The organism is Pseudomonas sp. 2995-3, assembly GCF_002742565.1.
GTDB lineage: Bacteria > Pseudomonadota > Gammaproteobacteria > Pseudomonadales > Pseudomonadaceae > Aquipseudomonas > Aquipseudomonas edaphica.
The window spans coordinates 115,344-173,014 of the sequence record NZ_LJSB01000224.1 but is presented as its reverse complement, the minus strand read 5'-3'; the positions used below and the strand labels follow the sequence as shown (position 1 = coordinate 173,014).

At 62.1% G+C, this 57,671-nt stretch carries 47 protein-coding genes (1 of these 47 only partly in view); 27 read left to right on the top strand and 20 right to left on the bottom strand.

Annotated elements, in window-relative coordinates:
* The first annotated feature begins 132 nt into the window (after nt 1–132).
* Genes AOA62_RS24060 through AOA62_RS24045 form a run of 4 tightly spaced genes read left to right on the top strand, consistent with a single transcriptional unit; the run spans nt 133 to nt 2,880 of the window.
* Entirely contained in the window at nt 133–834 is a 702-nt protein-coding gene (locus AOA62_RS24060; protein WP_017136263.1) for an ABC transporter permease, read from the top strand.
* Nucleotides 831–1,544 (top strand): ABC transporter permease, encoded by a 714-nt coding sequence (locus AOA62_RS24055; protein WP_056861353.1) that lies wholly within the window; start codon nt 831–833, stop codon nt 1,542–1,544. The genes AOA62_RS24060 and AOA62_RS24055 overlap by 4 nt, the downstream gene beginning before the upstream one ends.
* A gap of 3 nt (nt 1,545–1,547) precedes the next feature.
* Nucleotides 1,548–2,378, top strand: a complete 831-nt coding sequence (locus AOA62_RS24050) for an ABC transporter ATP-binding protein (RefSeq protein WP_178111031.1) — start codon at nt 1,548–1,550, stop codon at nt 2,376–2,378.
* Nucleotides 2,379–2,382: 4 nt separating this feature from the next.
* Nucleotides 2,383–2,880: an Lrp/AsnC family transcriptional regulator gene (locus tag AOA62_RS24045; RefSeq protein WP_003192319.1), complete on the top strand. Its 498-nt coding sequence runs from the start codon at nt 2,383–2,385 to the stop codon at nt 2,878–2,880.
* Between the two features lie 144 nt (nt 2,881–3,024).
* Here AOA62_RS24045 and AOA62_RS24040 read toward each other — a convergent pair whose 3' ends face one another.
* The 4 genes from AOA62_RS24040 to AOA62_RS24025 form a co-directional block, all read right to left on the bottom strand.
* Nucleotides 3,025–3,858 carry a TIGR03915 family putative DNA repair protein gene (locus AOA62_RS24040; protein ID WP_017136265.1) on the bottom strand — a complete coding sequence of 278 codons (834 nt, stop codon included), beginning with the start codon at nt 3,856–3,858 and terminating at the stop codon, nt 3,025–3,027.
* Complete coding sequence (locus tag AOA62_RS24035) at nt 3,855–5,075, bottom strand: putative DNA modification/repair radical SAM protein (protein ID WP_017136266.1); 1,221 nt, start codon at nt 5,073–5,075, stop codon at nt 3,855–3,857. Before AOA62_RS24035 ends, AOA62_RS24040 begins: the two co-directional genes overlap by 4 nt.
* Before the next feature lie 179 nt (nt 5,076–5,254).
* A complete protein-coding gene (locus AOA62_RS24030; RefSeq protein WP_017136267.1) occupies nt 5,255–6,592 on the bottom strand; it encodes a lysine N(6)-hydroxylase/L-ornithine N(5)-oxygenase family protein in 1,338 nt (445 codons plus the stop codon).
* A gap of 119 nt (nt 6,593–6,711) precedes the next feature.
* Complete coding sequence (locus AOA62_RS24025) at nt 6,712–7,194, bottom strand: sigma-70 family RNA polymerase sigma factor (RefSeq protein WP_017136268.1); 483 nt, start codon at nt 7,192–7,194, stop codon at nt 6,712–6,714.
* 257 nt (nt 7,195–7,451) lie between these two features.
* Between AOA62_RS24025 and AOA62_RS24020 the strand changes: the two genes are divergently transcribed.
* The 15 genes from AOA62_RS24020 (at nt 7,452) to AOA62_RS23945 (ending at nt 24,330) form a co-directional block, all read left to right on the top strand.
* Nucleotides 7,452–8,624, top strand: coding sequence for an efflux RND transporter periplasmic adaptor subunit (locus tag AOA62_RS24020; protein ID WP_017136269.1), 1,173 nt, complete (start codon nt 7,452–7,454; stop codon nt 8,622–8,624).
* On the top strand, nt 8,614–10,599 hold the full coding sequence (locus AOA62_RS24015; protein WP_143521907.1) for a MacB family efflux pump subunit: 1,986 nt from the start codon (nt 8,614–8,616) through the stop codon (nt 10,597–10,599). The genes AOA62_RS24020 and AOA62_RS24015 overlap by 11 nt, the downstream gene beginning before the upstream one ends.
* Nucleotides 10,592–11,995, top strand: coding sequence for an efflux transporter outer membrane subunit (locus AOA62_RS24010; RefSeq protein ID WP_017136271.1), 1,404 nt, complete (start codon nt 10,592–10,594; stop codon nt 11,993–11,995). Before AOA62_RS24015 ends, AOA62_RS24010 begins: the two co-directional genes overlap by 8 nt.
* A 100-nt stretch (nt 11,996–12,095) precedes the next feature.
* Entirely contained in the window at nt 12,096–12,854 is a 759-nt protein-coding gene (locus AOA62_RS24005; RefSeq protein WP_099549985.1) for an alpha/beta fold hydrolase, read from the top strand.
* A 109-nt stretch (nt 12,855–12,963) separates the two neighbouring features.
* Entirely contained in the window at nt 12,964–13,731 is a 768-nt protein-coding gene (locus AOA62_RS24000; RefSeq protein ID WP_017136273.1) for a FadR/GntR family transcriptional regulator, read from the top strand.
* Between the two features lie 243 nt (nt 13,732–13,974).
* Nucleotides 13,975–15,177, top strand: a complete 1,203-nt coding sequence (locus AOA62_RS23995) for an ABC transporter substrate-binding protein (RefSeq protein ID WP_099549984.1) — start codon at nt 13,975–13,977, stop codon at nt 15,175–15,177.
* A 57-nt stretch (nt 15,178–15,234) separates the two neighbouring features.
* Nucleotides 15,235–16,095, top strand: coding sequence for a branched-chain amino acid ABC transporter permease (locus AOA62_RS23990; RefSeq protein WP_017136275.1), 861 nt, complete (start codon nt 15,235–15,237; stop codon nt 16,093–16,095).
* A gap of 1 nt (nt 16,096) precedes the next feature.
* The gene (locus AOA62_RS23985) at nt 16,097–17,107 is read left to right on the top strand and encodes a branched-chain amino acid ABC transporter permease (RefSeq protein ID WP_099549983.1); all 1,011 of its coding nucleotides are present in this window, start codon (nt 16,097–16,099) and stop codon (nt 17,105–17,107) included.
* On the top strand, nt 17,104–17,853 hold the full coding sequence (locus AOA62_RS23980; protein ID WP_017136277.1) for an ABC transporter ATP-binding protein: 750 nt from the start codon (nt 17,104–17,106) through the stop codon (nt 17,851–17,853). Before AOA62_RS23985 ends, AOA62_RS23980 begins: the two co-directional genes overlap by 4 nt.
* Nucleotides 17,853–18,548: an ABC transporter ATP-binding protein gene (locus AOA62_RS23975; protein WP_065931154.1), complete on the top strand. Its 696-nt coding sequence runs from the start codon at nt 17,853–17,855 to the stop codon at nt 18,546–18,548. The genes AOA62_RS23980 and AOA62_RS23975 overlap by 1 nt, the downstream gene beginning before the upstream one ends.
* A gap of 14 nt (nt 18,549–18,562) precedes the next feature.
* Nucleotides 18,563–19,831, top strand: coding sequence for a Zn-dependent hydrolase (locus tag AOA62_RS23970; RefSeq protein WP_099549982.1), 1,269 nt, complete (start codon nt 18,563–18,565; stop codon nt 19,829–19,831).
* The gene (locus AOA62_RS23965) at nt 19,828–21,228 is read left to right on the top strand and encodes an amidase (RefSeq protein WP_099549981.1); all 1,401 of its coding nucleotides are present in this window, start codon (nt 19,828–19,830) and stop codon (nt 21,226–21,228) included. Before AOA62_RS23970 ends, AOA62_RS23965 begins: the two co-directional genes overlap by 4 nt.
* A gap of 89 nt (nt 21,229–21,317) precedes the next feature.
* Complete coding sequence (locus AOA62_RS23960) at nt 21,318–21,572, top strand: hypothetical protein (RefSeq protein ID WP_017136281.1); 255 nt, start codon at nt 21,318–21,320, stop codon at nt 21,570–21,572.
* 831 nt (nt 21,573–22,403) lie between these two features.
* Nucleotides 22,404–23,267, top strand: a complete 864-nt coding sequence (locus AOA62_RS23950) for a LysR family transcriptional regulator (protein WP_099549979.1) — start codon at nt 22,404–22,406, stop codon at nt 23,265–23,267.
* 58 nt (nt 23,268–23,325) lie between these two features.
* On the top strand, nt 23,326–24,330 hold the full coding sequence (locus AOA62_RS23945; protein ID WP_099549998.1) for a LacI family DNA-binding transcriptional regulator: 1,005 nt from the start codon (nt 23,326–23,328) through the stop codon (nt 24,328–24,330).
* Here the strand turns inward: AOA62_RS23945 and AOA62_RS23940 are convergent.
* From AOA62_RS23940 to AOA62_RS23915, 6 genes are all read right to left on the bottom strand, one after another.
* Complete coding sequence (locus AOA62_RS23940) at nt 24,327–25,052, bottom strand: SDR family oxidoreductase (RefSeq protein WP_099549978.1); 726 nt, start codon at nt 25,050–25,052, stop codon at nt 24,327–24,329. The genes AOA62_RS23945 and AOA62_RS23940 overlap by 4 nt on opposite strands.
* A gap of 137 nt (nt 25,053–25,189) precedes the next feature.
* Entirely contained in the window at nt 25,190–26,722 is a 1,533-nt protein-coding gene (locus tag AOA62_RS23935) for an FGGY-family carbohydrate kinase (protein WP_017139551.1), read from the bottom strand.
* Nucleotides 26,723–26,725: 3 nt separating this feature from the next.
* A complete protein-coding gene (locus AOA62_RS23930; RefSeq protein WP_099549977.1) occupies nt 26,726–27,805 on the bottom strand; it encodes an alcohol dehydrogenase catalytic domain-containing protein in 1,080 nt (359 codons plus the stop codon).
* Nucleotides 27,806–27,831: 26 nt separating this feature from the next.
* Nucleotides 27,832–28,824 (bottom strand): ABC transporter permease, encoded by a 993-nt coding sequence (locus AOA62_RS23925; protein WP_099549997.1) that lies wholly within the window; start codon nt 28,822–28,824, stop codon nt 27,832–27,834.
* Entirely contained in the window at nt 28,790–30,298 is a 1,509-nt protein-coding gene (locus AOA62_RS23920; RefSeq protein ID WP_099549976.1) for a sugar ABC transporter ATP-binding protein, read from the bottom strand. The genes AOA62_RS23925 and AOA62_RS23920 overlap by 35 nt, the downstream gene beginning before the upstream one ends.
* Nucleotides 30,299–30,361: 63 nt before the next feature.
* Complete coding sequence (locus AOA62_RS23915; protein WP_099549975.1) at nt 30,362–31,285, bottom strand: substrate-binding domain-containing protein; 924 nt, start codon at nt 31,283–31,285, stop codon at nt 30,362–30,364.
* Nucleotides 31,286–31,607: 322 nt separating this feature from the next.
* Here AOA62_RS23915 and AOA62_RS23910 point away from each other — a divergent pair, with 322 nt between their 5' ends.
* Together AOA62_RS23910 and AOA62_RS23905 are read left to right on the top strand one after the other, a co-directional pair.
* Nucleotides 31,608–32,279 carry a sterol desaturase family protein gene (locus AOA62_RS23910; protein ID WP_017139555.1) on the top strand — a complete coding sequence of 224 codons (672 nt, stop codon included), beginning with the start codon at nt 31,608–31,610 and terminating at the stop codon, nt 32,277–32,279.
* Nucleotides 32,280–32,281: 2 nt separating this feature from the next.
* Complete coding sequence (locus AOA62_RS23905) at nt 32,282–33,382, top strand: SMP-30/gluconolactonase/LRE family protein (RefSeq protein WP_099549974.1); 1,101 nt, start codon at nt 32,282–32,284, stop codon at nt 33,380–33,382.
* 50 nt (nt 33,383–33,432) lie between these two features.
* Here AOA62_RS23905 and AOA62_RS23900 read toward each other — a convergent pair whose 3' ends face one another.
* The 6 genes from AOA62_RS23900 to AOA62_RS23875 all read right to left on the bottom strand — a co-directional run bounded on the left by AOA62_RS23900 (nt 33,433) and on the right by AOA62_RS23875 (nt 40,682).
* On the bottom strand, nt 33,433–34,875 hold the full coding sequence (locus AOA62_RS23900) for a hypothetical protein (RefSeq protein ID WP_099549973.1): 1,443 nt from the start codon (nt 34,873–34,875) through the stop codon (nt 33,433–33,435).
* A 123-nt stretch (nt 34,876–34,998) separates the two neighbouring features.
* Nucleotides 34,999–35,376 (bottom strand): hypothetical protein, encoded by a 378-nt coding sequence (locus AOA62_RS23895; RefSeq protein ID WP_017139558.1) that lies wholly within the window; start codon nt 35,374–35,376, stop codon nt 34,999–35,001.
* A 2-nt stretch (nt 35,377–35,378) separates the two neighbouring features.
* The gene (locus tag AOA62_RS23890) at nt 35,379–36,368 is read right to left on the bottom strand and encodes a hypothetical protein (protein WP_099549996.1); all 990 of its coding nucleotides are present in this window, start codon (nt 36,366–36,368) and stop codon (nt 35,379–35,381) included.
* 139 nt (nt 36,369–36,507) lie between these two features.
* Nucleotides 36,508–37,572, bottom strand: coding sequence for a lipocalin-like domain-containing protein (locus tag AOA62_RS23885; protein WP_099549972.1), 1,065 nt, complete (start codon nt 37,570–37,572; stop codon nt 36,508–36,510).
* Nucleotides 37,562–40,024 (bottom strand): FtsX-like permease family protein, encoded by a 2,463-nt coding sequence (locus AOA62_RS23880; protein ID WP_099549971.1) that lies wholly within the window; start codon nt 40,022–40,024, stop codon nt 37,562–37,564. Before AOA62_RS23880 ends, AOA62_RS23885 begins: the two co-directional genes overlap by 11 nt.
* Before the next feature lies 1 nt (nt 40,025).
* Nucleotides 40,026–40,682, bottom strand: a complete 657-nt coding sequence (locus tag AOA62_RS23875) for an ABC transporter ATP-binding protein (RefSeq protein WP_017139562.1) — start codon at nt 40,680–40,682, stop codon at nt 40,026–40,028.
* Nucleotides 40,683–40,957: 275 nt separating this feature from the next.
* Between AOA62_RS23875 and AOA62_RS23870 the strand changes: the two genes are divergently transcribed.
* The 3 genes from AOA62_RS23870 (at nt 40,958) to AOA62_RS23860 (ending at nt 45,022) form a co-directional block, all read left to right on the top strand.
* Entirely contained in the window at nt 40,958–41,632 is a 675-nt protein-coding gene (locus AOA62_RS23870) for a histidine phosphatase family protein (RefSeq protein ID WP_178075654.1), read from the top strand.
* 187 nt (nt 41,633–41,819) lie between these two features.
* Nucleotides 41,820–43,478 carry a lipid IV(A) 4-amino-4-deoxy-L-arabinosyltransferase gene (arnT, locus tag AOA62_RS23865; protein ID WP_099549970.1) on the top strand — a complete coding sequence of 553 codons (1,659 nt, stop codon included), beginning with the start codon at nt 41,820–41,822 and terminating at the stop codon, nt 43,476–43,478.
* Nucleotides 43,479–43,504: 26 nt separating this feature from the next.
* Nucleotides 43,505–45,022 (top strand): glycosyltransferase family 39 protein, encoded by a 1,518-nt coding sequence (locus AOA62_RS23860; protein ID WP_099549969.1) that lies wholly within the window; start codon nt 43,505–43,507, stop codon nt 45,020–45,022.
* A gap of 34 nt (nt 45,023–45,056) precedes the next feature.
* On the opposite strand, the gene AOA62_RS23855 is transcribed toward AOA62_RS23860, so the two are convergent.
* Nucleotides 45,057–45,902 (bottom strand): hypothetical protein, encoded by an 846-nt coding sequence (locus AOA62_RS23855; RefSeq protein ID WP_143521906.1) that lies wholly within the window; start codon nt 45,900–45,902, stop codon nt 45,057–45,059.
* Nucleotides 45,903–46,535: 633 nt separating this feature from the next.
* Between AOA62_RS23855 and AOA62_RS23845 the strand changes: the two genes are divergently transcribed.
* Nucleotides 46,536–46,841 carry a hypothetical protein gene (locus AOA62_RS23845; RefSeq protein ID WP_099549967.1) on the top strand — a complete coding sequence of 102 codons (306 nt, stop codon included), beginning with the start codon at nt 46,536–46,538 and terminating at the stop codon, nt 46,839–46,841.
* 149 nt (nt 46,842–46,990) lie between these two features.
* Here AOA62_RS23845 and AOA62_RS23840 read toward each other — a convergent pair whose 3' ends face one another.
* The gene (locus AOA62_RS23840) at nt 46,991–53,248 is read right to left on the bottom strand and encodes a non-ribosomal peptide synthetase (protein WP_099549966.1); all 6,258 of its coding nucleotides are present in this window, start codon (nt 53,246–53,248) and stop codon (nt 46,991–46,993) included.
* 504 nt (nt 53,249–53,752) lie between these two features.
* Here AOA62_RS23840 and AOA62_RS23835 point away from each other — a divergent pair.
* Together AOA62_RS23835 and adeC are read left to right on the top strand one after the other, a co-directional pair.
* Nucleotides 53,753–54,547 (top strand): helix-turn-helix transcriptional regulator, encoded by a 795-nt coding sequence (locus AOA62_RS23835; protein ID WP_026013880.1) that lies wholly within the window; start codon nt 53,753–53,755, stop codon nt 54,545–54,547.
* Entirely contained in the window at nt 54,547–56,043 is a 1,497-nt protein-coding gene (gene adeC / locus AOA62_RS23830; RefSeq protein ID WP_256592471.1) for an AdeC/AdeK/OprM family multidrug efflux complex outer membrane factor, read from the top strand. Before AOA62_RS23835 ends, adeC begins: the two co-directional genes overlap by 1 nt.
* Nucleotides 56,044–56,096: 53 nt before the next feature.
* On the opposite strand, the gene AOA62_RS23825 is transcribed toward adeC, so the two are convergent.
* Entirely contained in the window at nt 56,097–56,990 is an 894-nt protein-coding gene (locus AOA62_RS23825) for a pyridoxamine 5'-phosphate oxidase family protein (protein ID WP_099549993.1), read from the bottom strand.
* Between the two features lie 76 nt (nt 56,991–57,066).
* Nucleotides 57,067–57,671, bottom strand: partial view of a LysR family transcriptional regulator gene (locus AOA62_RS23820; RefSeq protein ID WP_099549964.1) — the 3' portion only. 283 nt of this gene lie beyond the right edge of the window; 605 of the gene's 888 nt are visible here — the last part of the coding sequence; its start codon lies beyond the right edge, outside the window — the gene reads right to left on this strand; the stop codon is at nt 57,067–57,069.

Here is a 57,671-nt window from a genome sequence, read left to right as displayed (position 1 = left end):
GCTGGCTTGCCTGCGATAGCGGTGGGTCAGCCACTGTAGATGTTGGAGGCGGCGACCGCCATCGCAGGCAAGCCAGCTCCCACACAAGCCAGCTCCCACCGTTAATCTCTGTGCTTGATCGAGATCTCCTCAATGAACGAACTCCTCAACCTGCAAGGCTACGGCCCGATGCTGGCCCAGGGTGCCTGGATGACGCTCAAGCTGGCGTTGCTGGCGCTGACCCTGAGCCTCGCCCTGGGCCTGATCGCCGCCGGCGCCAAGCTTTCGAGCGCCAAATGGCTGCGCGTGCCCGCCACCCTGTACACCACGCTGATCCGCAGCGTGCCGGACCTGGTGCTGATCCTGCTGATTTTCTACAGCCTGCAACTGTGGCTCAACGACCTGAGCGAAGTGTTCGGCTGGGATTACTTTGAAATCGATCCGTTTACCGCCGGGGTGATCACCCTGGGGTTTATCTACGGCGCGTATTTCACCGAAAACTTTCGCGGCGCCATTCTCAGTGTGCCGGCCGGGCAACTGGAAGCCGCCACCGCCTACGGCCTGAGCCGCTGGCAGCGTTTTCACCTGGTGCTGTTCCCGCAACTGATGCGCTTTGCCCTGCCGGGCCTGGGCAACAACTGGCTGGTGCTGCTCAAGTCCACGGCGCTGGTGTCGATCATCGGCCTGTCGGACCTGGTCAAGGCTGCGCAAAACGCGGGCAAGACCACCAATGAGCCACTGTACTTCCTGATCCTCGCGGGCCTGGTGTACCTGGTGATCACCACCCTCTCCAACCGCATCTTCAAGCGCCTCGAACGGCGCTACAACCTCGGCATCAAGGGGATGGCGCGATGATCGAACTGTTCCAGCAATACGGCCTGGCCTACCTGTTCAGCGATGGCACAGGGTTGTCCGGAGTCGCCATGACCTTGTGGCTGTTTATCATCTCGGTGGTCGCAGGTTTTGTGCTGTCGATCCCGCTGGCGCTGGCGCGCGTCTCGCAGCACGTCTGGCTGCGCTGGCCGGTGGAGGTCTACACCTATCTGTTTCGTGGCACGCCGCTGTATATCCAATTGCTGATTTGCTACACCGGGCTTTACAGCCTGGAAGTGGTGCAGGACAACGCGCTGCTTAATCAGTTTTTCCGTAATGCGCTCAACTGCACGTTGCTGGCGTTTGTGCTCAACACCTGCGCCTACACCGTGGAAATCTTCGCCGGGGCGATCCGCAACATTCCCCACGGCGAAATCGAAGCCGCGCGTGCCTATGGCCTGCACGGCTGGCGCCTCAACCTGTTTGTGGTGGTGCCCGCCGCGCTGCGCCGTGCGCTGCCGGCCTACAGCAATGAAATGATCCTGATGTTGCACGCTACCTCGCTGGCCTTTACCGCCACCGTCGCCGATATCCTCAAGGTCGCCCGCGACGCCAACGCCGAGACGTTCCTGACGTTCCAGGCTTTCGGCATCGCCGCCCTGCTCTACATGCTGCTGTCCTTTGCACTGGTGGGCCTGTTCCGACTGGCCGAACGTCGCTGGATGCGTTTTCTTGTTCCTACCCGAGGCTAACCCATGAATCAGTCCGCGCAGGCCCTGGCCGCTTACCCTGTTGACGCCCCCGTTGCCAAACCGGCAACCGCTGCGATCAAGCTTCAAGTCGAAGGCATCCACAAACGTTACGGCGACCACGAAGTGCTCAAGGGCGTGTCCCTCAATGCACGCAACGGCGATGTCATCAGCCTGATCGGCGCCAGCGGTTCGGGCAAAAGCACGATGCTGCGCTGCATCAACTTTCTCGAACAGCCGGACGCCGGGGTCATCACCCTCGATGGCATCAGCATCGAAATGCGCCAGGGCCGTGCCGGCACCCGCGCGCCGCACCAGGAACAACTGCAAAACCTGCGCACACGCCTGGCCATGGTGTTCCAGCACTTCAACCTGTGGAGCCACATGACCGTGCTGGAAAACATCACCATGGCCCCGCGCCGGGTGTTGGACGTGAGCGCGGCAGAGGCGGAAAAACGCGCACGCCTGTACCTGGACAAGGTCGGCCTGCCCGGCCGCGTGGCCGATCAATACCCGGCGTTTCTGTCCGGCGGCCAGCAACAACGCGTGGCCATCGCAAGGGCATTGGCGATGGAGCCGGAAATTATTCTGTTCGATGAACCGACCTCAGCGCTGGACCCGGAACTTGTAGGAGAAGTCCTCAAAGTCATACAGACGTTGGCCGAGGAAGGTCGTACCATGCTGATGGTCACCCACGAAATGGGCTTTGCCCGCCAGGTGTCCAGCCAAGTGCTGTTTTTGCACCAGGGCCGAGTCGAGGAACAAGGCGGCGCCGAGATCCTCGACCATCCCAACAGCGAACGCTTGCAGCAATTTCTTTCCAACCGTTTGAAGTGAACTCATGGATACCAAGGCCAACGGACCCCACTCTTCGCCCACGCTGGACCGCATCGATGAGGCGATCATCGACGTGTTGCGCCACCAGGGGCGTATCACCTACGAAAAGCTTTCCTCGCTTGTACACCTGACACCCAGGCCGTGCCTGGAACGGGTGCGCAAGCTGGAGCGACGCGGGGTGATCCGTGGTTATGGGGCGATCATCGATGTGCAGATGGTCTCGCCAGGGCTGTCGCTGCTGGTGCTGGTGGCCTTGTCCAATCAGAGCGGGCGCTCGGCGCAGAAGGCCTTTGAGGCCTGCGTCAAAGCCTGCCCGCAGGTGTTCGAGTGCCAACTGATCAGCGGGCCGTTCGACTACAGCTTGCGCATGCGCTGCCGGGATATGGAGCATTACCGGGTGCTGACGGAGACCTGGTTGAACAACGATGAGCTGCACATCGATAAGTTAGTGGCGCACCCGGAGTTGGCGGTGGTCAAAAACACCGCGACCGAACTGGCCTGAAACCCACGCTAGATCGTTCCCACGCTCCGCGTGGGAATGCATCCAGTGACGCTCCGCGTCACGACCTCAAAGCAGACGCGGAGCGTCCAGGGCGGCACTCCCACGCAGAGCGTGGGAACGATCATCGAGCCAGCTCCCACATTTTTAACTGTGCCCGCTTGAGATTTTCTTGCCCGGCCTGGCCCCGATCAGCTTCGCCTGCCCATCCTTCTGCTTGCCCGTGCGCGCCTCGCTGATCAACCCCGGTATCAGCTTGCCCTCCGGCAGATTCTTCCAGAACCGGCTGGGCAAATGCCCTTCCATCACTTTGGGGTTTAACCGCGCCGGGTTGAAGATATGGCTGTAATAGGTCAGCCACATCGCACTGTGTGGGTCTTCGACATTTTGCGCCAACTGTTGCCATGCCTCAGGGCACTGGCGTTGATGAATCAACTGCTCACCGTCGTAATACACACCGTCCAAAGGCGTTGCGATCATCCAGCGATGGCGGCCCATGCGCCCGACAAAATGCTGGCTGGCGGACTTCAAGATGTCATGGGCCGGCTCATGCCACGCCACATACTCCGGCAACTGCGGGCCGGCCTGCGCAGGCAAGGCAATAAACCGCACAAACGCATGCAGGTGATGGGCCTCGCGGCTGACCTGTTTGATGCGCCGCTGTAACTCACTGCCCAACTTGTCCCCGGCCAGCATCGCGGTGCGGTCGCCATGGCTGACACGCCACAACACCTCATACAACAGGCTCCAACGCTGATCACCGTGGTAACACGCGGCCGATTCCAACAACTCCAGCAACGCCTTGGGGATTCGTGCCTGAAACGGCCCGAGCTGCTCAGGCACAGGCTCGTCCGTGGCAAACAGGTCCGCCACTTCGGCCTCGCCCCAGCTCACCTGGCTGGGGTCGACCTGATGGCTGAGCAGCCAGCGCGCCTGCTCGCGCCAGGTGCTGAAGAGGTTGTCGCATTCCAGGCTGATCATCCCCACAGCCCCATCTGTTGTGGCTGCGGGCGGTCACGCAGTTGCTCGCGCAGCAGCACGCTGGTGCTGTCCGCCTGTTGCGGGTGGTAGTCGCTGGTGATGAAAAACGGCTTGGCCTTGGCCAGCACGCAACGCATGCGCGCCAGGTCTTCAAAGCGAATTTTGCGTTCGCGGCGCAGGTCGACCAGGCGCTGGGTGGTACGCAGACCAATGCCGGGAATGCGCGCGATCAGCGTGGGTTCGGCGCGGTTCAGGTCCAGCGGGAACACCTCGCGGTGCTCCAGCGCCCAAGCCAGCTTGGGATCGATATCCAGCGCCAGATGGCCTGGGCCTTCGAACAGCTCATTGGCGCTGAAACCGTAACTGCGCAGCAGAAAGTCGGCCTGGTACAGGCGGTGTTCACGCATCAGCGGCGGCGCGGCCAGCGGCACACTTTTGGGGCTGTTGGGGATGGGGCTGAACGCCGAGTAATACACGCGCCGCAGCTTGTAGTTGCCATACAGCGCCTCCGCACCGTGCAGGATGGTGCTGTCGTCGGTGTCATCGGCGCCGACGATCATCTGCGTGCTCTGCCCCGCTGGCGCAAAACGCGGTGCGCGCGGCTCGTTGAACACCGTCTGCTCGCCGGTGTAGATGGTCTGCATGGCTTGCTTGATCGAGCCGATCTGCTTCTCCGGCGCCAGGGTTTGCAGGCTGGCGTCGGTGGGCAACTCGATGTTCACGCTGAGGCGATCGGCATAACGCCCGGCTTCGACGATCAGCGCAGGGTCGGCTTCGGGAATGGTCTTGAGGTGGATGTAACCGCGAAAGTCATGCTCTTCGCGCAACAGTTTGGCGACTCGAACCAGTTGCTCCATGGTGTAGTCGGCCGAGCGGATGATGCCGGAGCTGAGAAACAGCCCGCTGACGCAATTGCGTTTGTAGAAGTCCAGGGTCAGGGTAACCACCTCCTCCGGGCTGAAACGCGCACGGGGCACGTCGCTGGAGCGGCGGTTGACGCAGTATTGGCAGTCGTACAGGCAGAAGTTGGTGAGCAACACCTTGAGCAACGACACACAACGCCCGTCCGGCGTGTAGCTGTGGCAGATGCCCATGCCATCGGTAGAACCCAGCCCGGCCTTGCCCTCGGAGCTGCGCTTGGGCGCGCCACTGCTGGCGCAGGAAGCGTCGTACTTGGCGGCGTCGGCGAGGATGCTGAGTTTTTCGATCAACTGCATGAAGGGCTACCGATACTGGTTTTTTGTACAGTATCAATAGCCCGACGTTGTCACAAGTGCCGTCTGTAGGAGCGCGCCTTTTGTGGCGAGGGAGCTTGCTCCCGCTGGGCTGCGAAGCGGCCCCAAAAACGTGCGGGCGCTACGCACCCGAGCGGGAGCAAGCTCCCTCGCCACAGTAATCAGCTGGCAGTGGCCAGCAGCAAATCCTGCACCGAGCGTGCCTTGCCACGATGGCGATCGTTTTCATACAACGAGGCGGCAATCTCATCGGCCCGAATCGGCAGTACCGACAGCAAAGTGTCGCTCAACCCATGGCTGGCCTGGCTGAAGCCCTGGATATAGATACCGGCCTTGCAGCGCTCGTCGGTGACGATCCGATAGTCGCGGGCCACTTCGAAGTCGCCCATATAGGCTTGCAGGGGCGCCAGCAGTTCGCGGTGCATCTGGCGCTCATAGCCGGTGGCCAGGATCACCGCGTCGTAATGGCTCACGCTGGTGTCGCCGTTGGCGTTGTTGCGCAGCACCAGTTCGATGCCCAGCGGCCCGGCCGTGGCTTGCTCGACCACGGTCATGGTGCGGAAGGCCTGGCGGTTGATACCGGAGACTTTCTGGCGGTAAAAAATCCCGTAGATGCGCTCGATCAGGTCCAGGTCGACCACCGAATAGTTGGTGTTCTGGTACTCGGCCACCAGGCGCTCACGCTCGGCGCCGACTTGCTGGAACACCAGGTCGGTAAAGGCCGGCGAGAACACTTCGTTGACGAATGGGCTGTCGTCCGCCGGTTTGAGCGCCGAACCGCGCAGGATCATGTCCACCTGCACCGACGGGAAGCTGTCGTTGAGGTCGATAAAGGCTTCGGCCGCGCTCTGCCCGCCGCCGATGATGGCAATGCGCATAGGCTTGCCGTCCACGCACGGCTGCTGGGCCATGCGCTCGAGGTATTGGGAATGGTGAAACACCCGGCCGTCGTCCTTGAGCGCCTTGAACGCCTCCGGCACACGTGGCGTGCCGCCGGCGCTGACCACCACCGAACGGGTGGTGCGCACATGCTGTTCGCCCTGGGCATCACGGGAAATTACGCGCAACGCTTCAACCTGCTGCTGGTGCAGGATCGGCTCGATGGCCAGCACTTCCTCGCCATACCGCGCCTGGGCCTGGAACTGCCCGGCGACCCAGCGCAGGTAGTCGTTGTACTCCATGCGGCACGGATAGAAAGTGCCCAGGTTGATGAAGTCCACCAAACGGTCGTGGGCCTTCAGGTAGTTGACGAACGAGTACGGGCTGGTGGGGTTGCGCAGCGTCACCAGATCCTTGAGGAACGAAATCTGCAGTTCGCTCTGGGTGACCAGGGTATTGCCGTGCCAGCGGTAGTCGGCCTGCTTGTCGAGAAACACCACGTCCAGTTTGCCCTGGGCTTTTTCACGCTCCTGCAGGGCGATGGCCAGCGCCAGGTTCGAAGGGCCGAAACCGATCCCGATCAGATCGTGAACCGCGGGCGAAGCAATTGCCTGTGTCATTCCAGTGTCCTCTGGATAAGCCCCTTGGCGGTGGGGCGGGAATACCTGCAAAGCCTGAACAACAGGCCATGTGTTGATAGGAAACGAGGACAATGAAATAAAATTTAACTGATCTGTGATCAGTGCGCGTCCCACTCACGCATGCGCACCCGGCAATGCTTCATGGCGTTGACGATATGTTTTTCCACCAGGCTGCGGGAAATGCTCAGGCGCTCGGCGATCTGCGGGTGAGAAAGGCCGTCGAGCTTGCGCAGCAGGAAGCTGTCGCGGCAGGCGCTGGGCAGCTCGGCCAGGGCACGTTCGAGCAGGGCCAGGCGCTGGGCCTGATCGTGGCTGGCGTGGGGCGAACTGGTGGCGAAGCGTTCTTCGCTGTCCAGCACCTCCAGCGGCTCGGACTGGCGCAAGGCATTGCGCCGATGGCCGTCGATCACCAGGTTCAGCGCAGTACGGTACAAAAACGCGCGCGGCTGTTCGATCGGCGTGTCGCTGGCGCGCTCCAGTACTCGCACGTAGGCGTCATGCACCACATCTTCGGCCACCTGACGGTTGCCCAGCTTGGCGTTGAGGAAACACACCAGCTCGCGATAGTAGTTTTCCAACATGACTCCCGACCGTCTGGGGGGACGGCATCAGTTCCTTGAGTGCTTACGAAGACAGGCCATGGATGATGGCAGTTTGAGTGCGTGCAATTTATAGTAATTCTCATCTACTTTTAAAGAAGTCTTGCATCAACCGTCGATTTTTTTATTCGACAGAGCTGTTACTACCTATGTAAGCGCCTAAATCGTCGGGCAATTTTCTCGTATAACTGTCAGCCCTCCGCTAACTGCGGTCCACACTTCCCGGCTGGAACCAACGCATGAAACGCCCTCGCCCCGCCCGACGCGCCCTGCTGGTTGTCGCGTGCCTGATTCCCATCGTTGCCCTGGCGGCCTGGCAGATACTGCCGCCGGGCCGCGACAGCCTCGCCACTGTCACCGTCACTCGCGGCAATATCGAAAACAGCGTCACGGCGCTGGGCACCCTGCAACCACGCCGGTATGTCGATGTGGGCGCACAGGCATCCGGGCAGATCCGCAAGATCCATGTCGAGGCCGGTGACCAGGTCAAAGAAGGCCAGTTGCTGGTCGAAATCGACCCGGCCACGCAGCAGGCCAAGCTCGATGCCAGCCGCTATGCCATCGACAACCTCAAGGCCCAGTTGCAGGAGCAGAAAGCCCAGCACCAACTGGCGCGCCAGAAATACCAGCGCCAGCAACGCCTGGTGGCCGGCAACGCCACCCGCGAAGAAGACGTGCAAACCGCCAAGGCCGAGCTGAGTGCCACCCAGGCACGGGTCGACATGTTTCAGGCGCAGATCCGCCAGGCCCAGGCCAGCTTGCGCAGCGACGAGGCCGAATTGGGCTATACACGCATCTTCGCGCCGATGAGCGGCACGGTGGTGGCGGTGGATGCGCGGGTCGGCCAGACCCTCAACGCCCAGCAGCAGACCCCGTTGATCCTGCGTATCGCCAAGTTGTCGCCGATGACCGTATGGGCCGAGGTCTCCGAAGCCGACATCGGCCACGTCAAACCCGGCATGACCGCCTATTTCACCACGCTCAGCGGCGGCGGCCGGCGCTGGACCAGTACCGTGCGCCAGATCCTGCCGATCCCGCCCAAGCCCCTGAATGAAACCAGCCAGGGCAACGGCAGCCCCAGCAGCACCAGCAAAAGCGGGAGCGGCCGCGTGGTGCTCTACACCGTGCTGCTGGATGTGGACAACGCCGACAATGCCCTGATGGCCGAAATGACCACCCAAGTTTTTTTCGTCGCCAGCCAGGTCAAGGATGTGCTCACCGTGCCGGTTGCGGCCTTGCTCGGCAGCCACGGCAGCGATAAACAGACCGCCCACGTCGTGGCCAAAAACGGCTCAATCGAAGAACGCGACGTGCGCCTGGGCATCAGTGACCGTTTGCGCGTCGAAGTGTTGGACGGCCTCAGCGAGGGCGACCACGTGTTGATCGGCCCAGCCGACGGCAATGGGGGTTGAGTTGACCACGCCGCTGATCGAACTCAAAAACATCCGCAAATCCTACGGCGGCGGTGACAGCCCGCAGGTCGACGTGTTGCGCGGCATCGACCTGTCGATCCACGCCGGGGAGTTCGTCGCCATTGTCGGCGCCTCCGGCTCCGGCAAGTCCACGCTGATGAATATCCTCGGCTGCCTCGACCGCCCTTCCGAGGGCGACTACCTGTTCGCCGGCGAAAACGTCGCGCACCTGGGCAGCGACGAACTGGCCTGGCTGCGCCGCGAGGCCTTTGGGTTTGTGTTCCAGGGCTACCACCTGATTCCGTCCGGTTCGGCCCAGGAAAACGTCGAGATGCCGGCGATCTATGCCGGCATCAGCGCCACCGAGCGGCATGCCCGCGCCAAGGCCCTGCTCACGCGCCTGGGCCTGGCCGACCGCACCGCCAACCGCCCGCACCAACTCTCCGGCGGCCAGCAGCAACGGGTGTCGATCGCCCGCGCACTGATGAACGGCGGGCATATCATCCTCGCCGACGAACCCACCGGCGCCCTCGACAGCCACAGCGGCGCCGAGGTGATGACGCTACTGGACGAACTGGCGAGCCAGGGCCATGTGGTGATCCTGATTACCCACGACCGCGAAGTCGCGGCGCGGGCCAACCGCATCATCGAGATTCGTGACGGCCAGATCATCAGCGACTCGGCGCACAGTGACACCCATGTACCGGTCACGGCCAACAGCGACGCGCTGCAAGCCGTCGACCTGCGCCAGCGCCTGGCCGACGGTGCCGAGCACAACGGTGCCTGGAAAGCCGAACTGCTCGATGCGGTCCGCGCGGCCTGGCGAGTGATGTGGATCAATCGTTTTCGCACCGCGCTGACGCTGCTGGGGATCGTGATTGGCGTGGCGTCCGTGGTGGTGATGCTGGCCGTCGGCGAAGGCAGCAAGCGCCAGGTGATGGCGCAGATGGGCGCGTTCGGCTCCAATATCATTTACCTCAGCGGCTCCTCGCCCAACCCGCGCACGCCGCCGGGTATCGTGACCCTCAACGATGTCGCGGCACTGGCGATGTTGCCCCAGGTCAAGCGCATCATGCCGGTCAACGGCAACGACGCGGGGGTTCGCTTTGGCAACCTGGATTACCTGGCCTATGTGGGTGGCAACGACGTCAACTTCCCCGAAATTTTCAACTGGCCGGTGGTCGAGGGCAGCTATTTCACCCAGGAAGACGAGCGCGCCGGCGCCACCGTCGCGGTCATCGGCCACCGTATCCGCGAAAAGCTGTTCAAAAACGTCGCCAGCCCGATCGGCCAATACATCCTGATCGAAAACGTGCCTTTCCAGGTCATCGGCGTCCTCGCCGAAAAAGGCTCCGCCTCCGGCAATAAAGACAGCGATGACCGGGTCGCCATCCCGTATACCGCCGCCAGCGTGCGCCTGTTCGGCACTTATAACCCCGAATACGTGGCGATTGCCGCCGCCGATGCGCGCAAGGTCCATGAGGCTGAAATGGCCATTGATCAACTGATGCTCAAGCTGCACAACGGTAAACGTGACTACCAGTTGACCAACAACGCCGCGATGATCCAGGCCGAAGCCCGCACGGCCAACACGCTGTCGCTGATGCTCGGTTCGATTGCGGCGATTTCCCTGCTGGTGGGCGGGATCGGTGTAATGAACATCATGCTGATGACCGTGCGTGAACGCACCCGCGAAATCGGCATTCGCATGGCCACCGGCGCGCGCCAGCGCGACATCCTGCGCCAGTTCCTAACCGAGGCGGTGATGCTCTCGGTGGTCGGCGGCCTGTTCGGCATCGCCCTCGCGCTGCTGGTGGGCGGCGTGCTGGTACTGGCCGAGGTGGCGGTGCAATTTTCCCTGGTGGCGGTGTTTGGCGCGTTTGGCTGTGCGCTGGTCACCGGTGTCGTATTCGGCTTTATGCCGGCCCGTAAAGCTGCCCGGCTCGATCCGGTTAAGGCGTTGACCAGTGAATAAACGATCTTCCCTGCTGGGCGTGTGCCTGTTGCTCAACGCCTGTACCGGCAACCCGCCGAGCGTCGACAGCGGCCTCGCGCCGCCGCCCGCCTGGCAGTACGCCGAACGCGATGCCACGCAGGCGACCAACCAACGCTGGTGGACACACTTCGGCAGCCCGCCGCTCAACCGCCTGATCGACCAGGCGCGACGCGACAGTTATGACGTGGCCGCCGCCATGGCACGCGTGCGCCAGGCCCAGGCGAGTGCGGTAATTGCCGGGGCGCCGTTGTTACCTGAGGTCAAGTTCAACCTCACCGCCAGCCGTGAAAAACTGCTGCGCGGCAGCGGCAATGCCTCCTTGGACGCCACCGACAGCAACAAGACCGTCGACAGTTTCGGTGCCAACCTCTCAGCCAGCTATGAACTGGACTTCTGGGGCGGCCGCGTTGCCGCCCGCGACAGCGCCCTGCAAAGCCTGCGCGCCAGTGAGTTCGACCAGGCCACCGTGGAGCTGACCCTGCTCAGCAACGTCGCCGACCGCTACGCGCAAACCCTCGCCGCGCAGCAACGCCAGCAGATCGCCGAGCTGAACCTGGCCAATGCGCGCAACGTGCTGGACCTGGTGCAAACCCGCTACAGCGCAGGCTCCGCCACCGCCCTGGAGCTGGCCCAACAGAAAAGCCTGGTGGCCGGCCAACAACGGCAATTGCCGCTGATTGCGCAAGTGGCCGAAGAATCGCGGATCACCCTCGCCGCCCTGCTCGGTCAACCCGTACAAGCCCTGGACCTGGGCACCGAGCCGTTCCAGGCGCTGACCTGGCCAAGCATTGGCCCCGGCGTGCCGAGCCAATTGCTCAGTCGTCGCCCCGACCTGGCCCGCGCCGAGGCGCAACTGGCGGCGGCCAGTGCCGACGTCACGGTGGCACGCGCAGCGATGCTGCCCAGCGTAACCTTGGGCGCGACAGTTGGCTCCGGTGCCTATAAGGCCGAAGACATCCTGCGCAGCCCGTTCTACAACCTGACCTCGGGGCTGGTCGCGCCGATCTTCAACAATGGCCGATTAAGCGCCGAGCGCGACAAGGCTCGCGCCCGCCAGGATGAACTGCTGCAAACCTATCGCGGTGCGATCATCAACGGCTTTGCCGATGTGGAGAAAGCCCTCAGCAGCATCACGCGCCTGGACCAGCAACGCCAATGGCAGGCCGAGGAGCTGCAACAGGCCCAGGCCGCCTTCCAGATCTCCGAGAGCCGCTATCAGGCAGGCGCCGAGGACTTGCTGACGGTGCTGGAAACCCAACGCACCTTGTATGCGGCCCAAGACTCGAACGTGCAACTGCGGCTGTCGCGTCTGCAAGCCAGCATTGCCTTGTACAAAGCGCTGGGCGGCGGCTGGGATACGCAGATCCGACAATAAAACTGTAAACTCCTACACAAAGCGTTTATTCGCCCTACATTCTTCGACCCTGGGTCCTTGGTAAAAAAGCCGTCCTCATACGGCAGCCCGGACCCTCCTGATGAAACCCAGCGTTCTGGTAAAAAACCTGGCGTGTATCGGCCTCTGGCTGATCGCCGGCCAGGCGTTGCCCGAGCCGCTGATCGCGCCGACCGCGATTGACTGGCTGCTGGATTGCCCCTTCCCCGCCCAGGAGCGGCCGGACCCCGAAGTGCTGGAACGCACCCAATGCGCCAGTGTGAATGTGCCCCGCGACTATGCCGCGCCCAAACGCGGCAGTGTGCGCCTGACCCTGACCCGCGTGGGCGCCCGCCAGCCGCTCAGCCGTGAAGGTGTGGTGTTTATCCAGGGTGGCGAGCCGCCAAAGGGCCAAGGCGCAACCTTCGCCCTGCACCTGACCAGCCGTTGGGAGTCCTATGCTACCCAGGCCTATCGCACCTTGACCAACCGCTATGACGTGATCGAACTGAGCCCCCGTGACCTGAGCCAGCCCAGCGGCGTAGAGCAAGCGGCGCGTGATATGGAGTATGTGCGCGCCCAACTCGGCGAGGCCCAGCTCAATTACCTCGGCAACGCGCAGGCCACCCGCCTCGGCAGCCGCTATGCCGCGCTGTTTCCCGAGCGCGTCGCACGCATGGTGCTGGTCAATGCCGAGCAGGCCGAGCCGGTCGCTGCCGGCATCGAGCAATTGCTGCTCAAAGAGCCAGCCCGGCCTGGCACCGCCGCCGGGTGCATTAACCGCTGGGTCGGCGATTTTCTCGTATTCGGCAAACAGCCGCCCGCGTCCACACGCTGCCTCGACCTCGGCAGCTGGGAATAACCCGCGCATTTGCGACCACTTCAGGCCGAAAACGACACCTTGCGTTGACGCTCCGGCTCAATCGTTATTAAGTGCTATTAATCCGCATTAATAGGATCAATAGAACAGCATGCTCAGCCGCCCGCTACGACGCAAACGCCAGAAGCTTTCCGATGTGATTGTCGAGTCGGTCAAACGCTCGATCGTCACCGACGCGCTCAAGCCCGGCGACCGCCTGCCTACCGAGCGCGAGCTGATGGAAAGCTTCCAGTGCTCCAAAGGCTCGGCCCGTGAAGCACTCAAGGCCCTGGAAGTGGAAGGTCTAGTGAGTACACGCACCGGCCCCAGTGGTGGCGCCTACCTGAACCAGGCCGGCACTGAACCGGCCAGCCGCGCGTTGCGTAACTACCTGCACTTCCAGCACCTGGATGGCGAGCAGGTGTACCAACTGCGCAAGGTCATCGAGGTAGAACTGGCAGTATCGGTGCTGGGTCGCTTGAGCGAAGACGACTATCAAGCCCTGCAAGACAACGTGGATTTTTGCAGCGCCCCCGAAGACAGCGAAGCCGGCCAACGCGAACAGCGCCTGGCGGAACTGGAATTCCATAACCTTTTGGCCAAGGCCTGCCCCAACCCGCTGCTGAGCTTTATGGCGCAGTTTCTCAACGACTTGTTGCGCGACCTGGTGGTGCTGAAAAAAGCCTACAAGCCCAAGCGCAAACAGTTTGACGCGGCCAACCTGGACTATCACAAGCAGTTGCTGCTGGCCTTTCGCGCCGGTGATGAAACGGCCGTGCGCAACCTGATGCATGAACATATGTGCGACGCCGAACACCACATGACGGCGCTGGAAGGCGAGGTCAGCCCGCACTTTTTGCTGGAGTTTGATCATAGCTGAGGCGCACCCCATCCCAATATGAAAACCCAATCAATGTGGGAGCTGGCTTGCCTGCGATGCGGGCGCCTCGGTGTATCAGTTGAACCTGACTGATGCCATCGCAGGCAAGCCAGCTCCCACACTTGAGCCGTTTCCAACCGTTACACCGTTTCACCCAATTTAATAACAGGCCTGCCCACAGGCCCTTGCTCCACCGTATCGCCCTTGCCGCTCCTGCCAATAACTAAACCAGGGAGTCACCCCATGCAGCGTCGTACGTTGTTGAAAGCCAGTCTTACCGCCGCAGCCGCGCTCAGCCTTCCGCTGAGTGTGCGCTCTGCATTCGCCGCCGAGCCTTTTACCTTTTACGGCCTCAAGTCCATGTCCGGCGCGTTTGCCAGCTATGGCAAGTTTGCCGACATGGGTTCGCGCCTGGCGGTGGAACAGCACCCCGAGTTGCTCGGCCGCCCGCTCAACTACAAGGTCATCGACACCGAAGGCAATGCCGGCAAAGCCGTGCGCAAGGTCCAGGAAGCGATCCAGCAGGACGGCGCGCGGTTCTTCCAGGGCTGCACGTTGTCGTCCTCCGCGCTGGCGGTGGCCAAGGAAGTCGACAAGGTCGGCGGCGTGTTCATGACCCCGGTGGGCGCCGATGAAGTCACCGGCAAAGACTGCAACAAGGCGACCTTCCGCTGGTCGGTGCCCACCTACGGCGCGATCCGCGAAACCATGCTGCCGCTGATCAAGCTGCTGCCCAACGCCAAGCGCTGGTACACCATCACCCCGCAGTACGTGTTTGGCGAAGCCTTGCTCGAAGGCGCGAAAACCGTGCTCAAAGACAACGGGCTGGAACACGTCGGCAACAGCTACCACTCATTGCAGGAACAGGAATTCTCCGGCTACCTGACCAACGCCATCGCCGCCAAACCCGATGTGCTGGTACTGCTCAACTTCGGCAGCCAGTCGTCCAACACCCTGCGCCAGGCGGTGAACTTCGGGATCAAGGAGCGCATGAAAGTGCTGCTGGTATGGTCCGCCGGGCTCGACCAGTTCCAGGAACTGGGCAGCGACGTGCTCGAAGGCGTGTACCTCGGCGCCCAGTATTGGCACCAGGTCGACACCCCGCTCAACCGTGAACTGGTCAAGCTCACTCAAGCCAAATACGGCATCAACCCCACCTACCCGCTGGCGGCTGATTACATCAGCACCAAAGTCATGCTGGAAACCATCATCAGCACCGGCAGCTTCGACGGCCCGACCGTGGCCAAAGCCCTGCAAGGCTTGAGCTACGAAGGCCCGACCGGCAAGGAGTCAATCCGCGCCGGCGACCATCAGGTGATCAAGGATTACTACCTGCTGATCGGCAAAGCCGCCGGCGACATGGCCGACAAGGACGACCTGGCCAAGGTGCTCAGCGCCGGGCAATCGTTCCCGCCGGTCGAGGCGACGGGCTGCACGCTCGCCTGATCCCCTGAATTGCTTAGCGCAGGGCCGCGCGAGCGGCTGCCTGCCGAGGGTTTCTGCATGCTTAATCTTTACCTGTTCCAGATCCTCAACGGCCTTGGGCTGGGGATGATCTACTTCCTGATCGCGGTCGGGCTGACGATCATTTTCGGCCTGCTCAACTTCGTCAACTTCGCCCACGGGGCGTTCTTTCTGCTGGGTGCGTACATCTGCTACACCGCCGTAAGCCTCACCGGCAACTTCTGGCTGGCGCTGCTGATCGCGCCGCTGGTGGTGGCCGCGCTGGCGTGGGTGATCGAGCGATTGTTGATCCAGCGGATTTACCACTTGCCACACATGTTCCAGATTCTGGTGACCCTGGGGATCGCGCTGATCATCCAGGAAGCCAGCGTGATGATCTGGGGCCCGGTGGGCAAAAGCGTCGCCGTGCCGGAACTGCTGCGCGGCGTGCTGGTGGTGGGCGATTTCGTCTACCCCTACTACCGCCTGTTTCTCATCGTGTTTTCCGCGCTGATCGGCCTGGCCTTGTGGCTGCTGCTGGAGCGCACGCGCTTCGGCGCCCTGGTACGCGCCGGCAGTGAAAGCACCGAAACCGTGTCGCTGCTGGGCACCAATATCTTCCGTCTGTTTTCCATGACCTTTGCCCTTGGCGTGGCCCTGGCCGGTGTCGCGGGTGTGCTGTTTGCACCGTTGCGCGGCGCGCAACCCTTTGTCGGCCCGGAGATCCTCGGCGTGGCCTTCGTGGTGGTGGTGATCGGCGGCATGGGTTCGTTCAGCGGCGCGCTGGTCGGCGGTTTACTGGTGGGCGTGGTGCAAAGCCTGATGACCACATTCTGGCCCCAAGGTGCGAGCCTGATGATCTACGGCGCGATGGCCGTGGTGATTCTGGTGCGCCCTTACGGCCTGTTCGGGAGAGCCTGACATGAGCGAGAAAAACCCCCTGCCGTTTGCCAAAACCCAATCCAAAGCCATGTTGCTGTGGGTGCTGGCGGTGCTGATCGGCTTGCCGTTGATTCTGCCCTCGGCCACCCTGGCCACCGAGATCCTGATCTTTGCCCTGGCCGCGCTGGCCTGCAACCTGTTGCTGGGCTACACCGGGCTGTTGTCGTTTGGCCAAGGCATCTTCTTTGGTGCCGGTGCGTATTGCGCGGCGCTGCTGATGATCCACCTGCAACTGGGCTTGTTCACGGCATTACTCGGCGCCGCCTTTGCCGGAGGGTTCCTGGCCTTGCTGGTCGGCGCGCTGGCAATCCGGCGCACCGGCATTTACTTCGTGATGCTCACATTGGCGTTCAGCCAGATGGCCTACTTCGTCGCCTACACCTTGAGCGACTGGACCGGCGGCGACAACGGCCTGCTCAGCGTGCCGCGCCCGGAGATCCGTCTCGGTGACACCGTGCTGCTGTCGCTGGCCGATGCCCGGGTGTTCTATGGCTTTGTCGCGGTGCTGTTCCTGCTGATCTTTATCGGCGCGCGCCGAGTGATCGCCTCGCCATTCGGCAGCACCTTGATGGCGATCCGCGAAAACGAAACCCGCGCCTCGGCCATCGGCTATGACACGCGCCACTTCAAGATCCTGGTGTTCGTGCTGTCCGGCGCGGTCACCGGCATCGCCGGGGCGCTGTACGCGATGCTGCTGCACTTTGTGCCGCTGTCGAACATCGACCTGGCGATGTCCGAGAACATCCTGATCATGACCATCGTCGGCGGCACCGGCTCGCTGTTCGGCTCATTGCTGGGCGCAGGCTCCATCGTGCTGTTGGGGGACTTCCTCTCCGACCTGTGGCCACGCTGGCTGATGCTGCTGGGTGTGATCCTGATCTTTGTGGTGATCTTCATGCGCGGCGGCTTGTGGGGCGGCCTCGCATCGTTGTTCGAACGGGTACGCGGCAGTCGCAAGACCGCCATCGTCGCCAAGGAGGAAGGGCTATGAGCATCCTGCTGGAAACCAAAGACCTGGAACTGGCCTATGGCGCGTTCCATGCGGTCAACGGCGTCAACCTCAAGGTCGAAGCCGGCACCATTCACACCATCATCGGCCCTAACGGCGCGGGTAAGACCAGCCTGTTTCACTGCCTCACAGGCGAGCGCCAGGCCACCGCCGGGGCGATTCATTTTGACGGCAAGAACCTGATACGCAAACCGGCCCACGGCCGTGTGGGCCTGGGCATGGCGCGCTCGTTCCAGCTCACCAGCCTGTTCCAGAACCTCAGCGTGCGCGAGAACCTGCGCCTGGCCGCCCAAGGCCGCGACGGCGCACGTGCGCTGAACTTCTGGCGCCGCGTCGACAGCAAGCGCGAGCACCTGGAGATGGCCGATCAAGTGTTGGAGCGTCTGCAACTCACCCGTCGCGCCGACACCCTGGCGGGCGAGTTGTCCCACGGCCAGCAACGGGTGCTGGAAGTCGGCATGTCGATTTGCTCCAAACCCAAACTGCTGATGCTCGACGAACCGACGTCGGGCATGGGCATCGATGACATTCCGATCATGACCCAGCTGATCAGCGACCTCGGCCGCGACCACACGGTGCTGTTGATCGAACACAACATGAGCATTGTCATGTCCATCAGCCAACGCATCACCGTGATGAGTCACGGGCAGATTCTGGTGGAAGGCACGCCGGAATTCGTGCGTGCCGATGAGCGTGTGCGTACGGCTTATCTTGGGGAGGCTGCCTGATGCTGATTGTCGAGAATATCCATTCCTACTATGACAAGAGCCATGTGTTGGAAGGCGTGTCGCTGACCGTCAACCCCGGTGAACTGGTGACGCTGCTGGGCCGAAATGGCGCGGGCAAGACCACCACGCTGCGCAGCATCCTCGGGATTATTTGCCCGCGCCAGGGCCAGATTCACTTCAACGGCCAGGCGTTGGTGGGCCAGAAGATCTTTGAAATCGCCCGTCAGGGCTTGGCGCTGGTGCCGGAGAACCGCGGGATTTTCCGCCTGCTGACGGTCGAGGAAAACCTGCGTATCGCCGTGCGCAAGACCAGCCGCTGGCAACTCGAAGACGTGTACGGCATGTTTCCGCGCCTCAAGGAACGGCGTAAAAACGCCGGCCACGCACTGTCCGGCGGCGAGCAACAGATGCTCGCCATCGCCCGCGCGCTGCTCAACGACCCCAAGCTGCTGATCCTCGACGAACCCACCGAAGGCCTGGCGCCGGTGATCGTTGACGAGCTGGTGAAAATCCTGCGCAAGGTCAAGGACGACGGCCTGCCGGTGTTGCTGGTGGAACAGAACCTGATGGTCTGCGACAAGCTCGCCGACCGCCATTACGTGCTCGAACAGGGCCGCGTCGTATACGAGGGCAGCGCCGCTGACTTCCGCGCCGACCCGAGCATCAAGAACCGCTACCTGGCCCTGAGTGCCTGACCGGAGATTTGCACATGAATAGTTTTGCGCAACCGCTCAAGAGCAATGCCCCGCTGATCAACCGCGACCGCTTGTGGCAATCGTTGATGGACCTGGCCCAGCTTGGCGCCACGGTCAAAGGCGGCGTGTGCCGCCTGGCGCTCACCGACCTCGACCGCCAGGCCCGCGACCTGTTTGTGCAATGGTGCGAGGCCGCCGGGTGCAGTGTCAGTGTCGATGCCATTGGCAATATCTTTGCGCGGCGTGCCGGACGCAATCCCGCCCTGCCCCCGGTGATGACCGGCAGCCATATCGACACCCAGCCCACCGGCGGCAAGTTCGACGGCTGCTACGGCGTGATGGCCGGGCTGGAAGTGATCCGCACCTTGAATGACCTGAATATTCAGACCCAGGCCCCCATCGAGGTGGTGGTGTGGACCAACGAAGAAGGCTCGCGCTTTCCGCCGTGCATGATGGGTTCCGGGGTGTTTGCCGGCAAGTTCGACTTGCAGGACACCCTCGACAAACTCGATGACCAAGGCCTGTCCGTGGGCGCCGAATTGCAGCGCATCGGCTACGCCGGCTCCCGCGCGGTGCTTGGCCACCCGGTCGGCGCATATTTCGAGGCGCATATCGAGCAAGGCCCGGTGCTGGAAGACCGCGCCACCACCATCGGCGTGGTCATGGGCTGCCTCGGCCAGAAGTGGTTCGACCTGACCCTTACCGGCGTCGAAGCCCACGCCGGCCCAACGCCCATGCACTTGCGCAAGGACGCCCTGGTGGGCGCCGCCGAAGTGGTCAGCGCGGTCAACCGCATCGCCCATCAACAGCAACCGCACGCCTGCGGCACGGTCGGTTGCCTGAACCTGCACCCCGGCTCGCGCAATGTGATTCCAGGCCAGGTGCACATGACCATCGACCTGCGCCACCTGCATGCCGACAAACTGCAAGCCATGGTCGATGAAGTGCGCGGCGTGATCGAAGCCACCTGCGCCCGGCATGGCCTGACCTTTGAACTGACGCCCACCGCCGACTTCCCGCCGCTGGACTTCAACCCAGCCTGCGTCAACGCCGTGCGTGACGGTGCGCAGGCATTGGGCTTGAGCCACATGGACATCGTCAGTGGCGCCGGGCATGACGCGATTTTCGTCGCCGAACTCGGCCCGGCCGGGATGATCTTTGTGCCGTGCGAAGGCGGCATCAGCCATAACGAAATCGAAAACGCCGCGCCGGATGACCTGGCAGCGGGCTGCGCGGTGCTGCTGCGCGCCATGGTCAACGCGGCGCAGGGAGAGGTGGCATGAGTGAGATTGGCCAACTGACGGCGGTGCAACTGCTGCAGCATTTTCGCGACAAGACCCTGTCACCGGTAGACGTCACTGAAGACGCTTTGCTGCGGATCGAGCGCTATAACCCGGTGGTGAACGCCTATTGTCACGTAGACCCTGAAGGCGCATTGAACGCTGCGCGGGCCTCGGAACAACGCTGGTTGAAAGGTGAACCCTGCGGCGCACTGGACGGCGTGCCTGCCTCGATCAAAGACCTGACGCTGACCATTGGCATGCCCACCCGCAAGGGGTCGCGCACCTCCTCTGCCGACGGGCCGTGGGATGTGGATGCGCCCTTCTCGGCTTTTATGCGCAAAGCCGGCGCGGTGCTGCTAGGTAAAACCACCACGCCGGAATTCGGTTGGAAAGGCGTCACCGACAACCCGCTGTACGGCATCACGTGCAACCCGTGGGACACGCGCACCACAGCGGGCGGTTCGTCGGGTGGCGCCGGTGCGGCGGCGGCGCTGAACCTGGGCGTGCTGCACCAGGGCAGCGATGCCGGTGGCTCGATCCGCATTCCCTGTGCGTTCACCGGTACGTTCGGCATCAAGCCAACTTTCGGGTATGTGCCGCAGTGGCCGGCCAGTTCCATGACGATTTTGTCGCACCTGGGGCCGATGACCCGCACGGTGGAAGACACGGTACTGATGCTGCAAACCGTGGCCCAACCGGATGCGCGTGATGGCCTGATCGGGGCGCCGCGCCATACGCCGTGGTTGTCGGGCGCTACGGATTTGAAGGGTTTACGCGTGGCCTATAGCCCTACGTTCGGGTATGTGGACGTGGACCCGCAGGTGGCCAAAGTGGTTGCCCAGGCGGTTGAGGGACTTGTGCAACTGGGGGCGCATGTCGAGCAGATCGACCCAGGTTTCAGCGACCCGCTGGAGGTATTCAGCACCTTGTGGGCAGCCGGTGCGGCTCGCCTCACGGGTTCCATGAGTGATGCGCAAAAACAATTGCTGGACCCTGGTTTGCTGCGTATTGCCGAACACGGCCAGCAGTTGAGCCTCGGCGATTTTAACGACGCCCTTGAAGCCCGTGCGGCGTTGGTGGCGAGGATGGCGGCGTTTCATGAGCATTACGATGTGCTGGTCTCTCCGATGATGCCGATTACAGCGTTTGCAGCTGGGCATAATGTGCCGCCGGGTTCGTCGATGAAAGCGTGGATGGAGTGGACGCCGTTTACTTATCCCTTCAATTTGACGCAGCAACCGGCAGCTTCGGTGCCCTGCGGGTTGGCAGCGAATGGTTTGCCGGTGGGCTTGCATGTGGTGGCTGCGCGGTTTGCGGATGAGCAGGTGTTGAGGGTGTGTCAGGCCTATGCCAAAGCCTTCCCTACTGAACACCTTGAAGCACCGCGGGTGCTCTGAACCCTGCATGTGCGGTCGCATCCGGCTTATAATCCGCGCTTCATTTTTTGTTGAGCGGGTTGTTTTAGATGCTATTTACAAGGACTTTTATGGCGAGTGCAGTGCTCGCCGTCCTGCCGGTTATGGTCCATGCCACAGCGTTGGACTTGAGCTACGAAGCGCCTGTGCTTGAGGCGGTGCCACACGATGCACCGGCGACGGCGAAATCGTTGTTCCCGGTTCAGACCCAGGCGCCGGTGACGTTTGAGTACAAGTGCAAGGGGCCGCGTTGTCAGTATGAGGATGACCTGGAGCAGCGGCACGAAGACCAGACCACGCAGAGTTGGTCCATCGGTATTCACTAGGGTTCGGCCTGCCTTGAGCTGAAATGCAATCATCAACTGTGGGAGCTGGCTTGCCTGCGGTAGCGGTTTGGCGGGGGGGGTTGGTCGGGGTACATATCCATTGCTGCGGTAACGGCGGCCTATGGTTTCGCTCTTACAGCGACTCACTTTTCGAAGGACCGAAAAGTAAGCAAAAGGTCCTCGCCCCAACACTCGGTGCCTCGCTGTGGCTCGGCATGCCCGCAATCCGACAGTGATTTGGGGGGCCGCCGCGATGGGCCATCCTTGGCCCAGCGCGGCTAAACCGGCATCCCTGCCGGTTTACCCCCCAAATCCCTGTCGAATTCCGGCCATCGTGTTTGACGGGGCGATTTCAGATCAAGATCAAAAGCGCAGATCAAAAGACCGCTGACTTCGTCATCGAAAAGGATGTAAGGGCCAGAGCAACAGCAACAGCAACAGCAACAGCAACAGCAACAGCAACAGCAACAGCAACAGCAGAGCCATACTCGGTCAAAGGTGGGAGCTGGCTTGCCTGCGATGGCATCAACTCGGTGTGCCTGATGTACCGAGGTGTCTGCATCGCAGGCAAGCCAGCTCCCACAGAAAAGCAGATCCCAGGTGTATGCAAATCCGCTTTTCGCTTTTGATCTGAGGCGCCCCATCAACCACAATGGTCGAACGCAGGCTTGAATCCGTGGGTAACCCGGCAGGACGCCGGGTTAGCCGCTGTAAGAGCGGAACCATAAGCCGCCGTTACCTAAATAACGGATATACACCCAACAACCCCACACACACGCCAGCTTCGAGCACATTCCATTACACTGTCCCCCATTCATCCCCGGGGGCTTCATGGACATCGAACTGGCACGCACCTTCCTCGAAATCACCCGCTGCGGCAGCCTGGCCGCGGCCGCCGAGAAACTGCACGTCACCCAGACCGCCATCACCGCACGGGTCAAAAGCCTGGAAAGCCAGTTGGGCAGCACACTGTTTGTGCGTAACCGCGCAGGCGCCAGGCTCACCGCCGATGGCGAAGCGTTTGTGGTCTACGCCAACCAATTGCTGCAAACCTGGGAAGCCGCCAAGCGCGACCTCCCGCTGCCCGATGGCTACCGCAATGTGCTGCATATCGGCGGCGAAGTCAGCCTGTGCAACCCGTTGATGCTGGGCTGGGCCAAGGCCTTGCGCGAACAGATCCCCGGCCACGCGCTGCGCACCGAAGTGCGTGAAGGTGAATACCTCTTGCGCCAACTGGAACTGGGCGTGCTCGATGCCGCGCTGGTATTCCAGCCGCAATACTGGCCTGGCCTGCAGGTCGAGCAAGTACTGGAAGAAAAACTGATCCTGGTGCAGTTAACAAGCAAACCCGCCCCTTACGTGTATATCGACTGGGGCCCAGGCTTTCGCCAGCAACACGACGCCGCGCTGCCCGACAAAGCCCGCGCCGCGTTGAGTTTCAACCTCGGGCCGCTGGCCCTGCAGTACATCCTGGAGAACGGTGGCGCCGGGTACTTCCGCACGCGGGTGGTGCAAAGCTACCTGGACAGCGGCGTCATGCAACGCGTCCCGAAAGCGCCGGAATTCAGCTTCCCGACCTATCTGGTCTACTCACGGGCGCGGGATTCGGCGGTATTGCAACAGGCGCTGGGGCTGCTGCGCGAAGTGGTCAAGGCCGAAAGCGACTGGTCACAACGCTGGGACCCGCTGATTTGAATCACCCTACGCCCGCGCGCATGCTAGCCTGCGGATGTTTCCCAGCGCAGCCTTACCGATGAACAAGAAAAAGTCCGTCACCATCAGCGACATCGCCGAACGGGTGGGCATGACCACCATCACGGTGTCCCGCGCACTGAGTAAGCCCGACCTGGTCAAGCCCGCCACCCTAGCGCGCATTCTCGAAGTGGCGCGCGAGCTGGACTACGTGCCCAATGCCTTCGCACGCGGGCTTAAGCGCAGTGAAAGCCTGATCATCGGGGTGATCACCGCCTCGGTCGACAACCCGTTCTACAGCGAGATGATCAAGGCGATTTCCCGCGAGGCGAAGAAGCACGGCTACACCATCATGCTGGTGGACACCGATGAGCTGGAAGAACTCGAAAGCAAAGCCGTCGATACCCTGCTGGGCTATCGCGTGGCGGGGATTATCTTGTCGCCGGTCTCGGACGAACCCAGCTACCAACCCGACTATCTGGAGCGCCTGGGCAACGGCAAAACTCCGGTGGTGTTGCTCGACCGCACGATCCACGACAGCCCGTTCAGCCGCGTAGTGCTCGACAACTACCACAGCGGTATCCAGGCGGCGCACTACCTGCTGCGCCAGACACCCGACCTTAAACGCCTGCTGGTGCTGACCGGCCCGCAGCACTCACGTATCACCGTGGAGCGCCTCAAAGGGTTGCGCGAAGTGCTGGCTGAACACCCCCATGTTCAGGTTGAAGTGCAGGCCGGTGACTACACGCTGATGCCGTCTTACCTGCACACTCTCGACTACCTGGCCGAGCACTCGGCGCCCGATGCAATCATGGGTTTCAACCAGTTGATCACCCTCGGCGCCCTGCGTGCCTTGCGCATGCACAACATCGCCCACGACAGCCTGACCATTTGCGGCATCGACCGCCTGCCCTTCGCCGATATCTTCGGCGTGCCGATCGCCTGCGTGGCCCACGACGCCTCACTGGCCGGCAGCAGCGCGGTACGCCTGCTGCTTGACCGCTTGCAAGACCCGTACAAGCCACGGGACAAAGTGGTGATCGCCGGCGTGCTGGAAAACGGCTAGCGGCTGGTGTAGCCGCCATCGATCGGCAGGCTCACGCCGCTGATCATGCTGGCGGCATCGCTGAGCAGGAACAGCACCGGCAATGCGACTTCCACGGTTTGTGCGAAACGCCCCAGCGGAATGGCCGCCAGCGCCGGGTCGCGTTTGGCCGGATCCGACCAGGCCTTTGTCGCCATTGGCGTAAGTGTGACCGTGGGGTTGACGCTGTTCACACGAATGCCAAAGCGGCCCCACTCGGCGCACTGCACGCGGGTGATCGCGTCCAGCGCGGCCTTGGAGGCGCAGTAGCCGAGGTGATCGTCCAGCGCCACCAGTGACGCCTGGCTTGAGACATTGACGATGCTGCCGGGGATTTTCGCTTCGATCATTTTTGCCGCCACTCGGCTGGCGACCTGTGCGGCGGCGCGAGCGTTGACCTGCATGACCTGATCGAACGCCTCCGCGCTGATGGCGGCGGCGGGCTCCAGGCGTGAGATACCGGCGCAGTTGACCAGGCCGTTCAGCGGCGGCAAGTCTGACAGGGCTTTGTCCAGGGCGATGCTGTCGGCGATATCCACGCATAAGCTGTTGCAGCCCAGCTGTGACAAGGCTTGCGCGTCGCGGCCAAGGGCGAAGACTTCGGCACCGGCGGCAATCAGCTGTTGAGCGATTTCGCGACCGATGCCGCTGCTGGCGCCGGTGACGAGAATGCGCTGGCGGGTGAAGTTGAAGGTGGTGGTCATGGTCACTTCTCGATAAACACTGAAGATCCCTGTGGGAGCTGGCTTGCCTGCGATAACGGTGGGTCAGTCAGCACATTTTTCACTGATACACCGCTATCGCAGGCAAGCCAGCTCCCACATTTTTGATCTGTGTTGGGTCAGTTGGTTTGCAGGCTATGCATGATCGGCTTGAGGGCCGGATACAGCTTCAGGTACTCGGCAAACGCCCGGTCATACGTCATGACATTCTCGCGCTTGGGCTGCGCCCGCAGTTCCAGCTGCACCCAGCCTTTGTCCATCTCGTCATCACTCACCAAGCCCACCGTATGCGCCGCCAGCAACGCCGCGCCCAAGGCCGCTTCCACCTCCTGCACAATGGTGTAGACCGGGTAACGCGTGACGTCCGCGATAATCTGCATCCACAAATCCGAATGGCTCGCGCCACCCACCACGATCAGGCGTGGGTCCAGCGAATGCGCGCCCTGGGTACCGGCTTCAATGTTGTGGCGCAGGGCAAAACTCACCCCTTCAAGCACCGCGCGGTACAGGTGAATACGGCTGTGATACAGGTTCAGCCCGACAAAGCTGCCGCTGGCGCGGTCGTCCCATACCGGGCTGCGTTCGCCCATCAGGTACGGCAAAAACAACAAACCTTCGCTGCCCGCCGGAACCTGGGTGGCGCTCTGCTCCAGCAACACCAGGCTGTCCTGGCCGGTGGCCTGGGCCTGCTGTTCTTCGGCCTGGCAGAACTGTTCGCGAAACCAGCTGACCGACGCCCCGGCGGTGATCGCACCGCCAAAGATGTACAGGTCTCGATGGCCGTTGTAGACGTGAGGCATGCTCACCAGGCCGTGGTGTGCGTCCACGTGCTGGTTCAAATACCCCCAGCACATGCTGGTGCCGATCATCGCCACATGGTTACCCGGCTGCGTAACACCCGCTGCCAATGTCGCCATCGCCGCATCCACACCGCCGGCGAGGAGTGGCGTGCCTGCCTGCAAGCCCAGGCGCGTGGCCCAGCTTTCGAGCAAACCGCCCACCACCTCACCGGAATACACCAACCGCTCGGGCATCATGGCCTGAGGAATGCCCAGTGCATCGAGCATCTCGGCGGACCAGCCGCGCGCTTTCACGTCGTAAACCCCGCCAATATTGCCGGCGCTGCTATGGTCCACCGCCAATTCGCCGGTAAGGCACCAGTTGATATAGCTGTTGGGCGGCAGCAGGTAGCGCGTATCAGCCCACACCTGCGGCTGATGCTGCTTGAGCCAGAGCATCTTGGTGAAGCCGTAATAGCTGTCCACCGAGTTACCCGTTACTTCGAACAAGCGTTCCTGGTCCAGGTGCTCACGCACCCACGCCACCTGCTCGCCGGCACGCCGGTCCATCCAGATAAGGCACGGGTGCAGCGGCGTCATCTGCGCGTCAACAGCAATCCCCGAACCGCCATACAGGCTGCTGATGCACAGCGCCTTGACCTGCCCGGCCGCCACACCGGACTTGGCCATGCACTGCGCCACACACGCCTCGACGGCCTCCAGCCACACCTGCGGCCATTGCTCGGCCCAGCGCACTTTCGGGGTATCGACGCGATACCCCTGGCTGTGCTGGGCGATGATCGTACCTTGACCATCCACCAGCAGCGCCTTGGTGCTCTGGGTTCCTATATCGACACCCATTACGTAGTTCATAGATCAAATCACCGGCTTCAACAGCACCTTGATCGACTTGGTCGAGTTGGCCAACGCGAAGGCCTCGGCAAAATCATCCAGCGGGAAGTCATGGGTAACAATGCCCTTGGACGTCACCAGGCCGCGCTCAAACAGGTCGATAGCGATCGGGTAGCAATATGGGCCGAGGTGCGCGCCGCGTACGTCCAGCTCCTTGCGGTCGCCGATGATCGACCAGTCGACGCTGGTTTCGGCGCCGAACACACTGAACTCGACAAAACGCCCGAGCTTGCGGATCAGGTCCAGGCCTTGGGTCACGCCGGCGGGCACGCCCGTGGTTTCGATGTACACGTCGCAGCCATAGCTATCGGTGAGGCCGTTGATAATCTCGCGGGCATTGTCGCGGGACGGGTTGATCACCACGTCGGCGCCAAATTGCTTGGCCAGTTCCAGGCGCTCGTCGACCATGTCGATCACCACCAGTTTTTTCGGGGTTTTCAGTGCAGCCACCTGGACCATGCACAGCCCCAGCGTACCGGCACCGGCGATCACCACCACGTCATCGAGCTGGATTTCGCCACGGTTGACGGTGTGGATCGAACACGCCATCGGCTCCACCAATGCGGAGTCTTCCAGCGACACCGACTCGGGAATCTTGTGCACGATGGCGGTCTTGGGAATGCGCATGAACTGGGCCATGCCGCCTTCGGCGACTTCACGCTGGAAGCCGAAGATATTGTGCACTTCACACATCCAGTACTTGCCCGACTTGCAGAAGCGGCACTTGCCGCACGGCACGATCTGCTCGGCGATCACCTTGTCGCCCACCGCCACTTCAAAGTGCTCGCCGGCGCCCTCCCCCACCTCTTCCACGTAACCGAAAAACTCATGGCCCGGCACCACCGGTGCCTTGACCCACGGGTTATCGCCACCCCAGAACATCGCCGCGCCGGAATGGCACTTGCAGTCACTGGCGCAGATGCCGCAGGCGGCGATACGGATCACCAGTTCATTGGGGCGCGCCTTGGGTTTGCCGATGCGCTCCAGGCGGTAGTCTTTCGGGCCGTGGCAAACGACGGCTTGCATCTCGGTGTGCTTGTCCATGTGTTCGGTCCTTTCTTGTCAGGTGTTTATTTATGGCGCTGACGGCTGATGAAAATCGCCAGCAAAATGATCCCGCCCTTGATCACGCTCTGGACGTAGGGCGAGACCCCGAGCATGTTCAAACCGTTATTGAGTACGCCCAGCAGCATCGCGCCGAGCAAGGTGCCGACAATGACCCCGCGCCCGCCGGCAATCGACGCACCGCCAAGGACCACCGCCGCAATCGCATCCAATTCGAACGACACGCCGGCGTTCGGCTGGCCGCTCATCAAGCGTGAGGTGAGCACCAGCCCGGCAATCGCTGCGGTCAGGCCGCTGATGCCGTACACCAGCAACTTGAAGCGCGCCGCCCGCACGCCCGACAAACGCACCGCTTCTTCATTACCGCCGATGGCGTAGATGTAGCGGCCGATGCGCGTGTGTTGCAGCAACACATAGGCGGCAAAGTAGGTGACCAGCATGATCAGGATCGGCACGTCGACGCCGAACAGGCTCTGGCGGCCGAAGAAACCGAACCACTCCGGCAACCCCGAAATCGGGTAGCCGTCGGTGTACATCAGGCCCAGGCCACGGGCGATGCCCATGGTCGCCAGGGTGACGATGATCGGCGGCATGTGCAGGTAGGCGACGAACACGCCATTGCCGATGCCGAAGGCCACGCCGATCAGCAGGCCGGCGCCAATCGCCAGGCCCGGCGGCAGGCCCGCGACCATCAGCCCTGCGGTCAAGGTGCCCGACAGCGCCATCACCGGGCCTACCGACAGGTCGATGCCACCGGTGAGAATCACGCAGGTCATGCCCACCGCGATAATCGCGTTGATCGACACCTGGCGCGCAATGTTCGACAGGTTGCTGGTGGTGAGGAAGTTATCGCTGGCGAAGATCATCACCAGGGTCACCACCACCAACCCGACGAAGGGATAAAACGCCGGCGAGCGCACCAGCCGTGCCAGGTTCAGGCGCAGTCGGCGGGTGTCGCCGGTATTAATGGACATATTCACTTGAGCCCCCTGTTGCATGGCGCATGACCTCTTGTGGGTTGACGGCGGCCGCTTCCAGCAGCTTGACGATGGCGCCCTTGTGGAACACGGCGACGCGGTCGCACATGCCAATGACTTCGGGCAGTTCGGAAGAAATCATGATGATCGCGTAGCCTTGTTCGGTGAGGCTGCGCATCAGGGCGTAGATCTGCGCCTTGGCGCCGACGTCGATGCCGCGTGTGGGTTCATCGAACACCAGCACGTCGCAGTGGTGGTTGATCCAGCGTGCGATCACAACCTTTTGCTGGTTGCCGCCGCTGAGGTTGAACACCCGGCTTTCGCCGCTGGGCGCCTTGATCGACAGCTGGCGCATCAGCGCGTCGACGCTGGCGCACTCTTTGCTCTTGTCGATCAGGCCCGTGGCGTTCTGATATTTGGGCAGGTTGTTCAGGGAGATGTTTTCGCGAATGCTGAAATCGGTGATCAGCCCTTCGCTCTTGCGGCTTTCCGGGAGCAGCCCGATGCCGTGGGCCAAGGCTTGCGCCGGGTCATCCAGGCTGACTTTCTCGCCGCGCAACCACACGTCTTTGCTCACCGACGGCAGCGCACCCATCATGCCCAGCGCCAGTTCGGTACGACCGGAGCCGACCAGCCCGGCAAAGCCGAGGATCTCGCCCTTGTGCAACTGAAAGCTGTTGCGCGGGCCATTGCGTACCAACTGGATGTCCTTGACCTCCAGCAACAACGGACCACGGTCTTTCGTGGGTTTGGGTGGAAAGCTGTTTTCCAGGCGGCGGCCGACCATCATTTCGACGAGCCGGTCGATATCGCTGTCGGCCACATCGGTCACGCCTACGTTACCGCCATCGCGCAGCACGCTGATGCGGTCGCACACCTGGAAAATCTCCTCCAGGTGGTGAGAGATAAAGATCACCGCCACACCCTGGCGCTTGAGTTCGCGCATGATCTCGAACAGCAGTTCGGCTTCGCTGGGCGTGAGCGTAGCGGTCGGTTCATCGAGTACCAACAGGCGCGCATCCAGGGCCAGGGCCTTGGCGATTTCGACGAATTGCTGCTCGGCCACGCTCAGGTGCTTGACCGCGCATTGCAGGTTGATACTCACACCGAGGCGCTTGAATAACGCCTGGCTGGCTTCGACCATTTCGCGCTTGCGCAGCAGGCCGAAGCGGTTGCTCAACTCATGCCCGAGGAAGATGTTTTCCACCGCCGTGAGATAGGGAATCAGGCTGAATTCCTGGAACACAATGCCGATACCGGCGGCGATCGCATCGCGGTAAGTGGCAAACTTTTGCACCTGGCCATCGATTAAAATCTGCCCTTCGTCCTGATGCTCGACGCCGCCGAGGATCTTCATCAGGGTCGACTTGCCCGCGCCATTTTCACCCAGCAACGCATGGATTTCGCCGCGTTCGACCTGCAGGTTGATGGACTTGAGGGCTTGTACGCCCGGATAGCGCTTACAGATATTTTCCAGCTTCAGAAGACTGCTCATGCCGCCGACCTCGTATTCAGAAGGAGACCTCAAGCCCCACGGTTCACGTGGGGCCGGGGCGATTTACCAGCTGAAGTCCTTGGCCTTGGCCTGGTCGATCAAGGTGATGTCGACGGGAATGGTGGCCGGCACTTGCGAGCCCCACTTCTTGGCCAGGGCGATGCCCAGAGCCAGGCGGATCTGATCGCGCGGGTATTGCGCCGAGGTGGCGATGAACTTGCTACCGGGCTTCTGGATCGCCTTGATGGCTTCCGGTGCGCCGTCGACGCTGACCAGTTTTACGTCCAGGCCGCTGGCTTCGATGGCCGACAGTGCGCCGAGGGAGCCGTTGTCATTCACGCTGAAGATGCCCTTGAGGCCGGGCTGGGCCTGCAGCATGTTTTCGGTGACGGTCAGCGCCTGGTCACGTTCCTGCTTGCCATTCTGGATGCTCACGATCTTGATGTCCGGGTGCTTGGCCACCGCTTCTTTGCAGCCGCGCACACGCTCAAGGATCGGCACCACGGCGATGCCGTCGAGGATCGCGATATTGCCTTTGTCGCCGATGTTCTTGGCCAGGTATTCACAGGCCTGGAAGCCGGCGTCGAAGTTTTTTGAACCGACAAAGGAGTCCAACGGGCCGTCGGCCTGGGCGTCCACTGCGACCACGACCACACCCGCGGCGTGCGCAGATTTGACCGCCGATTGCACGCCAACCGAGTCGGTGGGGTTGATCAGCAGGATATCGATGCCCTTTTGCAGCATGTCTTCGACATCGCTGACCTGCTTGGACACGTCGTGACGGGCATCGGTGATGATCAGCTTCGCACCGATGGTTGCGCCGGCTTCTTCCAGGGCGTTTTTCATGGTGACGAAATAGGGGTTGTTGATTTCCTGGAAGGAAGCGCCGATGCGGATGGGCTTGGCGGCGTCGGCAAACGCTGCGCTGGTGGCGCCGAGGGTGATGCTGACAGCCAGTAAACACAGGGTTTTCGGGAGCATTTTCATGGCGTGGTTCTCTGTTTTGTTTTTATTTTTAGAGCAAATGTTATCGATAACATTTTGCGAGAAGCTAGCAAGTAAATCAGGCCTGTGCAAGCCCCCGTCGGTCGCCCGCGGTTCAAGTGTGGGAGCTGGCTTGCCTGCGATAGCATCTACTCGCTCTACCTGACACACCGAGGTGTGTGCATCCCAGGCAAGCCAGCTCCCATAAAAGCCTGTTTCCACACAAGCCAGCTCCCACACTTGAACCGCGGACTGCGCAAAAACTCGCACTATCTCGCGTACCAACTAAGCTCAGGCTCCAACAAAAAAACCAGAGCGTGCCGCCATGGCCCATCCCACCGAGACCTTCCGCGCCGGCTACCGCGCCGCCGTGAGCGCCCGTTACAACCCCTGGCTGCACGCCAGTTTCGTGCTCGGCTACGGCATCGTCTGCATAGCCCTGGCCTGGTCCTCCACCACGCACATCACCGCGCTGCAGTGGCTGACCGTGCCGCTGACGCTGGTGTTTTTCAACCTGTGCATCTACCTCGTACACCGCCACCTGGGTCATCACAAACACAGCCTGGCCCGGCTGTTCTATGCGCGCCACACGGGTGACCACCACAGTTTCTTTACTCCAGGCCACATGACCTATGACAGCCCGCGAGACTGGCGTGTGATTCTATTCCCGGCCTGGCTGATCGTGCTGCACAGCCTGACGATCACCCTGCCCGCCTGGTGGCTGCTCAAACAATTGAGCCCCAACGTCGCCGGGTTGTTTGCCGGGTGCATGATCCTTGGGTATTTACTTTACGAAGTGTTTCACGCCTGCGAACACCTGCCCGCCGAGCACCCGGTGGCGCGCTTGCCATGGATTCGCCAGATGCACCAATTGCATGCCCTGCACCACCGCCGTGAGCTGATGCAGGGGCGCAACTTCAATATCGTCCTCCCCCTGATGGATTACCTGTTCGGCACCCTGCACTGGGAGCCGAACGCCCACGACAACCAGGAATAGTCATGAGTACCCGCCCCAAAAAACTGCGCCATTTGCTGTTCGTACTGCTGCTTGCAGTCATCGCTTTTCTGCTGCTGATGCCCACCAAAGTGCAACCGGTGAACTGGTCGCCGCCCAAGGCGCCCTCGCTCAAAGACGGCGCCTACGCCGAAAACCAGCGGCTCAAGGGTATTGAAAAAATCGGCGCGCAGGACATCGCCGGCCCCGAAGCCTTGCTGCTCGACCCCCAGGGCTTTCTGATCAGCGGCCTGCAAGACGGGCGCATCATCCGCACCTCGCCGGACAGCCACACGCTGGAAGTGCTCGCCAACACCGGCGGCCGCCCGCTCGGCCTGGCGTTGCACCCGGATGGGCGCTTGATCATTGCCGATGGGGTCAAGGGGTTGCTTGCCCTGGATGCCAATCGCCAACTCAAGCCATTGAGCAGCAGCGCTGACGGCGTACCCTTTGGCCTCACCGACGATGTGACCGTCGATGCCAGCGGGCGCTATGCCTACTTCAGCGACGCATCAAGCCGCTGGGGCTATGGCCAGGACGGCACAGCAGTGATTGAGCATGGTGGCGACGGCCGGTTGCTGCGCTATGACTTCAACAACGGCACCACAGAGGTGTTGCTGGACCGGCTGCAATTTGCCAATGGCGTGACCCTGGGGCCGGATGAAAACTACGTACTGGTGAATGAAACCGGCGCCTACCGTATCAGCCGCTACTGGCTCAAGGGCGAGCGCAGCGGCACCCATGACCTGTTTATCGACAACCTGCCGGGCCTGCCGGACAACCTCAGTTTCAATGGCCGCGATCGCTTCTGGGTTGCCCTGTATTCGCCGCGCAACCCGTTGCTGGACGGTTTCGCCGGCTACCCGCTGTTGCGCAAGGTGATGGTGCGCGCACTGATGGTGGTGCCCAAGCCCATCGAGCGTAAAGCCTTTGTGCTGGGGCTGGACATCGATGGCAAGGTCATCGCCAACTTGCAGGATGGCAGTGCGGGCAATTACTCGCCGGTCACTACCGCACGCGAATACGGCGACTGGTTGTACCTGGGCTCGCTCACGAGCACCAGCATGGCGCGCCTGCCGTTGAAGCTGGCGCTGGCCGGCGAATAACAAAAAGGGGCAGCCTGTTCAGGCTGCCCCTTCTGATTTACATCACGGTATCAATGGATGATGTCCTGGGTGCAGATGTGCCCAAAGGTCACATACTGCACGTTATCACCGCCGACACCCACGCCCGGGAACTCGTCCAGCTCGATACGCCAGCCGCCGAAGTTGAAGGTGGTGTCCCAGGTGTACTGCACGCCGGTGCTGCTGTCCGGGTACTGCACACGGTTATCGCCAAAGCAGGTACCGAGCGCAGCACTGGCCTGGGATGTGCCGGCACTGTTGGTGGTGGCCTTGAAGTCGGTCCAATGAAACTCGGTGCCCTCAAAGCGCTTGTCGACACGCAGCACAGGTGTGACGCCCAGCAGCGGCGCGCCCGTGGAATCGGACCAGTTGGTGGTCCAGTTCAATGTGCGCCCCGCCTGAGTCGCCATCCAGAATATCGATGCCGGCACCCGCACGATGTTGTCACCGGTTACCTGCGAGGTGTTCAGCCGTGGCGCAGAACCGAGGCTCAACTTGTAATATTTGCTTGGATCCTGCGTCACGGCCGGGTTGGCCCGCACACGCACCTTGACCGTCGTACCCGGCGTGACGCTCGGGTAGGTGGACGTAGAGCCGGCCGGTACGACGATCCAGTTGACGCCATCAAAGCGCTCGAAGATCCATTGGTTACGGCTGCCACTGTCATCGCCTGCCAGGTACATGCTCACGGCCTGGCCACGCACGGCCTTGAAGTCGAAGTAATCGACGTCGTTGGCGTTGTCCAGGTTGCCGCTCACCTTGTTCATGGTGTCCGGCAGCGCAAAAGCGTCCTGCGGTGTGTCGTTGGGCTCGAAGGCATCGATGTTGGTGTCTACCGCCACGCCGAAACTGAACTGCGCGTTGGTGGCGGTCTTGGCCACCATGTACCAGTAGTAGTCACCAGCCGGCAGCACGCCGTCGATGTATTCATCGGCATTGCCGGCGTTATCAGCGGTGGCCAGCAGTTGCAGGTTGCCTTGGCCGTCGTCGCGGAACAGGCTCAGCGACATGTCGGCGCCGGCACTCTGGTTGATCAACTGCACCAGCACCCGCGCGCTTTTTGGCAGGTTGAAGTGGTAAGGGAAATCCTGGCCCGTTTGCACTTCGCTGATGGTGTAGAGGGTGTTGATATCCAGGGTCGGAAACAGCGGAACAAAGTCGGCGACCGCTGCACTTTTCAGCTCGCTCTGGCTCGGCTTTTTCAACGTGCCGATGACGGTGTTGAACGGTGCGGACCTGGCCGCTTTAGTGACCGCCTTGGTCTTGCCGTCCCGCGCCTCCAGCAGCTTTTGCCGCAGCGCCTCCGAAATCGGCACCGCAGTGAGCGTGCCGCCAGGTTTGAGCGCGTCAATCTCGCCTTGGCTGACTGTGCCGGGGGTGAGTTTGGGAAGGGTGAGGTCGGCCAGGGCAGAGGCCGAGATAAAGCAGGAGGCCATCATGGCCGCGCCCAGCATAAGGGCTTTCGTTGGTTTCATTTTTTATCCATCCATAGTTAAAAAATTGAAGCTCAGGTGATCGGTGACATCCGGTCACCTGGGATGGAATGTAGAACAATACTGTATGCATGAACAGTATTTTTTAGAAAAAATTAACCTCCTTCAAATAGGTAAGTCACCCCACCTGCGCCAAACGGACCAGACCACGGTTGTGATCAGCCAGGTAAACCCCAGGTAATAGGGCCATAACACCCAGCGTTTGAGCGCTAAAGGCACAGACGCCAGTTCGGCCTCGGTCACAACACCGGCTTTCACGTGGCGCTTTGAATCGGACAGAAACTCAAAAATCAGCAACATGCGGTACTGCCTGTCAATCCACTCCTTTCGTCTCCAAAAACGTTTGTTGCCACGAACCCGCTCGTTGTGACTGAAGTAACTTTCCACCTCATCGAGTTTTGTATATTCGGCAAAAAGCATCAGCCCCAGAACGACGAACATCCAAACAAACCACACAATTGAGTAGACCAGAAAAAAATCCATGGTTACGCGCCCTCTGGCTCGAAGATCAAATCACCATTGACCTCCAGGATTTTCCCACCCAGAAGCGCTCCATAATCACCACCTTCATTGCCTACGCCATACCCTCCAGCGGCGCCTCCAATAACGCCACAGGCAAGCGCACCATTCCCCTTCATAGAAATACCCAACACGATGTTGCATGCACGACGAGCGATGGCTGCACCATATTTTCCGCCCACAGCGGCACCTGCCACCGCCCCCACCAACCTTCCCGTTTCCACATACCTCGCCCTTCTACATTGCGCCTCCCTTCCCATCCCGCACGCCTCCTTGATCTCTAATCCTGCTGCTCCCACATCCAATGCCAACCCCACATAAGTGCCCTTCCCCAACCACTTCGACACCTGCGCCACGTCCCCGACCCGCTGCGCATACCCCGCAATCTCACCCTTATGCAGAAAGCTTTTGGTCGATATCCCTAGCACCTTCTTCAACGACTGATTGCCCCGCAACCCCGTGCCAAACCGCGCCGCGCCTTGCAGTTGCGCGTCCAACTGCCGAAACAGCCCTTGGCGCTGACGAGCAAACTCTCCCCGCTCCAACCCACCGCCCTTCAACCGCTGATGCAAGCGCTCAATCGCCTCCAGGGTCTGCGCCACCTCATCCAGATGCCGTGCCCACGCCGACGTGGCGCTGCCGATACCAATCGAGCCGTTCGCCAGCAAGCTCTGCAGCAAATCGTAGTTATTGATTACCGCCGAACCGGCCGATGGCTCCAGCCCCCAGCGAATCTGCTCGCCATAACGCATCAACCAAGCTTCTTCACTGCGACAGCTGAAGCTGAAGTCGTCAGGGATAATTACCAGTTGCCCCGGTGTTACCAGGCCAGTACGTAAGTGCCGGTTCAACACGTCAAAGTGATCAGAACGCTGACGATTTGGCGCCCCGCCCATCGCCCTGGATTTCAAACTGCCGTAGTCCGTTGTGCGGTCATTGATGAACCCCTGCGCCATGCCTTCCATCCCGGATGCAATGAAGATGGCGTCGGAATATAGGCAAGCACAGGCGGCCCGCACACAAGGGCGGGCGCGGGAAATCACATTTGGGAAGTTGCCTACTCGGCAGAGAAAAATCGCCTACAAAAACCCGCGATTAATACCCGGTCATCTCCAGATACCCCACACCACCGTCAAACTGCACCGGCCCTTCCCAGTACGGGATACTCAGGTTCATCCATGCCTTCGGGTTGACGGCCTGGGGCGTGATATCCAGTTGCTTGCCGGGAATTTTCAGTGACCAGCGCGTAGGAACAGCGCGCCCGTCAACCTCGGTGGTGGCCAGCGGTATGAGTTGAATATCGGCGTTATGCAGGGTCTGGGTGTGCCCTTGCTGGTCGATCCAGGTGCCGGTCAGGTAACCCGCGCCGTCTTTTTGCCGCACGCGAAACAGCATCAATTGCTCGCCACGGTCCAGGTGCAAGGAGAACCAGTCCCAGCCGGTCTGGCTCGCGGCCAGCGGCTGGCTGCTCCATTCGCGGTCGAGCCAGGCCGGGCCGCTGACCTGGTAGGTGGTGCCGTCGAGAGTGACATTGCCTGCTGCGGTAAAAAACGGCTGGCTGTAGTAGTAGGACGCCTGGCCTTGATCGGATTTGCGGCTGTAGCCGTTATCACCTTGCAGCACCAGCGGGCGGCTGGAAGTCAGGTGCAAGTCGTAGGCAAACTGTGGGCCTGTGGCCTTGAGTTGCATATCGGCCAAGGCGCTGGCGGCATCGGGCCGGGTGGCAAAACTCCAATCGTCGAGCCAGGCAGTAAACGGCGCTGCCTGGGCGCCGGCCTGGCCAACACCGCCACGGGCGTAGCGCTCGGCGGCGTAATGCCGGGTGGCGGAGGTGACGGCGGCGTGGCCCAGCCAGATCGTCGAGTCACGCCAGCCCGCGTGTATCGGCGCGGCCTTGAGCGCGTTGCGAAACAACGTCCATTGCACGCCGAACACATGGCCTTGGGCATCCTTGAGGTTGGCGGTGACGTACCACCATTCGATGCGAAAGCCGGGGTGCGGGCCGTGGTCTTCGGGAAAGCTGAAGACCTTGCCAGGCACCACCTGGGCGAAATCCGCCGCTTCACTGCCAAGGCCGGCGAAGCTTTCCTGCGGCGCGGGGGCTTTGTCGCAGGCGGTCAATAGCAACACGGCGGCCCAGCACCAGGCGTTAATCTTCATGGGCAAAGGTCCTCAGCAAATCCGCCGGGCGGCTGCGGTACAACTGCCACAGTGGCCAGGCCGAGGCCAGCAGCGTGGCAAGCATCGCCAGCCCCAGCAATTGCGCCAGCTGCCATGGGAACACTTGCAGCGGCAAGCGCCAGCCGAATGCCTGCACATTGATCACCGCGTCCAGGCACCACGCCAGCAGCAGGCCCAAGGGTAAGGCCAGTACCAGCGTCAACACCGCCAGCAGCCAGGTTTGGCCGAGGTTGAGCAGCATCAGTTGCCGGCGCGTCACGCCCAGCGCCCACAGCGGTGCGAGTTGGCCAAGGCGGCTTTGGCTCTGGGTCAGCAGGCTGATAAACAGCGCCACACCGGCGACACCCAGGGTCAGGCTGTTGAGTGCCGCGGTGGCGGCGAAGGTGCGTTCGAACACCTGGCTCGACCAGCCTTTGAGCTGCTGCTGATCGACGATGCGGCTGTCCTCCAGGGCAAAGGCGCGCCGCACCTCCTGCACCAGCGCCGGCACATTGCCGGGCAGTACGCGCAGGTTGAAGCGCGCCGGTGCCAGGCCCGGCCAGTGCGCCAGCAGGTGTTGCGAATTGACCAGCAGATGGCCCTTGGGGTTGCCGTAGTCGGCGTAAACCCCCACCACTTTTGGCGACCACACGCCTTGCGGCGTGGGGAGCTTGATGGCGTCGCCCAGGCCCACCTTCAAGCGGCGCGCCAATTGCTCGCTGAGCATCACGCTGTCGCCCTGCAACAGTTGATCCCAGGGTGTGCTGACGGCTTGCAGCAGCGGCCAGTGCTGGCGATAGGTCGGGTCATCGACCACCCCGAACACATCCGCCGGCCAGCCCTGCAATTGCACCGCCACCTGCCAGGTGGGCAGCACCGCCTGCACCAGCGGTTGCCGCGCCAACCAGGTGGAAAGCTGCTCGGCCTGGGCCGGGTTTTGCGGGTTGAGGTACAGCTCGGCGGTAAGGCGTTGTTCCAGCCAGTTATTGAACGTCTGGCGAAACCCCGAAGTCATGGAGCCCGCACCAATGTTCGCCGCCAGGGCCAACAGCAACGCCATCAGCGCCAGGCTCAAGGCCGGCAACTGTTGGCGGCAGTCGGCAAGAAACCACTGGCCCAACACCGAACGGCTACGTCCAAGCACCGCCGTCAACAGGCCATTGAGCACCACCGGCAGGCCGAGCGCCGCGCCCAGCAGCAAGGCTGCCATGAGCACAAACCCGGCAGTGAGGCTGTTGCCCCACCACAGCGCCAGCACTGCAATCGCCAACGCAGTAGCCGCCACCCAACCCTGACGTCGCAGCCAGCGCCCGTGTGCCTCATGCCAGGCCTGGGCATTGGCCAGCGCCAGCAAGGGCAAACGCGACGCGCGCCACAGGCTGCTGGCGCCCGCCAGCAGCGCGCCGAGTAGGCTCAAGCCCAAGCCGGCCAGCCACCACCACGGGCTGAGGTTTAATTGGCCTGCCACCTCGGCGCCATACAGCCCGCGCAGGCTGGCGGCCACATCCGGGAGCAACAGGCTGGCCAGCAGGTAACCACTGATCACACCCAACACGCCACCCAGCAACGACAACACGCCCAGCTCAACCGCCAGGCTGACGATCAGCAGGCGCGCGCTGACCCCACAGGCACGCAAGGTACGCAGCAAGCCACGGCGTTGCTCCAGGGCCAGGCCGATGGCGGCGTGGACAATAAACAGGCCGACTACAAAGGATAAAAAACCCAAGGCATCGAGGTTCAGGTGAAAGCTCTCGGTGAGGCGCGAGAGGTTGTTGTCCTCGCCTTGCTTGAGTTGCAGCGCGGCGGGAGGCGTCGGGTGGGTGGCGGCAAAGGCCTTGTCCACCAGCAGGCGCGACAGGCGCCCCGGCATGTCCAATAACGGTTGGGCGAAGCCGATATCGGTCAGCAACAGGCCGGGAGCCATGTCAGGCTGAACCTGCAATGGTGGCAACCGTTGCCCGTTCGCCGTCAACGGTCGCGCACCGGCCTGCAACCCCAACGCCTGCAAGGTTTGCGCGGCGATCCAGGTTTGCCCAGGCGGGTTGAAAAACCCGAGCATCTGCGCCTGGCTCAAGCGCTGCCCCGCCACCGCACCGCCACCGGGCAAGGACAACGGCTCGATGCCCATCAATTGCAGGCGCAGATCTTCATGCCCCTTGAGCTGCAGCCGCCCCTGCACCACCGGCGACACCGGCCAGCCGGCGCGGCGCAGCTCGGCAAACAGCGCTTGCGGGAAGCTCGCGCTGTCCGGCGCAGTCAGGCTGGCTTGGGGCTCACCGCCGATCAATTGGCTGGCACGTGCATAGCTGTCGCGCGCCTGGCTGTTAAGGGCTTGCACGCCGGTCAACAACGCGGTGGCCAGCCACAAGCCGGTGAGCACGCTGAAGAACTGCACCGGGTGTCGTCGCCAATGGCTCAACAATGCGCGCAGTGCCCAATAAAATACCCTCATCTCATGCGACCACACGACCACGCCGCAACACCACCTGGCGGTCCAGGCGCGCGGCGATGCGCGGGCTGTGGGTGACCATCAACAGGCTGGTGGGGCTGTCTCGCAGCAGGTCCAGCAGCAATTGCAGCACGTCATCGCTGGTGGCCTCGTCGAGATTGCCGGTGGGTTCATCCGCCAGCAACAAGCCGGGGCGCGAGGCCAACGCACGGCCCACCGCAACCCGCTGCTGTTGGCCGCCGGAGAGTTGTTCGGGATAACGCTTGAGCAAATCGCCCAGGCCCAGGCGCTCAACCAGTTGCGCCTGCCATTGCGGGTCGAAGCGCCCGGCCAGACGTGCCTGGAACGCCAGGTTGTCGTCGACACGCAAACTGCCGATCAAGTTGAACTGCTGGAACACCAGGCCGATTTCGGTACGCCGCCAATGCGCCAGTTGGGCCTCGCTCAATTGGTCCAGGCGCTGCTCGCCCACCTGGACAGTGCCACTGTCCACACGGTCGAGCCCGGCAACCAGATGCAGCAACGTACTTTTTCCGCTGCCGGACTCGCCCATCAGCGCCAGGCTGCTACGTTCCCCCAGGTACAGGTCGACACCCGCCAGCACCGGCAGTGGACCTTGCGGGGTGGCGTAGCTTTTAACAACACCTTGCACCTGCAACATAAACACGCTCGTTTAAAGGACTGCAAACGAGCATAACGGCTGGTTGACGGCCCCATGCAAATTTTTCACATGGATTTCACTGCTTGCCCACCCTCGCCCCTCTAAATTGCCCGCCATGCGTTGTTAGACGGCAACTTGTTAGTTACCGCCCACGGCAACTTTTAACCGTCGAATGTTCAGCCAAAAGACAGCAGCGCTATGACACGCTCCGCTTCAACTACGGACATCCGTCAGTGCGTTGCGCCTATTTGAATAAAACACTGAAGACAGTGCCCATGGTGAATGATGTGGTTGACCTTACCCTGACCAAACCGCGCTCACGCCGGGGCTATCTCAAGCGCCTGCGAAAGTGGTGGGCGGGCCTTGCCGTTATCGGCTTGCTGCTCGCCGGTTTCCTGGTGTGGCCGTTCTCGCCGCGCGACCTGAGCGTCGGCGATCGCCTGCTGACCTCGCAAGTGCTGCCGGCCTGGCGTAATGGCGACCTGATCGTGCTGGTGCGTCACGAAGAGCGCTGCGACCGCTCGCCCAATGCCTGCTTCGGCGCACCTGAAGGCCTGACGACCGTCGGCACCCAACGCGCTGAAGAAGTGGGCAAGGCCTTCAAACTACTGGGCCTGGAAAACAGCGACATCGTTGCCAGCCCGGCCTTGCGCACGGTACAGACCTCGCACTTCATGTTCGGCAAAGCCGAGCTGACCGCTGGGGAAAAGACCATCTGTGGCGAGGACATCGATGAAGAACTGCTCAGCCGCAAACGACCTGGTCGTAACCTCGTTTTTGTCACCCACAGCGGCTGTATTGCCGACTTCGAAAGCGCCCTGGGCTACCCCCATGCGACGTTCTCCGAGTACGGCAGTGCCCTGTTCGTGCGCGTACTGGCCAACGGCAAATTCGAGACGCTTGGCATCATGAAAGGCCCCGCCTGGGCCGCCGTACTTAAAAAGCTATAGACACTTTTTTACCTATAACTTTCTTCATGTTCAGCAAAACGACAGCCCTGTTCTGGCATGTTCAACTGCGCCCGCTACTATTGGACGTCATGAATACTTTCATCGACTTAGTGAACTTAGTGATTCTTCCTACAAACTTTTACACATCTGCTTACTTCGCCATTAAACGTCAAGGAGCGACGTTTTCATGACTCGACTGCTTAAACCCTTACCTCTATTGCTATTGGCCTTCGCGGTATTCTATCTACTGCCCATGGGCCTGCACGGTTTGTGGATCCCGGATGAAACCCGCTACGCCCAGATCAGCCAGGAAATGCTCCAGAGCGGCAACTGGGTCGCACCGCACTTCATGGGTGTGCGCTATTTCGAAAAACCTGCCGCCGGCTATTGGCTGATCGCCCTCGGGCAGGCGGTGTTCGGCGAAAACCTGTTCGGTGTGCGTGTGGCTTCGGCCTTGACCACCGGCCTGAGCGTGGTGCTGGCCTACCTTATCGCCCGCCGCCTGTGGAACGACCCACGCAAAAGCTTCGCCTGCGCCCTGCTCTACATGAGCTTCGGGCTGGTGGCCGGGCAAGCGGGGTATTCCAACCTCGATCCGCAATTCACCTTCTGGGTCAACCTCAGCCTGGTAGCGCTGTGGTTTGCCCTCGACAGCCGCACCTCGCGTGCTCGTCTGGGTGCCTGGGCAGTGCTGGGTGTGGCCTGCGGCATGGGCTTTATGACCAAGGGCTTTCTGGCCTGGCTGTTGCCCGTGCTGATCGCCGTGCCGTACATCCTCTGGCAACGCCGGCTGGGTGAACTGTTGCGCTACGGCCCGCTGGCGATTGTGGTCGCCGCGATCGTCTGTATGCCGTGGGCCTTGGCCATTCACTTGCAGGAGCCCGACTACTGGCGCTTCTTCTTCTGGCACGAGCATATCCGTCGCTTCTCTGCCGACAATGCCCAGCACGCGCGCGCCTGGTGGTTCTTCCTGCCGATCATGGTGGTTGCCTGCCTGCCCTGGGCGGCGTTGCTGCCGGCCACACTGATCAAGACCTGGAAAGACAAAGCCCAGCCGGCCATCGTGTTCCTGGCGCTGTGGCTGCTGTTGCCGCTGACCTTCTTCAGCATGAGCCGCGGCAAATTGCCGACCTACATCATGCCGTGCCTGCTGCCGCTGGCCTTGTTGATGGGCCATGCATTGATCGACTTGATCCGGCAAGGCAAGACCCGCGCGATCCTGATCAATGGCCTGGCAAACGCCGTGATCGGCCTGGCGGCGATGGTGGCGTTGATCTACCTGCAAATCAGCAACCCGATGTACGGCAACAGCCACGCAGAGATGTTCAGCCTGTCCCTGGCGTTTATCGTTTTGCTGGCCTGGATTCTCGCCAACCTGCTGCAAGCGCTGCGCCCGCTGACCTTGTGGGCAATGCCGGCCCTGGGCATCGGCTTGCTGGTGGCGTTATTGCCGGCGGGCATGCCGGCGATGATCACCGATACCGAAATGCCCGACCAGTTCGTGCTTGAGCATCTGGATGAATTGCAACAAACCCATGCTTTGATCAGCAACGAGTTGGGCTCCGCATCGGCCTTGTCCTGGCGCCTGGGTCGCCCGGAGGTGGCGTTTTACGACACCGAAGGCGAGCTGCGTTATGGCCTCCAGTACGCCGACTCGGTGCACCGCAAGGTCGACCTGGACAGCGTGCAAACCTGGCTTGCGCAGGCGCGCCAGCAAGGTTCGGTCGGTGTGCTGATGCGCGTGCGCAGCACCAGCGAACACCGCGAAGAAGGGCAACTGCCACCGGGTGGCAAACGCTATCGCAAAGGCGCCCTGCTCTTGATTATTTATCCGCAGCTTCCTTAACGTTACGTCTGCCTTGAGAGCCGCCCATGAGTGTCTTCAAAACCGAACGCGGCGCCCTGGTGCTGCTGCTGGGCGTCTCGGCGCTGCTCCTGCTGCTGGGCCTGGGCAGTCGCGACCTGTGGGGGCCGGAAACCCGCTGGGCCAATATCGCGTTGCAGATGCTGCAAAGCGGTGATTACTTCGACCCCTACCTCAAGGGTGCGCCCTACTACGACAAACCCCTGCCCTCCTACTGGCTGATCACCGGCTTCGCCAACCTGATGGGCGGACTTGGCCCCTGGTCGCTGCGCTTGTCGTCAGTGATTTCAGCGTGGCTGAGCATCTGGCTGGTGTACTTGATCGGCGAACGCCTGTTTCGCAAAGGCACCGGGCTGATTGCCGGCTGGATGCTCGCCACCACCTTCTACTTCCTGTTCTGGGCGCGCGTGGCCACGGCCGATATCCTCACCGTGTGCGGCGTGCTGGCAGCGGTGTGGTGGTATTGGCGCGGGCCGGACGACACGCGGCTGGGGCGCTACACCGTGTTTTTCCTGCTGCTGGCGGCCACCTCGCTGTTCAAAGGCTTGATCGGTTTTGTGCTGCCGGGCCTGGTGCTGCTGCCGCACCTGTTCAGCGAACACCGCTACAAGCGCCACCTCAACCTGCGCCTGCTGCTGGCCATGCTGATTGCAGCGGTGTTTTATGCAATTCCCTTCGTGCTGTCCCACCTCTACGGCGCGCCGACTTACGGCGAGAGTGGCCTTGAACTGGTATTCAAGGAAAACGTCGTGCGTTTCTTCGACCCTTTCGACCACATGGGGCCGATCTACACCTACCTGATCTACCTGCCCGCCTACACCTTGCCCTGGGCACCGTGCTGGTTGCTGGGCCTGTGGCTGGCGCTGCGCAACTGGCGCCAAACGCCACCGAACGTGCGCTGGCTGGTGTGGGGCCTGGGCCTGCTATTTGTGTTTTTCACCGCCAGTGGCAGCCGGCGCAGCTATTACGTGCTGCCGCTGGTGCCTTTTGCCCAGTTGTTGGCGGCCTGGTGGTTGAGTGAACGCCTGGAGCAAAAAACCGCCAGTTGGCCACGTTGGCAAAAAGGCTTCGGTTTCACCGCAGGCTTGCTGCTGCTGGTGCTCGGAGGGATCTATCCCTGGGTCAACGGCAATGGCGGCGTGACCCGCTTCGCCGACGACGTACAGGCCGAGGCGGTCAAAAGTGCGCCGTGGGCTCACTGGCAGATGGTGATGGTAGAAGTCGACAACAAGGTGCCGATGTACCTGCAAAATGGCGGCAAACCGTTCTACTACGTCAGCGAGACCCAGGACTTCCCGCGCCAGGGCGACAGCGCCGCCTTGATGGCCTGGCTGGAAAAAACCAGCGGCCAGGGCTTCGACCCGCAGCACACCATTATCGTCGCGCAGTATTCCAAGGAAGACCCGACGCCGCTGGCCTACCTGGGCGCGGATCACACGGTGATCACCACACAGCCGGATAATGGCGAGCGGTTGTTCCAGAAGCGCTCGGGTGGCAGCGTGGCGTTTGTTCCAACGCCACGCTGACGGCATTATCGGCGTCACCCTGCCTGGAACGCCGCTAGCGCTTCTCAAACACGGCATAACCGACATAAGCAAAATCCGACAGCCGCCGCGCTTCAGAACCGGGGTAAGTGAAATGCTCACGTGTCAGGTAAGACGCAGGAAGGTCAGGAACGTCCTCCACCCTTCCGTCTATTTCGCCGTTACTGGCCGTGGAATGGGCGCCGCCTTGCTGATCAATGAATTCAAGGAGGTGTTCAGCATTCGCGGCACTGGCTGCGCGAACATCGGCGGGTAACCGGGGGTCGTTCCAGTCACCGCCTACGAGCACTTTGAAGGCGAGCCGTTCGTTCGCGTCGAGCACGTTATCAAGTGCCTTGAACAAGGGATTCACCGTGATTGCCTGCACCGCGCGTCGGTCACCTGCTGCGCGGCCGTGGGGGGCAGGCTTTGGCCAGACGACCCCACGACCGCCCTCCCCCAGTACGCGGTAGCCTTGCTCGGCGAACTGAGTCAGGCGGTCCACCTCGGACGCAAACCCCTTTATACCCTGCACGTCCAGGCGCCCATCCCCTGGATAACTGCCTTTGACCCGGCGCAGACAGGGGTCGTTGTCGATGTGGTGGATCACCCGCGCCAGGCGATACATGGCGTCGGCGCGCGACACGGGGTCTGGGTTGGCGGCGGTAAAGTCGCCCACCTGTCGCTTCAAGTGGGTGATCAGTCTGGTTTGGCGCTCACGCCTTTGTGGGTTCCAGCCATAGGCTCGCGACATGATGCCCGTGCCCAGCATGGGGTTGTCCTTGTAGATCTGCGTCGCTGAGCGTTGATCATCCGCCGGCCGTGTTTGCCCGCGCGTCGGCAGGCTGCAGGTGTCGGCCTCAGTGAGAGGGGCTGGCAACATCGGCGCGCGCGTCTGTATGAAAGGCTGAAAGTGTCCAAGCGTTGGGGTCATGAGCCAGGTTGTCCATCAAAATCCAACGGCGTCGAAACGCTGACGCCGACGTTTCAGGCGAAACTGCACAATGTGTTGGTGGTGACGGCAAAAAAGGTTCCATCGGAACCTGCGGTTGATGGCGATCGTTCCCACGCGCAGCAAAGGAACGCCTCTTGGGACGCGCTGCGTCTCTCCACCATTGCGCACTTGCGACGCGGAGCGTCGCGGGCTGCATTCCCACGCGGAGCGTGGGAACGATCAAATCGGAACCTGCGGTTGATGGCGTTTGGTCATGGTTTGTAAAGGGCCAGCAAGGCGTGTCCCTTTTAATTGCAGGACGTTTCCTAGACAATCCCTGCCGCCTTGTGCCTGTTGGAATCGATGGCTAGTCTGCGATCCGTCACTGCTCATCAGTGATCGGGTTTAGTCGCCCGCTAACATCACGCGCACGGTCTTCCGCCGATTTTTATGGTGGCTGTGCGTGGGGCGCCTTCGGGTGCGCCGGGTTTCGTGATGACCGGTCGACTAACCTGCGCACAGTCGCCACCCATTCGTTTAGTCGCGACGGGTGTCGACTCCTAATCATCACGGAGTTACACCATGAAAAAAGTCGTCCCCGACCCACCCCGCAACGCCAACAAAGACCGCGCCGCCTTCAATCGCGCCATCGACCATTACCTGCCCTCCAAAGGTGTTCAAATCGAAGACCTGAGCTTCGAAGATGCCCTGCTCTACACCGCCAGCTTGCTCGACAGCGCTTCAGCGACCGCGCTCAATTGCGGTGATCTGCTGGCCAGCCCCCAGCGGGCGAAGATTCTGGCGGTGTGGCATTTGCTTGAGATGGCCAAGACCACGGTGGACCGCTCTATCGAGTGCCTGAACCCGCCAAAACATCGCTCTGAATAAACTCGATTAACCCTGTGGGAGCGGGCTTGCTCGCGAATGCGGTGGGTCAGTCAACTTATCTGTAACTGATGCACCGCATTCGCGAGCAAGCCCGCTCCCACATTTGTCCGCATTTGCCCTTTTGAGATCGGTCCCATGCGTGGGCACGATCAGATCCGGCGGCGGCGGTTGAGTTGGGGGATCGCGGTTTGCGGCACTTCTACGCGCTGTACCTGAGCAGTGGTGCAGGCCGCCAATTGCGCCAACGTCGGCTGGCTGAACAAGGTGCGCGCATCCACCTCTAACCCGGCCTTGCGCATCCGCGCCACCAGGTTCACGGCCAACAACGAATGCCCACCCAGCTCGAAGAAGTGGTCGTGACGCCCTACCCGAGCAAGCTTCAACACGTCGGCCCAGATGCCCGCCATCAGGGTTTCAATCTCACCCACCGGCGGCTCATACGCGCGACTCACAACCGCCTCCAACCCAGGCTCCGGCAAGGCTTTGCGGTCGAGTTTGCCAGCCGGGTTAAGCGGCCATTCATCAAGCTGCACAAAGGCCGCCGGCACCATGTATTCAGGTAACTGTTCCAACACGTACGCACGCAAGGCTTCCAGGCTTGGCGCTTGCCCGCGCAGGGTAAAGTACGCCACCAAACGCTCATCACGAATCAGCACCGCCACGTCCCGCAGCGCCGGGTGCGCGGCCAGGCGCGATTCGATTTCGCCCAGCTCCAGGCGTACGCCCCGCAGCTTGACCTGAAAGTCATTGCGCCCCAGGAACTCAAGGTTGCCATCGGGCAAGTAACGCACCAGATCGCCGGTGCGATACAGCCGATCACCGGCCACAAAAGGGCTGTCGATAAAGCGCTCGGCGGTCATCTGTTCCACGCCCAAATAGCCCCGCGCAACGCCGACGCCGCCGATATGCAGTTGGCCGCTGACGCCCATGGGCACCGGCGTGTCATGCTCATCCAGCACATACAGGCGGGTGTTGTTGATCGCCCGACCAATCGGCAGTTGCACGGCCGGCACGGCGGCGCCGGGTTCCAGGGTCCAGGCGCTGCTGTCCACTGTGGCTTCGGTGGGGCCGTAGACGTTATGCAAGCGCACGTTGGGCAAGCGTGCCTGCACGCCTCGGGCCAGGGCTTCAGTGAGCTCACCGCCACCGCAGAGCACGTCGGTGAGGCTGGTGCACAGCGCGGACTCTTCCAGTTCCAGAAACTGCTGCAACATCGCCGGCACGAACTTGATCACGCTGATCTGTTGCTCGCGGATCACCTGGGCCAGGTACGCCGGTTCACGGTGCCCATCGGGCCGTGCGAGCACCAGGCGCATGCCATTGGTCAGCGGCCAGAACAGCTCCCACACCGAGCCATCGAAGCTGAACGGCGCACGTTGCAACAAGGCGCCGCCCTGGGCATTCGGGCACAACCGGGAGCCCCAGTGCATCAGGTTGCTTAAGCCCCGATGCTCGATCATCACGCCTTTGGGCGTGCCGGTGGAACCGGAGGTGTACATCACGTAGGCCAGGTTGGCGACGCTCAAACCGGGCACTAACGGGTTGCCGATAGGCGCCTGGCTCCAAGCGCAGCGGTCGAAGTCGATTACCGGCATCGACACCTCGCCGGGCAAGTCACGGGTGGCCGCGTGCACCAGTAACGCGACGGGCTGACTGTCGCTGAGCATGTAGGCCAGGCGTTCGCGCGGGTAGCCTGGGTCCAGCGGCACATAGGCGCCGCCCGCCTTGAGGATCGCCAGCAACCCCACCACCAGTTCCAGCCCGCGCTCGACGCACAGGGCCACACGCGAATCCGGCTGGACGCCGCGCTCGCGCAGGTGAAAGGCAAGCTGGTTGGCACGCTCGTTGAGCTCGCGGTAGGTCAACTGCCGTTCGCCGGCCTGCACCGCAATGGCATTGGGAATCTGCCGCGCATGGGCTTCGAACAGGGCTTGGACGGTGAGGGTTTCAGGGTAGTCGGTGTGGGTCGCATTAAAGTCCAGCAACTGCGTTTTCAGTTCGCTGGCCGGCAGCACCTGTACCTCGCGCAGGGGTGTGGTCGGCGCGTGTTCAAGGGCTTCCGTCAGGCCGCACAACACCGTCTCGATATAATCCAGCAAGCGCTCGGCACCGACCTTGCGCGGCGCCTTGGCCGTGAGGCGAAAGCCGCTGGCGACGTCGTCGACCGTCAGCATCAGCGGGTAGCTGAGGATGTCTTCGCTGCTGAGCAGCGCAATGCCCGGCACCAGGTTCAGGTCCCTGTCCGCCGCCGTGTGCCGATAGTTGAGCAGGCTGTTGAACAGCGGCGATGCACCGCTGCAACGCTGGGCCAGGGCCAGCGATGCCTGTTCATGGGCGACCAGCGCGCTCAGTTGCGCATGGGTGTCTGCCAGCGCAGCGACCACGCTTTGCCCGGCCAGGCGCACGCGCAGCGGCAAGGTGTTGATGAACATGCCCAAGGCACGGTCGGCGCCCTCGCCGGCTTGCAAACGGCCGAGCAACACGGTACCGAACACCACATCATCGCGGCCCGCGACCCGGCTGAGTACCTGGGCCCAGGCCAGGTGAAACAGGCTCGCGGCACTCACCCCAAGCGCTCGCGCTAGAGCGCGCAGGCGCAGGTTGAGGGCGTCTGCCAAGGGCCGTTCGGCCGCTTCGATGTCGGCGCGATTGGCCTGGCGCTCCTGCAAGCCGAACGCCAGGGTCGGCTCGTCAACGTCGGCCAGGCGCTCGCGAAAGAACGCTTCATGGGCCGCCTGGCGCGCTGCCGAACGGGCCTGCGCGACCACGTTGCGGTAAGGCACCGGTTCCGGCAATTGCGCCTGCTGGCCCAGCAAGTGGGCGCGAATTTCATCCACCAGCACAGTGGTCGAGGTGGCGTCGTTGACCAGGTGATGGAAGCGCAACTTGGCGACCCAGCGCTGGTTGTGCGGCTCCTCGGCGTAATCCAGTGCCATCAGCGGCGCCTGGCGCAGATCCAGCGGTGCGTGCTGATCCTGCAGCGGTTCGACGCGCAACTGCGCCTGGCGCCACACCACTTGCATCGGTTGTTCAAGCGCATCCCACACCAGGCTGGTGCGCAGAATATCGTGACGGTTGATCACCTGCTGCAACGCTTGGGCAAACGCCTCCAACTGGTCGCGACGGACAAAACTGAACAGCGCATGTTGCTGGTAGGGGTCGCGCGCGTCCGTGAGGTGGTGGTACAGCAAGCCCTCCTGCAACGGCGCCAGCGGGTAGATTTCCTGCACATTGGCAGCCCCACCGGGGATGCCGGCGACGATACGATCCAGGCTCGGCTGGTCGAGTTCGGCCAGTGCGAGCATGTCCGGCGTGATGTGGCTGCAACCTGGCGCAATACGATTGCCCGGCACCTGTACCTCACTGCCTCCACTGACCGCCGCCAGCGCGGCGAGCGTCGGCTGGCCGAACAACACCTGCACATCGGCATGCAAGCCGGCCTGGCGCATGCGCTGCACCAACTGCACCGCCAACAGCGAATGGCCGCCCAGTTCAAAGAAATGGTCATGGCGCCCCACTTGCTGCACCTGCAATAGTTCAGCCCAGATCTGCGCCAGCAGGGTTTCCGCGCCTTCGTACGGTGCTTCGAACTGGCGCGTGACAAAGGCTTGCTGGGTGGGCGCAGGAAGCGCCTTGCGGTCGAGCTTGCCGTTGGCGGTCAGCGGCATCGCCTCCAACTGCACATAGGCTGCCGGCAGCATGTAATCGGGCAGCGAGGCTTGCAGATGGGCACGCAACGCTTCGATTTCGACGCTGTGCCGGGCGACAAACCAAGCCAACAACTGGCCCTCGCGACACTGCACCACGGCTTCCTGGACCGCCGGATGGCTGGCCAGCGCGGACTCGATTTCCCCCAGTTCGATGCGCACGCCACGGATTTTCACCTGGTCGTCATTGCGGCCCAGGTACTCAAGGTTGCCGTCGGGCAGCCAGCGCGCCAGATCGCCGGTGCGGTACATCCGGCCCTCGCTGAACGGGTCATCCACAAAGCGCTCGGCGCTCAGTTCAGGCTGGTTCAGGTAACCCCGCGCCACACCCTTGCCGCCGATATACAGCCCCCCCGCCACGCCAATCGGCACCGGGCGCCGCTGTTCATCCAGCACGTACACCGTGGCATTGTCGATCGGCGCGCCGATGTGCAGCGCATGGCCCGCCTCGACGCGCCCGGAGGTGGCGACCACGGTGGCTTCAGTGGGGCCGTAGTTGTTGATCACGTCGAAGGTTTGTGCGCGGCTGAAACTGCGCAGGCGGTCGCCGCCGATCAGCAGGGTGCGCAGGGTCGGGTGTTGCAGGCGCTGGCTGAAGGTGTACTCGGCCACCGGCGTCGGCAAAAAGCACACGTCCAACGGCTGCGCACGCCACCAGTCGAGCAGCGCGTCGATGTCCTGGGCGTCGTCCTGTGCCGGCGCCAGGTGCAAGGTCGCGCCCACGCATAACGCCGGCCACACTTCCCAGGCCATTGCGTCAAAACCGAAGCCGGCCACGCTGGCCGTCTGGCTGCCCGCGTGCAGGTTGAAGGCGCGGCAGTGCCAGTCCACCAGGTTCGACACGGTGTGGTGCTCAACCATCACGCCTTTGGGCAAACCGGTGGAGCCTGAGGTGTAGATCACATACGCGAGGTTCGACGGCGTGACCGCCACCGGTGGGCTGTCACTGCGGCCATGCGTCGGCAGGTCCAAACGGATTATCGGCACGTCGAGCATCGGCAGGCGCGCCAGCACGTTGTGCTGGGCCAGCACCGCCACCGGGGAACTGTCGTGCAGCAGGTAGCTCAGGCGCTCGGCCGGGTGAGCCGGGTCCACCGGTACGTAGCAGGCGCCGGCCTTGAGGATCGCCAGCAACCCGGCCACGGTGTCCAACCCGCGCCGCGCCACAATCGCCACACGGTCATCCGGCTGCACGCCATGTTCGAGCAATTGGTGGGCCAGGGCATTGGCCTGTTGATCGAGCTGGGCGTAGGTCAATTGCCGGTCCTGATGCACCACCGCAATGGCGTCAGGCGTGCGCGCTGCTTGCGCCTCGATGCGCCGATGCAGGGTTTGCGCGCTGGCAGGCGCTTGTGCGGTGGCATTCCACTGCTGCAACCGGAGCTGTTCGGCCGGCGTCACCAAGGCAAACTCAGCCAGCGTCAACGCGGTATTTGCCAACCCCTGCTCCAGCAGCCAGGTAAAGCGCTGCGCCAACGCCTGCACCTCGTCCTCGCGAAACCACGCCTCGTTGTACACGCAGTGCAGGCAAGCAGTGTCCTGGTAACGGTTGCTGCGCAGGTGGAAGGCAATCGGCAGCGGCTCGTGGTAGTTGGATACCTTGACCGCGCGGGCCTGGACCTGGCCGAAGCGCAGGTCGTGATCGTCCTGCTCAAAGGACACCGACAAATCAAACAACTGGCCGCGATCGGTACGGCGCAGGCCTAGTTCACGGTTCATCTCGCTCAGGGGAAAACGCTGGTGGCGAAAGTCCTGCTTGAGCTGGTCACGCACACCGCGCACTACCGCGCTGAACGGCAATTGCGCATCGAACTGGAAACGCACTGCACTGACCTGGGTGAACAAGCCCACGGTGGAACGAAAACGTGCGTTGGAACGGTTGAGAATCGGCAGCCCCACCACCCACTCTTCACGCTGGCTGGTGCGGGTGAAATACACGTACAGCGCCGCCAGCAACACATGGAAGGCCGAGGCCTGGTAACGGTTGGCGACTTGCTCCATGCGGTTGAGCAGCGCTACCGGGAACGGCTCCACCCAGGTGTTGCTCGGCGCCGGGGCGTTGTGGCGCGGCGTCAGCAGCGGCTCGGGCAGCACCTGGTATTTGTCCAGCCAGTACGCGCGGTCACGGGCGTAACGGGCCGATGCCTGGTAACGCAGGTCCGTGTCGATAAAGTCGATATAGGACGGGGCGTACGGCTCCGGTTGCCGCCCCTGTTCAAGGTCGGTGTACAGCCGGGCCAGGGATTGCAGCACCTGGCCAAAGCCCCAGCCATCGAGAATCAGGTGATGGGCCTGGATGCCGAGGCGGTAGTGGTCGTCGTCGAGCTTGACCAGGACAAACCGCAATAACGGTTCACCACTCATCGCATAGGGCCGGGCCATTTGCGCTTGCATCAGCGCCTGGCTCGCGGCCTGCGGGTCTTGCAGCGCGCAGAAGTCGTGCCGTTGTACCTGCACCGTCAGCGCAGCGTCGAAGGTCTGTCGAGGCAAGCCGTCGGTATCGGTGTGCAACTGGGTGCGCAAGGCATCGTGCTTGGCCACCAGCAGCTCGACGGCGCGCTGGATCAGTTCCGGCACCAAGACGCCGGCAAAATCAACATAGCCGCCAATGTTGTACAGCGGCGAGTCGCCTGCTCGCAGTTGGTCGAGCCAGATGTCCTGCTGGGCGGCAGTCAGGGGGAAGCTTGGGGAATGCTTCATAAGATCCTTCTCAATAGGAGTCCGGCACGGCCGCACACGGGCCCATTTCGCCAAAATTGCCGGATTTGAGCATGGCGACCCGAAGGTGTCTGTCACCCGAAACCCGGACATTCATATGGATGGAAACGGGCTTGGCTGATGGTTAACTGCTGAAACGATTAAAGCGCTGTAGGAAATTGACTACACATGGCCGCAGTCAGTTTTTCTCAACACGCCCCAATTACTTATTTTTACTATAAATATCAATTGGTTAATCAGCTCTAATTTTTAGCCATGGTTTTTCGTTGGCGGAATTCTCCGTCTGAAACGTCGAATTAATGACGTAGTTTTTATGGCAGCTTGTGTCCCTCGTTTCCGCTACATACGTAGGACAAATCGCTATGGCTAAATAAAATCTCGAACGCCGAATGACGCTAAAGAAGAGTCACGTTCAAGGAGTACGGGCCGCCCCACACAGACCCAGGGCACCCGTTGACGGTTTTCGACATCAAGGATGAGATGGCTATGAGTCTGACTTCTAGTATTGGCGGCGCCCACAGCCCGCAGTTCTACGCCGAAATGGGTGAATTGATTTCAAACAGCGGCCAGGAAAATTTCGCCGCCAACATGCTGCATCTGGTGGATAAATGGGTGCCGATTCACTTGGTCGACCTGAGTGAATGGACCCTCGACGAACTGCGTGACAGCGCGATCGATATTCAACTGCTGGGCAGCGCCGGGTTGAAAAAACACCTGCTGGCGCCCCAGCCCGTACATGCGTTGAACGACCACCCGCTGCTACGGGAAATGCTGCGCATGCAAGACCCGTTGCTGATCCAGATGAAGGCCAAGGCCAACAGCGCACACCCACGCGGCACCTCGCACCAGTGCAACCTGGTCTCGCGCCAGGGCAACCGACGCTGCGTGATTTCGTTCTACCGCCCGCCGACCCAACAAGGCTTTTCCCTGGCAGAACTGTCGTTTCTCAAGTGCTTGTCGGACACCCTGTTGCCGTTGATGGAACGGCATGCGCGGATTTTGCGCCAGGCCCCTCACAGCCAGGCCGAACCAGCCCACAGCCAGCTGGAACAGTCACAGTTGCAGCGCGAGTTCTACAAGCGCCTGTCCCTCAGCGATATCACCCTGTCGGCGCGTGAGCAGGAGGTGTGCCTGGGCCTGTTGACCGGCGGCACCGTGCCGCAAATGGCGGAAAAACTCAGCGTGAAAAACAGCTCGATCGAAACCTACCTCAAGCGTGCCGCCGCCAAACTGGGCGTCAGCGGGCGCCATGGCCTGGCCAAATGGATGGTTGGCGCCTGATGAAAAAATTCGCCCTCACCACCGTTGGCATGGCCTGGGTGCTCGGCGGTTGCTCGCTGATCCCCGAGTATCAGCGGCCCGCTGCGCCGGTGCCGGCGCAGTACCCACAAGGCGGGGTCTACAGCCTGGCGCAAGCCGGCACTGTGGCGGTCGAGCCGGACTGGCAGCAGCTGTTCCACGACCCGGCGCTGCAACAGCTGATCGGCGCAGCGCTGGCCAATAACCGCGACCTGCGGGTAGCGGCGCTGAATGTGCAGGCGTTTCAGGCGCAGTACCGCATCCAGCGAGCGGACCTGTTCCCGGCGATATCGGCCAGCGGCGCCGGCAAACGCCAGAAAGTGCCGGGCGATCTGACCGGCACCGGCAAGTCGGCGATCACTTCCAACTATTCGGCCACCCTGGGCCTGAGTGCCTATGAGCTGGATCTGTTCGGACGGGTGCGCAGCCTCAGCGAGCAGGCGATGCTCACGTATCTGGGCACCGAAGAGGCGCGGCGCAGCGCGCAACTGAGCCTGGTGGCCAACGTCGCCAATGCCTACCTGACCTGGCGCGCCGACCAGGAGCTGCTGACCCTGGCGCAGCAAACCCTGACCGCCAACGACCACAGCTGGCAGCTCACCAGCCGCAGCAAAACCGCGGGCAAGGCCTCGGCACTGGATGTGGTGCAAGCCCGCACGGCAGTAGAAAGCACCCGCGCCAGCGTGGCCCGCTATGAGCGCCAGGTCGCCCAGGATGTCAACAACCTGGCCCTGCTGGTGGGCGGCCCGGTGGATGAAAACCTGCCGTCGCGCCCGCTCGCTGATGACCTGGTGGCGCGCCTGCCCGCAGGCTTGCCCTCCGACCTGCTGCAACGGCGCCCGGATATCCTCCAGGCCGAATACCAACTGCAAGCCGCCAACGCCAATATCGGCGCGGCGCGGGCAGCATTTTTTCCGTCGGTGACGCTCACCGCCAACGCCGGCAGCACCAGCAAGGAGCTGTCGGGGCTGTTCAAGGGCGGCGCGGGCACCTGGACCTTCCAGCCGCAAATCAACCTGCCGATCTTCAACGCCGGCAGCCTGCGCGCCAGCCTCGACTACGCCAAACTGCAGAAAGACATTACGGTGGCGCAGTACGAAAAATCCATTCAAACGGCGTTTCAGGAAGTCGCCGACGGCCTCGCCGCCCGGCAAACCTTTAACGACCAGTTGGACGCTCAACGGGATTTCGTCGCCGCCAACCAGGCCTATTACGACCTGGCCCAGCACCGCTACCGCAGCGGTGTGGACAGCAACCTGACGTTCCTCGATGCGCAGCGATCCTTGTTCAGTTCGCAGCAGGCGCTGATTGTCGATCGGCTGGCGCAACTGGTCGCGGAGGTGAACCTGTACACGGCTCTGGGCGGCGCCTGGAGCGTCAACCCATTGATTTCGCTGACTGATCGTTCCCACGCTCCGCGTGGGAACGCATCCCGTGACGCTCCGCGTCACAGCTCACAAGGCTCACATAAGCGCTGACATCGGGACGCGGAGCGTCCGGGGCGGCATTCCCACGCTGAGCGTGGGAACGATCAGTTCTGCCAGCGCAACGCCAATGCTGCCGGGCGGCGTATGACCTGCTCCACCGTTACTGTCCACAACCGCTGGGCGCCCTCGAAGCTGGCCACCTCAGGCCCGTCGAGGATCAGCGAAGTGCGCCCGGCAACCTGCAACACATCGCCCGACTCAAAATCAATAAACAGCAACCCCGCCACCGGGTTGAGCTGCAAATTGCCCAGGGTATTGAAGAACAGGTTGCCGGCAAAATCCGGGATGGTCAGCACGTCGCCTTCAACCCGCACAAACCCCGTATTGCCGCCTCTGTGTGAAACGTCCACCGAGCGTGCGCCATCCACGTCGGCGTAGCTGGCGACGAAGAAAGTGTCGGCGCTGCGGATCAACATTTGTGCCGCAGCGTCCAGGCTGTTGAGGCGCTCGACCGTGGTGCCGGGCTTGCGGGCGATGCCGTCGACGGGCCGCAACTGGATGTATTTGGGGCAGTTGCCATAGGTGTGCACCACATCGACCGAAAAACCTTCGTGGTCCAAACCACCGATGCGGCCGTTCATGCGGTTGCGGCGCCGGGTGTTGAGGTCAATGCCGAGCAAACCCACGCTGGCACCTAAGTGCAAGGCGCCAAGCGCCGGGTCGCTTTTGGACGGCAAACTGTCGATCTGCAAGGTGTGTGGGTCGGGTGAATGCGCAAAGCCCGGCGCGCCTTCAAGCATGGTCGCCCAGGGAATGCCCTGGGGATCCACTACGCCGAGCATCAGGTAGGGCAACAGCGGGTAGAAGTCGCGATGCTGCTCCGGCAAGTGATCGCGAATCACCTTGAGCCCGACCACGGCCATGCGCTCAGCCGCACCAGCGCTTGCTTGCAGGTGCCGTTCGCCGGCATGCCAGGGAGATTGTTCGACTGGGTTCATGTTGAGCACCTCAGGTTGGATGCGCCCATGCTGCGCCCCACCTGCCAACGTGAGAATGCCCACACTTGGCAATCCACTATTTCACCGACTGAAATGCCGGATGCTCACGCAGCGCCGCCACACAGTGGTCAACAAAACTGCGTACGCGCATCGGTGCGTTGCGGCCCTCGCGGTACACCACATGCACCGGCAACGGCGGCTGTTCAAAGTCAGGCAACACACGGCGCAACTGGCCGCTCAGCAGGTGCTGGTGCAGCGGGTAACTCACGCAACGAATCACCCCCGCACCCTGCACCGCCGCGTTGATTGCACCTTGCACGCTGGCACAGCTCAAACGCGCGCGGGCCTTGAGCTGCAAGCCTTGAAAATCCCAGGCCACCGGGTCGGCACTGGCAATCAGCCGATGCTTTTTAAGCTCGCTCGGATGTCGGGGTTCGCCATGGGCGGCGAGGTAATCGGGGCTGGCGCAGAGGATATGCCGCACCTGCCCCACCGGCCGAGCGATCAGCGATGAATTGGGCAATTCGCCGACCAGGATCGCCACATCCAGCCCCTCTTCGTGCAGGTTCGGGTAGTAGTCGTGGTAGCGCGCCACCAGGCGGACGTCGGGGTAGTTGTCCATATAGCTGGCCAATACCGGCGCCATCACATAACGGCTGAACAGAAACGGCAAGAACACCT

Bases quoted from the DNA above. Each gene is read 5' to 3' on its own strand.
- AOA62_RS24050 (WP_178111031.1), top strand. From the start codon at position 1,548: ATGAATCAGTCCGCGCAGGCCCTGGCCGCTTACCCTGTTGACGCCCCC.
- AOA62_RS23975 (WP_065931154.1), top strand. From the start codon at position 17,853: ATGCTGATTGTCGAGAATATCCATTCCTACTATGACAAGAGCCATGTG.
- AOA62_RS23900 (WP_099549973.1), bottom strand. From the start codon at position 34,875: ATGAAACCAACGAAAGCCCTTATGCTGGGCGCGGCCATGATGGCCTCC.
- AOA62_RS24025 (WP_017136268.1), bottom strand. From the start codon at position 7,194: ATGTTGGAAAACTACTATCGCGAGCTGGTGTGTTTCCTCAACGCCAAG.
- AOA62_RS24020 (WP_017136269.1), top strand. From the start codon at position 7,452: ATGAAACGCCCTCGCCCCGCCCGACGCGCCCTGCTGGTTGTCGCGTGC.
- AOA62_RS23965 (WP_099549981.1), top strand. From the start codon at position 19,828: ATGAGTGAGATTGGCCAACTGACGGCGGTGCAACTGCTGCAGCATTTT.
- AOA62_RS24005 (WP_099549985.1), top strand. From the start codon at position 12,096: ATGAAACCCAGCGTTCTGGTAAAAAACCTGGCGTGTATCGGCCTCTGG.
- adeC (WP_256592471.1), top strand. From the start codon at position 54,547: ATGAAAAAATTCGCCCTCACCACCGTTGGCATGGCCTGGGTGCTCGGC.
- AOA62_RS23920 (WP_099549976.1), bottom strand. From the start codon at position 30,298: ATGAGCAGTCTTCTGAAGCTGGAAAATATCTGTAAGCGCTATCCGGGC.
- AOA62_RS24055 (WP_056861353.1), top strand. From the start codon at position 831: ATGATCGAACTGTTCCAGCAATACGGCCTGGCCTACCTGTTCAGCGAT.
- AOA62_RS23845 (WP_099549967.1), top strand. From the start codon at position 46,536: ATGAAAAAAGTCGTCCCCGACCCACCCCGCAACGCCAACAAAGACCGC.
- AOA62_RS23860 (WP_099549969.1), top strand. From the start codon at position 43,505: ATGAGTGTCTTCAAAACCGAACGCGGCGCCCTGGTGCTGCTGCTGGGC.
- AOA62_RS23930 (WP_099549977.1), bottom strand. From the start codon at position 27,805: ATGGACAAGCACACCGAGATGCAAGCCGTCGTTTGCCACGGCCCGAAA.
- AOA62_RS23825 (WP_099549993.1), bottom strand. From the start codon at position 56,990: ATGAACCCAGTCGAACAATCTCCCTGGCATGCCGGCGAACGGCACCTG.
- AOA62_RS23885 (WP_099549972.1), bottom strand. From the start codon at position 37,572: ATGAAGATTAACGCCTGGTGCTGGGCCGCCGTGTTGCTATTGACCGCC.
- AOA62_RS24045 (WP_003192319.1), top strand. From the start codon at position 2,383: ATGGATACCAAGGCCAACGGACCCCACTCTTCGCCCACGCTGGACCGC.
- AOA62_RS24035 (WP_017136266.1), bottom strand. From the start codon at position 5,075: ATGCAGTTGATCGAAAAACTCAGCATCCTCGCCGACGCCGCCAAGTAC.
- AOA62_RS23995 (WP_099549984.1), top strand. From the start codon at position 13,975: ATGCAGCGTCGTACGTTGTTGAAAGCCAGTCTTACCGCCGCAGCCGCG.
- AOA62_RS24040 (WP_017136265.1), bottom strand. From the start codon at position 3,858: ATGATCAGCCTGGAATGCGACAACCTCTTCAGCACCTGGCGCGAGCAG.
- AOA62_RS23875 (WP_017139562.1), bottom strand. From the start codon at position 40,682: ATGTTGCAGGTGCAAGGTGTTGTTAAAAGCTACGCCACCCCGCAAGGT.
- AOA62_RS23940 (WP_099549978.1), bottom strand. From the start codon at position 25,052: ATGACCACCACCTTCAACTTCACCCGCCAGCGCATTCTCGTCACCGGC.
- AOA62_RS23990 (WP_017136275.1), top strand. From the start codon at position 15,235: ATGCTTAATCTTTACCTGTTCCAGATCCTCAACGGCCTTGGGCTGGGG.
- arnT (WP_099549970.1), top strand. From the start codon at position 41,820: ATGACTCGACTGCTTAAACCCTTACCTCTATTGCTATTGGCCTTCGCG.
- AOA62_RS23985 (WP_099549983.1), top strand. From the start codon at position 16,097: ATGAGCGAGAAAAACCCCCTGCCGTTTGCCAAAACCCAATCCAAAGCC.
- AOA62_RS23980 (WP_017136277.1), top strand. From the start codon at position 17,104: ATGAGCATCCTGCTGGAAACCAAAGACCTGGAACTGGCCTATGGCGCG.
- AOA62_RS23945 (WP_099549998.1), top strand. From the start codon at position 23,326: ATGAACAAGAAAAAGTCCGTCACCATCAGCGACATCGCCGAACGGGTG.
- AOA62_RS23855 (WP_143521906.1), bottom strand. From the start codon at position 45,902: ATGTTGCCAGCCCCTCTCACTGAGGCCGACACCTGCAGCCTGCCGACG.
- AOA62_RS23960 (WP_017136281.1), top strand. From the start codon at position 21,318: ATGGCGAGTGCAGTGCTCGCCGTCCTGCCGGTTATGGTCCATGCCACA.
- AOA62_RS24000 (WP_017136273.1), top strand. From the start codon at position 12,964: ATGCTCAGCCGCCCGCTACGACGCAAACGCCAGAAGCTTTCCGATGTG.
- AOA62_RS23970 (WP_099549982.1), top strand. From the start codon at position 18,563: ATGAATAGTTTTGCGCAACCGCTCAAGAGCAATGCCCCGCTGATCAAC.
- AOA62_RS23905 (WP_099549974.1), top strand. From the start codon at position 32,282: ATGAGTACCCGCCCCAAAAAACTGCGCCATTTGCTGTTCGTACTGCTG.
- AOA62_RS24060 (WP_017136263.1), top strand. From the start codon at position 133: ATGAACGAACTCCTCAACCTGCAAGGCTACGGCCCGATGCTGGCCCAG.
- AOA62_RS23915 (WP_099549975.1), bottom strand. From the start codon at position 31,285: ATGAAAATGCTCCCGAAAACCCTGTGTTTACTGGCTGTCAGCATCACC.
- AOA62_RS23870 (WP_178075654.1), top strand. From the start codon at position 40,958: ATGGTGAATGATGTGGTTGACCTTACCCTGACCAAACCGCGCTCACGC.
- AOA62_RS23835 (WP_026013880.1), top strand. From the start codon at position 53,753: ATGAGTCTGACTTCTAGTATTGGCGGCGCCCACAGCCCGCAGTTCTAC.
- AOA62_RS23880 (WP_099549971.1), bottom strand. From the start codon at position 40,024: ATGAGGGTATTTTATTGGGCACTGCGCGCATTGTTGAGCCATTGGCGA.
- AOA62_RS23895 (WP_017139558.1), bottom strand. From the start codon at position 35,376: ATGGATTTTTTTCTGGTCTACTCAATTGTGTGGTTTGTTTGGATGTTC.
- AOA62_RS23910 (WP_017139555.1), top strand. From the start codon at position 31,608: ATGGCCCATCCCACCGAGACCTTCCGCGCCGGCTACCGCGCCGCCGTG.
- AOA62_RS23950 (WP_099549979.1), top strand. From the start codon at position 22,404: ATGGACATCGAACTGGCACGCACCTTCCTCGAAATCACCCGCTGCGGC.
- AOA62_RS24030 (WP_017136267.1), bottom strand. From the start codon at position 6,592: ATGACACAGGCAATTGCTTCGCCCGCGGTTCACGATCTGATCGGGATC.
- AOA62_RS23840 (WP_099549966.1), bottom strand. From the start codon at position 53,248: ATGAAGCATTCCCCAAGCTTCCCCCTGACTGCCGCCCAGCAGGACATC.
- AOA62_RS24015 (WP_143521907.1), top strand. From the start codon at position 8,614: ATGGGGGTTGAGTTGACCACGCCGCTGATCGAACTCAAAAACATCCGC.
- AOA62_RS23890 (WP_099549996.1), bottom strand. From the start codon at position 36,368: ATGGCGCAGGGGTTCATCAATGACCGCACAACGGACTACGGCAGTTTG.
- AOA62_RS23935 (WP_017139551.1), bottom strand. From the start codon at position 26,722: ATGAACTACGTAATGGGTGTCGATATAGGAACCCAGAGCACCAAGGCG.
- AOA62_RS23925 (WP_099549997.1), bottom strand. From the start codon at position 28,824: ATGCAACAGGGGGCTCAAGTGAATATGTCCATTAATACCGGCGACACC.